Genomic DNA, 57,671 nt, shown 5'->3' with positions numbered 1-57,671 from the left:
GGTCGGCTCCGGCATGCTCGGCAGCACCTACGTGGGGTACGGCTTCGGCAACTTCCTCTGGTACGGCACCTCCAACTACGCCTTCTCCAACGAGACCGGCGTCACCACCCTCACCGTCGGCGCCGACGGCAAGGTCACCGGCGAGGCCTTCGCCCCGGCCCTCATCGACGACAAGGGCATCCCCCAGCCCGTCACCGGCGCCGCCGCCGACACGGCCCTCAAGCGCCGCGACGGCCTGCGCGGCTGCGCCGGACTCACCCCGCCCCCGGCGGCCCACTGACCTCTCCGTCGCCTTCAACCGGTCTGCGGACAGCAGTAACTGACGACGCGTCGACCTGATCCATTGCCCCGCCCCCGCGACGCCCGGGGCCGGGGTTTTGGCACCGAGGCCGCCCGCCCCCTTCGTCGGGGCGGGCGGCCTTCGTGCGTTCGGGGCGAGTTGACGGTGGTGCACGGAGTCGGGGGTGCGTCCGCGTACGGGGGCTGACGGTGTGGTGCGGGGTCTCGGCGTAGGCGAACAGTTGTGTTAGGTTAGGCTTGCCTAACAACGCTGGTCGGAGGGGATGTCCTGTGGAGCGGTCCGAATTCGCCGGTGTCGTCGCGATGGTCACCGGGGCCCGGCAGGGCATCGGTGCGGCCGTGGCCCGGGCGTTGGCCGCCGAGGGGGCGGTCGTCGCGGCGGTGGACCGGAACGCCGGTCCGGCGGTGGGTCCTGAGGCGGTTCGGCCGTACGTTCTGGACGTCGCCGATGCGCAAGCCGTCGATGGGACCGTCGAGTTGATCGAGGACCAACTCGGGCCGATCGACGTGCTGGTGAACGTCGCGGGCATCCTGCGGGCCGCACCGGTCGTCGAACTCACCGACACCGACTGGGCGGAGACCTTCGCGGTCAACGCCACCGGGGTGTTCCACACCAGCCGGACGGTCGGCCGTCGGATGGCCGCCCGCGGCCGTGGCGCGATCGTCACCGTCGGGTCCAATGCCGCCGGGGTGCCGCGGGCCGGGATGGCCGCCTACGCGGCGTCCAAGGCGGCGGCCACCATGTTCACCCGCTGCCTCGGGCTGGAACTCGCCCGGTCCGGGGTGCGCTGCAACGTCGTCTCGCCCGGCTCGACCGACACCCAGATGCAGCGCGCACTGTGGGGCGAGGACGCCGAGGCGGCCGAACAGCGGGTGATCGACGGCGATTTGGCGTCCTGGCGGGTCGGCATCCCGCTCGGGCGGATCGCCGCGCCCGACGACGTCGCGGAGGCGGTGCTCTTCCTGGCCTCCGACCGCGCCCGGCACATCACCATGCACGACCTGTACGTCGACGGCGGCGCGACCCTGCGCGCCTGAGGCGCCCGCTCCCGGACCGGCCGGCCGTCCCCACCTGGCCGGCGCCCGCTTTCCGCATGCCCGCAGTCCCGCATGCCTGCAGTTCCGCAGTTCCGCATGCCCGCCAGTTCCGCATGCCCGTAGACCTTCGGACCCTTCGGACCCGTCCCAGACTGGAGAGAACGCCGTGACCACGGTGTACCACGCCCCGCCGACCCCCACCGACGGCGGTCCCGACCAGACGGCCATCGGCGCGGCCAGCGGCCTGCTCGGCCAGTACCGGGCCGACGCCGACGAGGCCTTCTTCGCCTCGCCGACCCGCACCCTGCTCACCGCCGGAGTGCACGCCCGGGTGCCGCAGGACGCCCGTCCGCTGCCCGTCCGGGTCGCCGAGACGCTGGCCGAGGCGCGGCGGGCCGGGGTGCAACGGCCGCTGGTGGCCGGGGCGGTGGCCTTCGACCACGGCAGCCGGGCCGAACTCGCCGTCCCCGCCGTGGTCCGGACCGCCGGGGCGCTGCGCGACGACCCGCTGATCGCGCTGCCCGCGCCGGCGGTCGCGGCGGCCGGGTGGCAGGTCCGCCCGGTCCCGGCCCCCGAGGCGTACGGGGCGGGCGTCGCCGCGGCCGTCGAGCGGCTGCGCGGCGGCGAGTTGAGCAAGGTGGTGCTGGCCCGCACGCTGGAGCTGACCAGTGACCGGCCGCTCGACCTGCCGGCCGTGCTCCAGCGGCTGGCCCGGCGCGACCCGGGCGGCTACACCTTCGCCGTGCCCGCCGGCGGCGGCCGCACCCTGATCGGTGCCAGCCCCGAACTCCTGCTCTCCCGGCGGGGAACGGCCGTGCTGGCCAACCCGCTGGCCGGTTCGGTGCCGCGCAGCGCGGACCTCGGCGAGGACGTACGGCGCGCGGCCGCGCTGCTGGAGTCCCCGAAGGACCTGCACGAGCACGCCGTTGTGGTGGACGCCATCCGGGCGGCACTGGCGCCGTACTGCCGCGCCCTGGAGGTGCCGGAGCGGCCCACCCTGGTGCGGACCGCCGCGATGTGGCACCTGGCCACCACCATCACCGGCGAGCTGGCCGATCCGACCGTCTCCGCACTGGAGTTGGCCTGCGCGCTGCACCCGACCCCGGCGGTCTGCGGGACGCCGACGGAGGTCGCGCGCCGGGTGATCGGCGAGGTCGAGCCCTTCGACCGGGGCCTGTACACCGGCATGGTCGGCTGGGGTGACGGGACGGGCGACGGCGATTGGGTGGTGACCATCCGCTGCGCGGAAGCGGACGCGGAGGAGCGGAGGCTGCGGGTGTACGCGGGCGCCGGGGTGGTCGAGCAGTCCCGACCGGAGGCCGAACTGGCCGAGACCAGCGCCAAGTTCCGCACCTTCCTGGACGCAGCGGGGGTGGCGCGGTGACCTCCCCGGATGCTGTGACCTTCCTGGACGGGGTGGCCTCCCCGGACGCGGTGACCTCCCTGGACGAGGTGCTGGGGGGATTCACCCCGTACCCGGCCGAGTTCGCCGAGCGCTACCGGGCCGCCGGGCACTGGCGCGGCGAGACCTTCGGCCGGATGCTGCGCGAGCGCGCCGCCGCGCACGGCGGGCGGACCGCCGTCGTCGACCCGGGCGGCCACGGGGTGGCGGCGGGGGAGCGGCGCTGGACGTACGCCGAACTCGACCGCCGGGCCGACCGGATGGCCGCCGGGCTGCTCGCCCGGGGCATCGGGGCCGGGGACCGGGTGGTGGTCCAACTGCCCAACGTCGCCGAGTTCTTCGAGGTGGTCTTCGCGCTGTTCCGGATCGGTGCGCTGCCGGTCTTCGCGCTGCCCGCGCACCGGTACGCGGAGATCTCGCACTTCTGCTCGTTCACGGGCGCGGTCGCGTACGTCGTGCCGGGGGTCGAGGGCGGCTTCGACCACCGTGAACTCGCCTCCCGGGTACGGGCGGAGAACCCCGCGCTGCGGCTGGTGCTGGTGGCCGGCGACGACCCGGGCGAGCACCTGCGGCTGGCCGACGTGCCCTGCGACGGTCCGGGGCCGGAGCGTGAACCCGCGCCCGGGGACGTCGCCTTCCTGCAGCTCTCGGGCGGCAGCACGGGCGTGCCCAAGCTGATCCCGCGCACCCACGACGACTACATCTACTCGCTGCGCGGCTCGGTCGAGCTGTGCGCGCTGGACGAGCGCAGCGTCTACCTGTGCGTCCTGCCCGCCGCCCACAACTTCCCGCTCAGCTCGCCCGGTTCACTCGGTGCGCTGTACGCGGGCGGCCGGGTGGTGCTCTGCCCGCAGCCCAGCCCGGAGACCGCCTTCCCGCTGATCGGGCGCGAGGGCGTCACCGTCACCGGGCTGGTCCCGCCGCTCGCCCTGCTGTGGCTGGACGCCGCCGAGCGCGGCGCCCGCGGCTACGAGAGCCTGGAGGTGCTGCTGGTCGGCGGGGCCAAGTTCAGCGCGGAGGCGGCCCGTCGGGTGCGCCCGGTGCTGGGCTGCACGCTGCAGCAGGTGTTCGGGATGGCCGAGGGGCTGGTCAACTACACCCGGCTGGACGACCCGGAGGAGCTGATCACCACCACCCAGGGCCGGCCGATCTCGCCCGACGACGAGGTCCGGGTGGTGGACGACCAGGACCGCGACCTGCCCGACGGCACCACCGGGCACCTGCTCACCCGCGGCCCGTACACCATCCGCGGCTACTGGAACGCCCCCGGGCACAACGCCGACTCCTTCACCCCGGACGGCTTCTACCGCACCGGCGACCTGGTCCGTCGGCTCCCCAGCGGCCACCTGGTGGTCGAGGGGCGAGCCAAGGACCAGATCAACCGGGGCGGGGAGAAGGTCGCCGCCGAGGAGATCGAGAACCACCTGCTCGCCCACCCGGCCGTGCACGACGCGGCGGTGGTGTCGATGCCCGACCCGTACCTCGGCGAGCGCAGCTGCGCGTACGTCGTGCTCCGCGCCGAGAGCCTCGAACAGCCGCCGAAGGCCGTCGAGTTGAAGCGCTTCGTCCGACAGCGCGGCCTGGCCGACTACAAGGTGCCGGACCGGGTGGAGTTCGTCGACGCCTTCCCCGCCACCGGCATCGGCAAGGTCAGCAAGAAGGACCTGCGGGCCGCCATCGCCGCCTCGCTCGCCGATCCCGCCTCCCCCGACCGTTCCTGACATCCGTCATCCACCCGAGGAGTTCGACCGCCGTGGGCCTGCCCCGCATTCCCTCCTATCCGCTGCCCGCCGCCGAGGAGCTGCCCGCCAACCGGGTCTCCTGGACGGTCGACCCGGCACGCGCCGTCCTGCTGGTGCACGACCTGCAGAACCACTTCCTGGACGCGTTCCCCGAGGGCGCCGCTCCGCTGCCCGAACTCCTGCACAACGTCGCCGCGTTGACCGGGGCTGCGGCCGCGAACGGCGTACCCGTCGTCTACTCGGCGCAGCGCGGCGGGCAGAGCCCGGCCGAACGCGGGCTGCAGCAGGACTTCTGGGGGCCCGGGCTTCCCGACGACCCGCGTGCGGTGGCGATCGCCGAGGCCGTCGCCCCGGCGCCGGGCGACACGGTGCTCACCAAGTGGAAGTACAGCGCCTTCGTGCGCACCGAGTTGGAGCAGCTGCTGCGCGAGCAGGGCCGGGACCAGCTGGTGATCACCGGGGTGTACGCGCACATCGGCGTGCAGGCCACCGCCTGCGACGCCTGGATGCGCGACGTCCAGGCCTTCGTGGTGGCCGACGCGGTGGCCGACTTCGGGCCGGAGGAGCACCGCGCGGCACTGGCGTGGATCGCCGGCCGCTGCGGCGTGGTCACCACCACCGGAGCGGTGCGGGGCGCGCTGGACGGTACGGAAGGGGACGCGAAGTGACGGGCACGGCCTTCACCGTGGAGCGGATCCGGGCCGAGGTCGCCGACCTGCTCGGCGAGGACCCGGCGGACATCCCGCTGGACGAGAACCTGGCGGACTGGGGGCTGGACTCGATCCGGCTGATGGCGCTCGCCGAGCGCTGGCGGGCCGAGGGCGCCGAGGTGGCCGTCCTGCGGCTGGCGGAGCGGCCGTCCGTCGAGGCCTGGGCCGAGCTGCTGGGCGCGGTCTGATGGCGGCGGTGGTACGGGAGGCGGGCCGACCGGCGTCGGAGGCGCCGGGCCTGGCCGCGGGTACGGCCGGGGTCTCCACGGAGGGGCTGGTGCTGCCGGAGCCGGCGCCGTCCGGTCCGGCGGTCGAGCATCCGGCCACCACCGTGGTGGGCCCGGTCGAGGCCCAGGCGGCCCGGACCCCGGAGGCTCCGGCGCTGGTGCGCGCGGACGGCGGGGTGGTGACGTACCGGGAGCTGAACGCCTCGGCCAACCGGCTGGCGCGGGCGCTCGCCCGGCGCGGCGCCCGGCCGGGGACGGTGGTCGGGGTGACCGCGGCCGGGCACCCGGAGCAGGTGCTGACGGCGGTGCTCGCGGTGGCCAAGTCGGGTGCGGCGTACCTGCCGCTGGACCCGGCGGACCCGCCGGGCAGACGGGAGTGGCTGCTCGCCGGGAACGAGCCGGTGTGCGTGCTGGGGGAGGGGGTGCCGGGGGCGCTGTCCGGGCTGTCCGGGCTGGACCTCGGCGGGGAGCTGGACACCGATCCGCCGCGGGCGCTCACCCCGCAGCACCTGCTGTGCGTCGGGTACGGCCCGGGCGGGCGCCCGGCCGCCGTCCGGCTGACCCACGGCGAGGCGGACCGGCGGGTGCGCGAGCTCCAGGCCGCCCACCCGCTCGGACCGGGGGACGAGGTGCTGCAACTCCGGCTGCCGCACTGGGGGTTCCTCTGGCCGCTGCGGACCGGCGCGGCCGTGGTGCTCGCCGAGGGGTGAGCGGTGGGTGGCGGCGAACAACTTTCAGCGAACAGATGACGGAAGACGGATGATGACATCTGTTCGCTGAAAGTTGTCGGCTGTTATCTGTTATCTGTTATCTGTTATCTGTTCGCTGAAATCTGAAATCTGTCAGCTGTCACTCGTCCGCCGTTACCCGGTCCGCCCCCGCGAGGTCCGCCCCCGCCAGGTCCGCCGCCGTCCAGGCCATCGCCACCGCCCCGTCCAGCAGGGCCCGTTCGGCCTCCGCCCCCACCGCCGCCTCGGCGAACGCCGCCTCGTGCGGCGCGCAGGCACCCCCGGTGATGTCCAGCACCGGATGGATCGAGGGCACCGCGTGCGAGACGTTCCCCATGTCCGTACAGGCGAAGGGTCCGCGCTCCACCGGCTCCGGCCGTCCCAGCGCCGCCGCGTTGGCCCGCCAGTGGGCGAGCAGCGCCGGGTCGGAGCGCATGTCCAGGTAGTCCGGCTCGGGTCGGCTCAGTTCCACCTCGCAGCCGGTGGCCAGTGCCCCGGCCCGGAAGCAGTCCTCGACCCGCGCCCGCAGGTGGGCGAGGTCCTCGGCCGCCGAAGCGCGGATCTCGTACTCGGCGCTCGCGTGGTCGGGGATCAGGTTCGGCGCCGTCCCGGCGGCGGTGGTGATGCCGTGCACCCGCCACTGGGGCGGCAGTTGCTGGCGCAGCAGCCCGAGCGCGACCTGGGCGACGGTGAGCGCGTCGGCGGCGTTGCGGCCCTCGTGCGGGTTGAGGCTCGGGTGGGCGGCGCGCCCGGTGTAGCGGACGGACAGGGTGCCGAGCGCGAAGGAGCGGAAGTCGGCGACCTCGACCGGGCAGGGGTGGACCATCATCGCCGCGTCCACCCCGTCGAACGCTCCGGCCTCCAGCAGCAGCGCCTTGCCCGCCCCGCGTTCCTCGGCCGGGGCGCCGATCACCCGTACGGTGAGCCCGAGTCGGTCCGCGTGCGCGGCGAGCCCGAGCGCCGCGCCGACGCCCGCGGCGGCGATCAGGTTGTGCCCGCAGGCGTGTCCGAGGTCGGGCAGGGCGTCGTACTCGCAGACGAGGGCGACGGTGACCGGCCCGCTGCCGAGGCTCGCGCTGAAGGCGGTGGCCAGTCCGTGGGCCGGCGCGGTGACCGAGTAGCCGTGGGCGCGCAGCAGTTCGACGCACCAGGCCGCCGCCCGGTGCTCCTCGAAGGCGGTCTCGGGGTGGGCGTGGATGCGCCGGCTGAGGGTCAGCAGTTCCGTGCGGTGGGCGTGGATGCGGTCGTGGACGGCCTGTTTGGTGGCGTCCAGGGTCGTGGCCGTGTCGGCCGTCGTCGACGTGTGGGGCATGCGGGCGCCTCCGGGGGGTCAGGGGTCTGGCCGTCACGGGCCGTTGACCAGATCATATGAAGTTAGATTAGGCTAACCTAAGTAAGGCGTTCCGGATCCCCCGAGGAGCTCTCCGCACCATGCCCGCCGTCGCCACCCAGTCCGCCGCCACGCAGCCCGTCGACATCCCCCTGCTCGCCGCCCAGGCCGCCGTCTGGTACGCCCAGTCGCTCGACCCCGCCAGCCCGGTCTACAACACCGGCGACGCCGTGGAGATCACCGGACCGCTCGACGAGGACGCGTTCGAGGCGGCCCTGCGCGGGACGGTCGACGAGGCGGAGGCGCTCGGCGCGGTCGTCGTCACCGGCCCGGACGGCACCCCGCACCAGCGGCCGCGCCCCACCGGCCGCTGGCCGCTGCACCGCCTCGACCTGCGGAGCGCCGCCGACCCGGAGGCCGAAGCCGAGGCCTGGATGCGCGCCGACCTCGCCCGCCCGGCCGACCTCGCCACCGGTCCGCTGTTCACCCATGCCCTCGTCCGGCTCGCCGACGACCGCCGCCTCTGGTACCGGCGGATCCACCATCTCGCCGTCGACGCCTACGCGTTGACCCTGATCGGCGAGCGCGTCGCGGCCCGCTACACGGCGCACGTCGCCGGGACCGACCCCGGTCCCAGCCCCTTCGCCGGCCTGGCGGAGGCCGCCGCCGAGGAAGCCGCCTACCGTGCGGGCGACGACCACCGGGCGGACCGCGCCCACTGGACGGCCCACCTCGCGGGCGCCGAAGCCCCCGCCACCCTGCCCGGCCTCCCCGCCGCGACCGACCGCACTCCCGAAGGCGATCCCGGTCCCGCCGCCGCCGCCGTTCCGCTGCGCCTCACCACCACCCTCCCGGCCGGCACCCGCGAGCGCCTGGAGCGCGCCGCCACCGCCGCCCGCGCCACCTGGGCCGAACTCCTCCTCGCCGCCACCGCCGGCTACCTGCACCGCCTGACCGGCACCGAGGACGTCCTGCTCGGCCTCCCGCTCGCCAACCGCCGCGGCCCCGCCGCCCTGCGCACCCCCGTCGCCGCCGCCAACGTCCTCCCGCTGCGGCTGGCCGTCCGCCCCGCCGACACCGCCGAGGAGCTGCTGCGCCAGGTGGTCCGCGCCCTGCGCGCCGCCCGCCGGCACCAGCGCTACCCCCTGGAGGAGCTGCGCCGCGACCTCGGCCTCACCGGCGAACGCCGCGCCCTGTTCGGCCCGATGGTCAACATCAAGGCCTTCGAGGGCGACCTCGACCTGGCCGGCCTGCCCGGCGTGGTCCGCAACCTCGCCGCCGGACCCGTCGACGACCTCGCCGTGAACGTCTCGCCCGGCCCCGACGGCGCCCTGCGGGTCGTTCTCGACGCCGACCCGGCCCGCCACGGCGCCGCCTCGCTCGCCGCCCACCGGGACGGCCTGCTGCGCTACCTCGACGCCCTCGCCGAGCAGTTGCTCACCGAACCGCAGGCGCCGATCGGCCGGATCGACCTGCTGGACGCGGACGCCCTGCGCCGGGCGACCGCGGGCCGCACCGAGCCCCCGGTCGAGCGCACCGTGCCCGAGCTGTTCGCCGCCCAGGCCGCCCGCACCCCGGATGCCGTCGCCGTCCGCTGCGGCCCGACGGCCCTCACCTTCAAGGAGCTCGACGCCGACGCCAACCGGCTCGCGCACCGCCTGGCCGCCCTCGGCGTCGGGGGCGGCTCGCCGGTCGCGCTCGCCCTGCCGCGCAGCGCGGACACCCTGGTCGCGATGCTCGCCGTGCTCAAGGCCGGCGGCGCCTGCGTCAGCCTCGACCTCGCCCATCCCCGGCAGCGGCTCGCCGCCGTGCTGGCCGACGCCCGCCCGGTCTGCGCGGTCGGCACCCCCGACGCGCTCGCCGCCCTCGACCTGCCGCCCGGCCTGCCGGTGGTACGGCCGCACGAGGCCGTGAACGAGTCGGACGCCCCGCTCGCCGCGCCCCGACTCCAGCACAGCGCCTACGTGTTGCACACCTCCGGTTCCACCGGCCGCCCCAAGGGCGTGGTGGTCACCCACGCCTCGCTCGCCAACCTCCACGCCGGCCTCGGCGAGGACCACATCGCCCCCGCCCTCCGCCGCACCGGCCGCGACCGCCTGCGCATCGCCCACAGCGCCTCCTTCGCCTTCGACGCCTCCTGGGACCCGGTGCTGTGGATGGTCCACGGCCACGAGCTCCACCTGCTGGACGACGCCACCTACCGCGACCCGGCCGCCCTCGCCGCTCACCTCCACCGTGAGCGCATCGACTACCTCGACCTCACCCCCTCCTACCTCGAAGTCCTGCTCGCCGAAGGCCTGTTGGACGAGGGCCGGCACCGCCCGTCGGTCCTCGCCGTCGGCGGCGAGGCCACCCCGCCCGCCCTCTGGCAGCGCCTGGCCGCCGTCCCCGGCCTGCACCCGATCGACCTCTACGGCCCCACCGAGACCACCGTCGACGCCTACGCCTGGACCCCGGGCCCGGACGGCGCCCCGACCGGCCGGGTGGTGCGCGGCTCCCGCGCCTACGTCCTGGACGGCTCGCTGCGCCCCGCGCCCGACGGCGTCACCGGCGAACTGTACGTGGCCGGCGCCTGCCTGGCCCGGGGCTACCTCGGCCGCCCCGACCTCACCGCCGAACGCTTCCTCGCCGACCCCTTCGGCCCGCCCGGCAGCCGGATGTACCGCACCGGCGACCTCGCCCGGCGCCGCCCCGGTAGCACCCTGGAGTTCCTCGGCCGGGCCGACGACCAGGTGAAGATCCGCGGCTTCCGGGTCGAGCCCGGCGAGGTCGCCGCCGTCCTCGCCCAACTGCCCGGCGTGGCCCAGGCGGTGGTGATCGCCCGACCCGGACCGCAGGGCAAGCGGCTGCTCGGCTACGTCGTCCCGGAGACCGGCCGCCGCCCGGACACCGCCGCTGAGTCGGACACCGCCACCGACCCGGAGGCGCTGCGCGCCGCGCTGGCCGAGCGCCTGCCCGCCCATCTGGTCCCGGACGCCGTCCTGCTGCTGGACGAACTCCCGCGCACCGCCCACGACAAGCTCGACCACCGCGCCCTGCCCGAGCCCGCCGCCGTCGCCCCCGGCGCGGCCGCCGCCACCCCGCAGGAGGAGCTGGTCTGCGGGCTGTTCGCCGAGGTCCTCGGCCTGCCCGCGGCACCCGGCCGGGAGGACTCCTTCTTCGACCTCGGCGGCCACTCCCTGCTCGCCGGCCGACTGGCCGCCCGACTGCGCGAGACCTTCGCCGCGCCCGTCGCCTTCGCCGACGTCTTCCGCGAGCCGACCCCGGCCGCCCTCGCCGCCCTGCTCCAGGGCACCGCCGCCGGGCACGGCCCGCAGGCCGCCGGCGCGGGCCTCCGGGACGCCGCCACGGCCGAGCCCCGCCCTGCCCTGCGGCCCGTGCCGCGCGCCGAGCGGATGCCGCTCTCGCCCGCCCAGCGCGGCCTCTGGTTCCTGCACCGCCTCGAAGGCCCCAGCCCCACCTACAACATCCCGCTCGCGCTCACCCTCACCGGGCCGCTCGACCGGGCCGCGCTCACCCTCGCCCTCGGCGACCTCACCGCCCGGCACGAGGTCCTGCGCACGGTCTACGGCGAGGAGCCGGACGGCACGCCGTACCAGCGCATCCTGCCCGCCGCGCCGATCGAACTCCACCAGGGCGACGGCGAGTTGACCGACGCCGTCCGACACGCCTTCGACCTGGCCGCCGAACCCCCGTTGCGCGCCACCCTGTTCGGTCATGGCCAGGAGCGGCACACCCTGCTCCTGCTGCTCCACCACATCGCCGGGGACGGCGCCTCCACCACCCCGCTGCTGCGCGACCTGGCCGCCGCCTACGCCGCCCGGCAGGCCGGTCGATCGCCCGAACTCGAACCGCTGACCGTCCAGTTCGCCGACCACGCGGCCTGGCAGCGGCAGCTGCTCGGCACCGTCGAGAAGCCCACCCCGCTCGCCGCACGGCAGACCGAGCACTGGCGGGCCGCCCTCGCCGGGCTGCCCGACCAGCTGGAGCTGCCCACCGACCGCCCCCGCCCGGCCGTCGCGGGCCACCAGGGCGCCACCGTGCCCTTCGCGCTGGACGCCGAGGCCCACGCCGCCCTGGCGGCCCTTGCCCGGGGCGCGGGCGGCACCGTCTTCATGGCCGTCCAGGCCGGCCTGGCCGCCCTGCTCACCCGGCACGGCTGCGGCACCGACATCCCCGTCGGCACCCCGCTGGCCGGCCGGGACGAGCCCGAAACCGCCGCGCTGGTCGGCTACTTCGTCAACTCGGTGGTCCTGCGCACCGACACGTCCGGCGACCCGTCCTTCCGGGAGCTGCTCGGGCGCGTCCGCGGCACCGTCCTGGCCGCGCACGAGCACGCCGACCTGCCCTTCGACCGCCTGGTCGAGGAGCTCAACCCGGCCCGCTCGCTGGCCCGCCACCCGCTGTTCCAGGTGATGCTCGCCTGGCAGAGCCGTGCCGACGAACCCCTCGCGCTGGGCGGCGGACTGACCGCCGAGATCGCCGCGATCCCCAGCGGCACCGCCAAGTTCGACCTCACCCTCAACGCGGGGGAGCGCCCCGGCGGCGGCATCCACGGCTTCCTGGAGTACCGCACCGACCTCTTCGACGCCGCCACCGCGGCCGCCCTCACCGAGCGCCTCGCCCGCCTGCTCACCGCGGCCGCCGCCGACCCGGACGCGCCGATCGGCCTGCTGCCGCTGATCAGCGAGCAGGAGCGGCAGCGCGCCCTGGTCGAGTGGAACGGCGCCGCCCCGCTCCCCGCCGCGCCGGACGCCACCCTGCCCGAGCTGTTCGAGGCCGCGGCCGCCGCCAACCCCCGCTCCGTCGCGGTCAGTTGCGGGGAAGACCGGCTCACCTACGCCGAACTCTCGGATCGCGCCGACCGGTTGGCCCGCCGGCTGACCGCCCGGGGCATCGGGCCGGGCACCCTGGTCGCGCTCGCCCTGCCCCGCTCCGTCGACCTGGTCGTCGCCCTGCTCGCGGTGACCAAGTCCGGCGCCGGCTACCTCCCGCTCGACCCCGACTACCCGGCCGACCGGCTCGCCTACATGCTGGCCGACGCCGCCCCCGCCGCCCTGCTCACCGACCGGGCCACCGAACCCCGGCTGCCCGCCCACACGGTCCCCCGCCTCCTGCTGGAGGGCGAGGAACCGGCCGACCTCCCGGCCGCCCCGCCGGCCGACCCCTCGACCCGGCACCGGCACACCCGGCCGCTGTGCGCCGACGACATCGCCTACGTCATCTACACCTCCGGCTCCACCGGCCGGCCCAAGGGCGTCCCCGTCACCCACCGCAACGTGACCCGGCTGTTCAGCTCCACCGACCACTGGTTCGGCTTCGACGACCAGGACGTCTGGACCCTCTTCCACTCCTACGCCTTCGACTTCTCGGTCTGGGAGCTGTGGGGAGCCCTGCTGCACGGCGGCCGCCTGGTCGTCGTCCCGCACCTGGTCAGCCGCGACCCGGTCGCCTTCCTCGACCTGCTCGCCCGCGAGCGGGTCACCGTGCTCAACCAGACCCCGTCCGCCTTCTACCAGCTCAGCGCCGCAGACCGGGACCGACCCGGCACCGAACTCGCCCTGCGCTACGTGGTGTTCGGCGGCGAGGCGCTCGAACTCGGCCGGCTCGACGACTGGTACGCCCGCCACCCCCAGGACGCGCCCACCCTGGTCAACATGTACGGCATCACCGAGACCACCGTGCACGTCTCGTACATCGCCCTCGACCGGGCGAGCGCCGCCGCGACCAGCAGCAGCACCATCGGCGTCAACATCCCCGACCTGCGGGTCTACGTGCTCGACCGGCACCTCCAGCCCGTGCCGCCCGGCGTCACCGGCGAGATGTACGTCGCCGGGGCCGGGCTGGCCCGCGGCTACCTCGGCCGCCCCGAGCTCACCGCGACCCGCTTCGTCGCCGACCCGTACGCCGGGCTGTTCGGCGAGCAGGGCACCCGGATGTACCGCTCCGGCGACCTCGCCCGACGCCGCGCGGACGGCGTGCTGGAGTACTTCGGCCGCGCCGACCAGCAGGTCAAGCTGCGCGGCTTCCGGATCGAACTCGGTGAGATCGAGGCGGTGTTGGCCGCCCACCCGGCGGTCGCCGACGCCGCCGTCGTGGTCCGCGAGGACGTCCCCGGGGACAAGCGCCTGGTCGGCTACGCCGTCGCCGGCGATGTGGCGTCCGACGAGCTGCGCGCCCACGCCGCCGCCGGACTCCCCGCCCACATGGTGCCCTCCGCCGTCGTCCTGCTCGACCGGCTGCCGCTCACCGCCAACGGCAAGCTCGACCGCCGCGCCCTGCCCGCCCCCGAGGCCCCCGCCACCGGCGCCGGCCGCCCGCCGCGCAGCCCGCGCGAGCAGCAGCTCTGCCAACTCTTCGCCGAAGTCCTCGGGTTGGAGACGGTCGGCGTCGAGGACGACTTCTTCGCCCTCGGCGGCCACTCCCTCCTGGTGGTCCGGCTGGCCGGCCGGATCCGCGAGCTGCTCGGCCTGGAGGTCGGCATCGGCACGCTGTTCCAGGCGCCCAGCGTGGCCGCCCTCGACGCCGCCCTGTCCGAGGACGCTCCCGGCGCCGACGCCCTGGACGTCCTGCTCCCGCTGCGGCCCACCGCCCCAGGACGGCGCGCCCCGCTGTTCGCCGTCCACCCGGCCGGCGGCCTGAGCTGGTGCTACACCGGCCTGATCCGCCACCTCCCGGCCGACGTGCCGATCTACGGCCTCCAGGCCCAGGGCGTCGGTGCCGCCACCGCCGCCGAGCCGCTGCCCGCGACGATGGAGGAGCTGGCCGCGCACTACGCCGGCCGGCTGCGCGAGGTCCAGCCCGAGGGCCCGTACCGGCTGCTCGGCTGGTCCACCGGCGGGATCATCGCCCACGCCGTCGCCGTCCGGCTCCAGGAGCTGGGCCAGCGGGTCGAGTTGCTCGCGATCCTGGACGCCTACCCGGCCGAGGGCTTCCGCGAACTGCCCGTCCCCGACCGGGCCGAGGCCCTGGAGGCGCTGCTCACCATGGGCGGCTTCGGCCCCGCCGACCTCGCCGACCAGCCGCTCGAACTCGACGCCGTCATCGAGCTGTTGGGCCGCGAGGGCAGTCCGCTGGCCGGCCTGGACCGGACCACCGTGACGGCGCTGAACGAGATCTACCTCAACACCAACCACCTGGTGCGCGGCTACGACCACCGCCGCTTCGACGGCGACGTGCTGTTCTTCCGCGCCACCGTCGACACCATCGACGACACCCTGGTGCCCGAGCTCTGGGCCCCGTACGTGTCCGGCCGGATCGACAACACCGACGTGGCCTGCTCGCACAAGGACATGACCCTGCCCGCCCCGATCGCGCACATCGCCGACGTGATCGCCGACCATCTGGAGACCGCTACCGATGAGTGACGCCCCCGCCAACCCCTTCGACGCCGAGGGCGAGTTCCTGGCCCTCGTCAACGACCAGGGCCAGCACTCCCTGTGGCCCGCCTTCGCCGCCGTCCCGGCCGGCTGGGCCGTCGCCCACGGCCCCAGCGGGCGCGCCGACGCCCTGGCCTGGATCACCGCGCACTGGACCGACCTGTGACCGCTCCCGCCGTCGGGTCCCCGGCGCGCCCCCTGCTCGCGGGGCGCGCCGGGCTGGTGGTCGTGTACACCGCCGCGATGTGCATGAGCGGCCTGGACTCGACCATCGTCAACCCCGCGCTGTACCGGATCGCCGAGGACTTCGGACGGCCCGTCTCGGCCGCCAACACCGTCGAGACGGCCTTCCTGGTCGGGCTCGCCCTCGGCCTGCCGGTGGCCGGCTGGCTCGGCGACCGGTACGGGGTGAAGCGGGTCTTCCTCGGCGCACTGGCCGCCTTCACCCTCGCCTCCGCGCTGTGCGCGGCCGCCCCCGGCCTCGGCGCGCTGGCCGCCGCCCGCGCCGTCCAGGGCGTCGCCGGCGGACTGCTCACCCCGGTCGGCATGACCCTGCTGTTCCGCGCCTTCGACCCGGACGAACGCCCGCGCCTGGGCCGGATCCTGATCGTGCCGACCGCCCTGATGCCCGCCCTCGGGCCGCCGCTCGGCGGCTTCCTCACCGAGCACCTCTCCTGGCACTGGCTGTTCCTGGTCAACCTGCCGATCGGGGCCGCCGCCGTGGCGACCGGCCTGATCGCCCTGCGCAGCGAACCGGAACCCCCGGCCGGCCGGTTCGACACCCGCGGCTTCCTGCTCGCCACCCCGGGCCTCGGCGTGCTCACCTACGCCCTCGGCTTCGGCCCCGCTCACGGCTGGTCCGCGCCGACGGTCTGGCTGAGCGGGCTCGCCGGGACGGCCCTGCTGGCACTCGCCGTACGGAGCCAACTCCGCACGGCCGAACCGCTGGTGGACCTGCGGCTGCTCGCCGACCGGAGCTTCGGCGCGGCGAGCTGGCTGGCCCTGCTCACCTCCGCCGGGCTGATGGGCGCGCTGTTCGTCCTCCCGCTGCTCTACCAGGCCGCCCGCGGCGCCTCGGCGCTCGACGCCGGACTGAGCGTCTTCCCGGAGGCGATCGGCCTGATGGCCGCCTCCCAGGTGGTCGACCGGCTGCTGCCCCGGTTCGGTCCGCGCCGCCTCGCCCGGCCCGCCCTGCTGCTGGCCGCGGCGGTGCTCGCCGCCCTCGGCTTCGCCGAGAACCCGTGGGCCGTCAGGGCGTTGATGTTCGCCGTCGGCCTGGTGCTGGGCACCGCCGTGCTCACCGTCCAGATCGCCGGCTTCGCCGACGTCCCGCCACCCGCGATGGGCCGGGCGATGGGCCTGTTCACCATCCTCCGCACCCTCGGCGGCGCCCTCGGCATCGCCGCCACCGCCGCCCTGCTCGGAGCCCTCGCCGACGGCCCCGACCCCACCCCCTACCGCCTCGCCCTCGCCCTCACCGCCCTGCTGGTGGCGGCCGGAGCCCTGCTGGCCCGCCGCCTCCCGGCCGAGGGCCCGCCGCCGCCCCCGGCCTGACGATCAACCGGCCCGGCCGGGCGCGCCCACCGCCGCCCGGCCGGACCACCACACCGACCCGAGCAGCAGCAGGCCGGGGGCGATGCCCGCGACGAGCGCGACCACGGTCGCCGGGGCCCCGCCGAACGCCAGCGCCAGCCCGAGTGCCCCACAGGCCGCCATCCCCGCACCGAGCCTGTGCAGCGAAGGGCGACGCCACGCGACCGCGAGGCCGAAGAAGTGCACCCCGACCACGAAGGCGATCCATCCCACCGTCGCCTCCGGGGTGTGCAGCACCCGGTTGATCACCGCGAGCCCGGCGACGATGCCGATCACCTCGGCCACCACCACCAGCCAGTACCGCCCGCCGAAGGCCGGGCCCGCCGATTCCTCCGCGACCGCTTCCGCGCCACGCCGCCCGAACAGCACCAGCCCGAGGAACGCGGCCACGCCGAGCACCCGCAGCGGTATCCCCACTCCCGTCGGCAACGCCCCCGCGTTCGCCTCGATGAACACGAGCCCGAACCCGGCCCCGATGAGCCGTCCCATGTGATTCCTGGTCATGCCGATCAGCATCCCATTCGAACGCGCATGCGTATCGACGGCTCGCGCACCCGCACTGCATCTACGCTGGTCCGGCGATTGGAGCACCGGAGGAGGATCCATGGTTCCCGAGCGCTTCCGACTCCTCGACGAGGCCCGCCGGAGCCTCCCGGACGGCTACAAGGTCGAGCTGTCCGGCGACCTCCTCGTCATGCAGGCGCCGCCGTCCCCGATCCACCAGCTGAACCTGTCCATCGTGCAGCGCCAGTTCGAGGCGCACTGCCCGCAGGGGTACTTCGCGACGGGGAACAGCGATCTCTCCTCGCCGAAGGCGGGCGCCGTTCGCAATCCCGATCTCACCTACCTGCCCGAGGATGTCATCGAGCTCGACGGCCATGACATCCCTGCAGACCTGGCCCTGATCGCGGTCGAGGTGGCCTCCCCCTCCAATCCGGAGAACGACTGGACCGGGAAGGTTCGCGACTATCCGCGCATGGGCTTTCCGCTCTATCTGATCATCGACCCACGCCAGGCGACCGTCACCCTGTTCTCCGAACCGAACCGCGACCGCTACCACACCAGAACCGAATGGGAGTTCGGCGAGACGATCCACATTCCCGAGCCGTTCGACTTCGAGCTGGACCTCGCGCGACTCGTCCCGTACCGGGAATGACGGGCTTTCGTCCGTTGGCGGGAACTTGGCCGGGTGGCACTGCGCGGCGGTGTGGGGGGTACTGCATTGGGCTGACACGTTGCAGACTGACCGTCAGAACCCAGGCCGACGTGGAGGCAACCTCATGACCGCTTCGCTCTCCGAGCTCACCGGTGATTACGTCATCGACCCCACCCACTCCCGGATCGGCTTCGTGGCACGCCACGCCATGGTGACGAAGGTCCGGGGCGCGTTCCACCAGTTCGAGGGCACCGCTCACCTGGACGGCGCCGACCCGTCCAAGTCGACCGGCCAGGTGGTGCTCAAGACCGAGAGCATCGACACCGGGGTCGAGCAGCGGGACCAGCACCTGCGGACCAACGACTTCCTGGATGCCCCCAACTTCCCCGACATCACCTTTCGCACCACCGCGATCGAGGCGAAGTCCGACACCGAGTACCGGGTGACCGGCGACCTCACCATCAAGGACACCACCCGCCCGATCGACATCGACTTCGAGTACACCGGCAACGCCGTCGACCCGTACGGCAACCTGCGGGTGGGCCTGGAGGGCTCGGTGACGATCAGCCGCAAGGAGTTCGGGGTGACCTGGAACGCGGCGCTGGAGGGCGGCGGCGTGCTGGTCGGCGACAAGATCGTGCTGGAGTTCGACATCTCGGCGATCAAGCAGAAGTAGTCCGACCTCGCGGGCCCCGGTCGCCGTTGGCGGCCGGGGCCTCAGTCGTTCGGGCAGAGGATCAGGTCGTCCAGCGCGTACCGGCGCGGCCGGTCGCCGAGTTCGGTGACGGCGGCCCGGATGCGGTGCAGGTGCTCGACGGTGAGTTGGAGCGGGGGCTCGTCGGGCTGGTGGGTGGTGCGGATCGGGTAGTCGACGCCCGGCTCGCGGGTCATCTCGATGTGGCAGCCGAGGACGTATGTGACGGGGTACTGCTCGGCGAACGCGATCAGCCGCTCGATGCTGCGGCCGAAGGCGGGCCAGTCGTCGATGTAGAGCCGGCCGGGGTAGACGGTGTCGCCGGTGAGCAGGAAGCCGGTCCACGGGTCGTAGTAGGTGACCGCTGCCTCGTGGTGCCCGGGGGTGGCGAGGCATTCCAGCACCCGGCCGCCGCCGAGGTCGACCCGGGTGAGGGCGCCCGGATACCGGGCGAAGCCGAAGTAGGACCAGGCGGTGGTCCGGTCGGCGCCGACCAGGACGGTGTCCGGCCGGTCGGCGAACTGCCCGTCGCCCGCGACGTGGTCTCCGTGCGGGTGGGTGTGCAGGACCAGCAACGGGTAGTGCTCGCGCGGGTTGCGGGCGAGCCACTTCGCGATCAGGTCGTCGACGGTGGCCCGGAGCGGGAAGTGCGCGGGGTCGGCCGTCGCCCCGGTGTCGATCAGTACCGCCCGCTCCGCGCCGAACAGCAGGAACAGGAACGGCGCTTCGTAGTGCACCGCCTTGTTCTGCCGCAGGATGACGGTGTGCTCGTCGTACTCGTGGACCTGGATCTCCGGGTCCGTGTCGTGCTTCGCGGACGGCGAACCGTGGATCCACCTGACGTCCAGAGGACGGGCGATCGGTGCGGCGGCGGTCATGACGACTCCCTGGGTGCGTCGTCTTGGCGGGCCGGGTACGGCGCACATCTCGTCCGGGGCGGGCGCCGTCGCGCTGCCGGTGGCGACGCTAGCATCTGTCCGTCGACGTCCGCGCGGCGGTTTCAGCCCGCGTGGGACATCGGCGGTGGCGTGGCGGACGAGGACGCCTTCATCGCTGACCCCAGCAGGTGGGCCAGTCCGTCGGCCAGGCCGCCGCGCCAGCAGGCGTAGTCGTGGCCGCCGTTGAACTCGCGGTATTCGAGCTCGTACCCCCGAGCGGTGAGGACGTCGCGCAGGTGGCGGTTCTGGGTGAGCAGCATCCATTCCTGGAGGCCGACTTCGAGGTAGAACCGGGCCGCCCGGCCGGGTTCGGCGGCGAAGCGGCGGGTCAGCCATTCGCTGCCCTCGTCGAACTCCGTCTCGTCCGGCCACCAGAAGGAGCCGGACTGGGAGAGCGCGTTGCCGAAGCGCTCCGGGCGCCGGTACGCGGCGAAGGCGGCGGTCAGGCCGCCCGCGCTCTGGCCGGCGATCACGGTGCGGCGCGGATCGTCTGTCGCGCCGAACTCCGTTGCGGCCCACGGCAGGAGGCGGTCGGCGAGCAGGTCGACGAAGCCCGGGTTGCAGCTGAGGTCCTCGGGCCGTCCCGGCCCCATGGTGTGCACCAGCAGCGCCACGGTCGGCGGGATCGCGCCGTCGGCCGTCAGGTTGTCCAGGGTGTCACCGACGGACAGCACCTGGCCCCACATCTCGCCGTCCAGCAGCACCGCCACCGGGTACGGTCCCGGGCCGTGCCCGGCCGGGAGGTGGACGTCCACCCGCCGCCCGGCCACCGTGTGGGACACGGTCCGCCCGCGCCGCACGCCGTCCCGCCGCCGGACGTACGGCTGCGCGGGCGCCTCCGGCAGGCTGAGCACCGAGGAGGGGTGGCGTCCGTCGCGGGCCGGGAGCCGGGGTTCGGTGTCGTGCGGGTCGGGTCGGGCGTGGTCGAGGACGTGCAGCCAGTCGGCCCGGGTGGTGCCGGGGGTCGGGCCGTGGAAGGGGTGCAGCTGGTAGGAGGCGCGGTGGTCGGCGCGCAGCCGGTGGGTGAGTTCCCAGCGGCCGTTGCGGCGCCGCATCAGGTGCGGGGTGAGGTCTCCGGCGTGTCGGTCCTTGTCGGTGACGGTGTGCAGCAGGGCGAGGACGCCGTCGCAGTCCTGTTCCTCGGAGACGAAGGTGACCAGCCGGTACGCGGGGTCGTCCGGGTCGGTCGCGACCAGCGGGAAGGCGTTCAAGGCGTTCAAGGTGTTCAACGTTCGTTACTCCTGGTTCAGTTGGTTCGGCGGGAGAGCAGCACCCAGAGCAGGAAGGGCCCGCCGAGCACGGTGGTGACGATGCCGACCGGGATCTCCACCCCGCCGATCAGCACCCGTCCGAGGGTGTCCGCGAGGACGACGAGCAGCGCGCCGGTGAGCGCGGAGCCGAGTACCGGCACCCGGGCCGGTCCGGCCAGCCGTGCGGCGAGCACGGGCGCGGCGAGCGCCACGAAGCCGACCGGTCCGCAGACCCCGACGGCGAGCCCGGCGAGGGCGACGGCCAGCAGCAGGCAGATCAGCCGGACCCGGCCGGGGTCGACGCCCAGTGAGGCGGCCACGCTGTCGTCGAAGCGGAGCACGGCCAGCCGTCGGGCCACCGCCAGGGCGATCGGCACCAGCACGGCGAGCCCGATCAGCACCGGTGTGGCGATGGCGTAGTCCCGCCCGTTGAGGCTGCCGGAGGTCCAGACGTACAGCGAGCCGGCCGAGTTGAGCGAGCGCCGGGCCAGGGCGACCTGGATGACGGCGGAGGCCAGTGCCGACATCGCGAGCCCGACCACGAGCACCCGGTAGCCGCGGGCACCGAGTCCGCCGGAGACGAGGGTGACCACCAGGACGGCGGCGAGCGCGCCGAGCGGTCCGGCCCACCAGGCGCCGAAGGTGCCGGAGGCGGTGGCGGAGATCAGTACGGCGGCGGTCGCGCCGTCGTTGACGCCGAGGAGCTCGGGGGTGGCCAGCCGGTTGCGGGCGAGGGTCTGGGTGAGGCAGCCGGCCAGTCCGAGGGCGGCGCCGGCGGCGAGTCCGGCGACGATCCGGCCGAGCCGGAACTTCTGCACCAGCAGCACGTCGAGGCGCTCGCCCTGGCCGAACACGGCCCGGAAGGTGGCGCCGAGGCCGAGTTCGCTCTGCCCGGCGTGCGCGGAGACGACCACGGCGGCGAGCAGTGCGGCGGCCAGGCCGAGTCCGGCGAGCAATGCCCGGCGGGGGAGCAGCAGTGACCAGGCGCCGTACCGGAGCACCGGGTCGGGCGCCGCCGGGCTCGGTTCGGGGCGCCGTACCGGTGGGGCCTCGGCGGCCGGGTCGCCGAGGGCGAGGGCGGCGGAGCGGCGGGAGCGGACGATGGCGATCAGCGCGGGGGCGCCGATCAGGGCGACGATGACCGACACCGGTGCCTCGAACGGCCGGGCCACCACCCGGGCGAGCACGTCGGCACCGGTCAGCACGGCGGCGCCGAACAGCCCGGCGAACAGGGTGAGTTGTCCGGTCCGGGGCCCGGCGAGGGCGCGGGCCAGGAACCCGGCGAGCAGTCCGAGGAAGGAGATCGGCCCGGCCAGTGCGACCGCCGAGGCGGTGAGCAGGGTGACGGCGACGGCGACCGCGGCGCGGGTGGCGCCGGGTCGGTGGCCGAGGCCGCGGGCGAGGTCGTCGCCGAGGGCGAGCGCGGTGAGCGGCCGGGTGGTGAGCAGGGCGAGCAGGAAGCCGGCGCCGAGGACGGGGGCGAGCTGGCGCAGGGTGGTCCAGCCCTCCACCCCGGCCAGTGAGCCGAGCACCCAGACCCGGTAGCGGTCGTACGCCTCGGGTGAGTTGACGATCAGCACGCCGGTGATCCCGCCGAAGGTGGCGCCGACGGCGGAGCCGCCGAGGACCAGTCGCATGGGGGAGCCGCCGCCCCGGCTGCCCGCGATCAGCAGCACCAGGCTGCTGGCGAGGACGGCGCCGCCGAAGGCGAAGGCGAGGTAGCCGTAGGAGGTCTGCACACCGAGGACGGAGACGCCGAGGACGACGCCGAGCGAGGCGCCCGCGTTGACGCCGAGCAGGCCGGTCTCGGCGAGCGGATTGCGGGTGACGGACTGCAGCTGGGCGCCGGCGACGCCGAGCGCGGCGCCGACCAGCAGGGCGGTGAGGGTGCGGGGGAGTCGCAACTCGCCGACGACCAGGGCGAGTCGGCCGTCGGTGCGGGCGCCGTCGTGGTCGAGCAGGTAGTCCAGCACCCGCCCGGGGCCGACCTCGCCGGCGCCGACGGACAGCGAGAGCGCGGCGAGCGCGAGCAGCACGAGGACCGCGCCGGTGGCGACCGGCCAGGTGCGGTGCCGCGGGGACCGTGGGGGTGCCGGCGGCGTGGCCGGGGCCTCGGCCTCGGGGGCGGTGGGCGGTTCGTGGACGCCCACTTGCGACGATGTCATAAGGTAAGGCTAACCTAATGAACGGGGCGTCCCTTCGGGCACCGCCGTCGCGCCCAGCTGCCCGGACGCCGCCCAACTCCCGTACCACCCCTGCCCCGGAGGCACCCATGCCGTACGCCCAGAGCCCGCTCCGCCCCGTCCGCCGCCGCGCGGCCCAGGCGCTGGCCGTCACCGGGGCGGCCGCCCTCCTGCTCACCGGCTGCGGCTCCTCCGGCTCCTCCTCGTCGTCCGCCTCGTCCTCGAACGCCGCCGCGGACCCGGCGAAGGCGGCCGACGGCGGCAAGCGCACCGTCAAGGACGCCACCGGCAAGGCCGTCGAGGTCCCCGCCGAGCCCAAGCGGATCGTCACCCTCACCCAGGAGGACCTGGACGCGGTGCTCGCCCTCGGCGTCAAGCCGGTCGGCATCACCAACGGCCAGGGCCTGGCCGAGCCGCCCGCCTACCTCAAGGACAAGGTCCAGGGCGTGCCGGTGGTCGGCAACCTGCTGCAGCCGGTGATGGACAAGGTGATCGCGGCCAAGCCCGACCTGATCCTGGCCGGTGACATGCAGGACGAGCAGGTGCTCAAGCAGCTGCGCGAGATCACCCCCGCCACGCTCGTCACCATGGCGCCCACCGACGACTGGAAGCTCGCCTTCCGGGGCATCGGCAACGCCGTCAACAAGCTCGACCAGGCCAACAAGGTGATCGACGACTACCAGGCCAAGGCCACCAAGGCCGGGGCGGACCTCGGCAAGAACAAGGGCGCCGCCGTCTCCATCGTCCGCTGGAACCCGACCGGCCCGAGCTGGATGGAGAAGAAGCAGTTCGCCAGTGGGGTCGCCCTCGACATGGGCCTCACCCGCCCGGCCGCCCAGGACAAGGACGGCAACGCCCACAGCCCGGCGCTCAGCCTGGAGAAGCTCTCCGAGATCGACGGCGACTGGCTGTTCCTGTCCACCCTCACCGACGACGGCAAGGCCGCGCTCAAGGACGTCCAGTCCAAGCCCGCCTACCAGCAGTTGAACGCGGTGAAGAACAACCACACCGTCACCGTGGACGGTTCGGTCTGGTCCACCCGGGGCGGCCCGCTGGCGGCCGACGTCGTCATCGGGGACCTCGGCAAGGCGCTGGCCGGGTCCTGAGTGCTCGCGACCGACGGGGGGATCCCGCCATGGAGTTGACGGTCCAGGGCGTCACCGCCGGGTACCGGCCCGGCCGTCCGGTGCTCGACGGCATCGACCTCACCGTGCCCGCCGGGCAGGTGGTGGCCGTGGTCGGCCCGAACGGCTGCGGCAAGTCCACCCTGCTGCGGGCGGTGGCCCGACTGCACCGGCCCGACCGCGGCCGGATCCTGGTCGGCGGCGAGGACGTCTGGCGGCTCGGCCCGCGCCGGGCCGCGCACCGGGTCGCGCTGCTGCCGCAGAGCCCGCAGGCCCCCGAGGCGGTCACCGTCGCCGGACTGGTCCGCTACGGGCGCCACCCGCACCAGGGCCTGTTCCGCCAGTGGTCGGCCGAGGACGAGCGGCGCACCGCCGACGCCCTGCGCGCCACCGGCGTCGACGCCCTCGCCGACCGCCGGCTCGACCAGCTCTCCGGCGGCCAGCGCCAGCGCTGCTGGCTGGCCATGGTGCTCGCCCAGGACACCCCGGTGGTGCTGCTGGACGAGCCGACCAGCGCGCTCGACCTGGGCCACGCGGTGGAGGTGCTGGAGCTGGTCCGGGCGGTCGCGGCGGGCGGGCGCACGGTGCTGATGGTGCTGCACGACCTGGCGGCGGCCGCCCGCTACGCCGACCTGCTGGTCGCGCTGCGGGACGGCGCGGTGGTGGCCTGCGGGCCGCCGCGGGAGGTGGTGGACGCGCCGCTGGTCCGGGCGCTGTACGACATCGACAGCCATGTGCTGGCCGCGCCGGACGACGGGGCGCCGGTCATCGTGCCGCGGGCGCCGCTGGGCTGAGGGCGCCGTCGTCGCGGACGGGCGGCGTCACCCCACCCGGGGTGGCGCCGCCTTCGCGCGTTCGGTGTCCGGCGCGTTCGGTGTTCGGCGCGTTCGGTGTCCGGCGCGTTCGGCGTGTTCGGTGTCCGGCGTGGGCCGGGGCCGTCGCTCGTGTCCGATCGACCACCCGTTCGAGTGGTTTCAACTCCCCTGCCCCTCGGCGGCCAACCCCCGGCCGTCGGCTTGTCAGTGCCCCTCGCTACGTTCCTCGCATCGCTGGTCAACAGGCTGATCGGAACGATGTTCCCCGGTGGGAGGAGTACGGCCGTGGCATGGGTGGAGACGGGCGCGGGAGGGTACCGCGTCGCGCTCGACGGAGAAGGCAGGGTGGTGTGCCGCAACGCGGCGGGCCGCGAACTCAAGTCCCTTCCGTCGAAGCTCGGTGACGACCCGGTGGTCACCCAGCTCAAGCAGCTCGCCGAATGGCTCGCCGCGCACGAGCGGCGCTGCCAGGAGGACGTCGAGCGCTGGATGGTGCGCTCGCTGCCGGTGCCCGCCGCCGTGCTCGCCGCCGTCTGGCCGGACGAGGCCTGGCGGTCCGTCCTGCGGGACGTCGTGGTCACCGGCCCGGACGGCGCCGTCGCCGGCTTCCTGCGCGACGCGGACGCCGAGCGCGGCCTCGGCCTGGTCGACCTGGACGGCGACACGGTGCGCCTCACCGACGGCGAGGTGCTGATACCCCACCCGGTGCTGCTCCCGGACCTCGACGAGCTGCGCGAGTTCGCCGTCGAGCTCGGCGTCTCCCAGCGCGTCCAGCAGCTCTACCGCGAGGTCTGGCACCGGCCCGAGGAGCCGTCGGCCGGCACCGAGGTCACCGCGTACGCGGGCGGCCGCTACCGCGAACTGCGCGAGCTGATCGGCCGCTGCACCCGGCTCGGCTGCCGGGTCCGCGGCGGCTCGGCCGTGCAGCCGATCACCGAGGGCGGCCGCACGGTCGAGGCCCGGGTCTGGGTCGGCGACTACTACGAGTACGACGCCTGCGAGACGGGCGCGCTGAGCTGGGCCGGCCCGGACGGCCGGGCCCTGCCGCTCGCCGAGGTCGGACCGGTCGCCTGGTCCGAGGGCATGAGGATGGCCGCCGCCCTGTACGCGGGCCGCACGATCGAAGGGGAGGACGACGCCGCATGACCACCAGCCCGACCACCACGACCATCGCGGGCCACGGCCCCGCCGCACCCGAGGCGTTGCTCGACGCCGGCGCCGTGCTGCCGGCCGGCACCCTGTCCGGCGCCGGCCGCCCCGACAGCCCCGCCGACGTGCTGACCGCCCGCGGCTACACCCACCCCGCGCTCGACGGCCGCCGGATCGTCCGGCTGGTCCCCGGCGCGCTCGGCCGGGCCGAGGACCTCGCCGTCGAGTTCCTCGGTCTCACCCCCGACGCCGAGCCCGCCGAGGTCGGCCAGGTCCGCCAGGAGGCGCTCGGCTTCCCCGCCTGGGCGCTGGTCCACGACCCCGCCAACGGGCACCACGCGCTCGCCCTGGTCAAGGAGTTGGAGCGGCTGGCCCGCCAGGCCAAGTCCAAGCCCGGCGCCGCCAAGGACGGCTTCGACGAACTCGCCACCCGGCTCGGCCGCGCCGTCCCGCACTTCCTGCCCACCTTCTGCGAGGAGGTCGGCCGGATCTTCCTCGCCCACGGCAACCAGACCTACGCCGCCGCCTGGTTCGGCAAGGCCCGCGAGGCCGAACGCACCCACACCCTGCCGGTGGACGAGGAGCGGCTGCGCGCCGTCTTCCTGGAGTTCGCACTGGCCGGCGCGCTCACCGTCAAGTCCCTGCGCCAGTACGTCAAGGAGCTCGCCGGGCGGCTCGACCCGCAGACCGCGTGGCAGCGCTTCCGCCAGCTGTGCACCGAGCGCTCCGCGGCCGGCATGGCCCCGTACGCCGGGGTCGCCGAGGACGCCCGCGCCCTCGTCAAGGCCGCCGGGCTCGACCGCGCCGAGCACGAACGCGCCCTGCTCGCCGAGCTGTTGGCCTCCCCGGCGGTCAACCGGGCGCCCGCCGCGTTCTGGAAGTCCTGGCACGGCACGCTGATCGAGCTGGGCCGCGGCGACGCAGAGGTCCGCGCCCGGCTGCTGGAGCTGCTGCCCGACCCGGCCTCCTCCGCCGCCGACTCCGCCCGGCACGACGCCGTCTGGCTGGAGGTGCTCGCCGCCACCGGCGCCGAGGACCTGCTCACCGGCCCGCCCGCCGAGGGCGCCGAGCCGGCCGCCGCCTGGCTCCAGCGCTGGTGCCACCACCTCGGCCGCGGCTGGGGCAACCGGCCCGGCTGCCCCGCCTCCGTCGCCCTGGTCGGCCGGATGGTCGAGCGGCTGCGCGCCGACGCCGTCCCGGTCGACCTGTTCACCGGCATCCGGGCCGGTCACGCCCGGCTCGACCTGCTGGACGTCCTGCTCGCCGCGGGCGTCCCGGTCGCCGACCCGCCGGCCGGCCTGGGCCTCGACCTGCGCGGCTGGATCGGGCAGAGCGGCCCCGACAGCGCCACCCTCGCGGCCGTCGCCGCCGACGACCGCTTCCGGCCGCTGCTGCGCCGGTCCGCCCCGGCCGCCTGGGAGACGGCCGTCCAGCAGCAGGCCGCCGTCCTGCCGCTGCTGAACGAGCTGTTCCGGGAGTGGGCCGAGGAGCGCGCCGCGGACCTCGACGCGATCCGCGGCCTGGCCGGCGCCGCCGACCTGGTCCGCTCGCTCACCCTGCACCGCACCGCCATCCGCACGGTCGCCCCGGCCGTCGCCGAGCGGATCGCCGCGCTCGACGTCACCGGACTGCTCGCCCGCGCCCTCGGCGCCGGCATCCTGGACGAACTCGGCTGGCCCGCCCTGGAGGAGGCGCTCACCGAGCTCGCCGACCCGCCCGCCCCCGACGCCCTCCCGGTCACCGCCCCCGGCCACCGCCGCCAGGGCCTGAACGGCCTGGTCGTCGAGGACGCCTGGCCGTACCTCGTCCTCCTCCGGCACAACCGCGCCCTGGTGGTCGGCCCGGAGGGCGTCCTGCTGGAGCACACCCTGCGGGTGCCCCCGCTGTCGGGCGTGCGCAACCGGGTCCGGCTGCGCCTGGTCGACGGCGAGCTCCTGGTCGTCTGGTACGAGGGCAACCAGCAGAAGGCCTACTGGTCCGGCCGACCGGACCAGGTCTTCGAACTGGCCGGCCGCACCATCGCCGGCTACCACTACGGAGACCACCACCCGGACGACACCTCGCTCCCGCTGCCCGGCGGCGGCCGCACCACCGGCGCCCGCCCGCTGCACCCCGGCGACACCCGGCTGCCCGAGGAGCACCCCGTCCTCGGCGACGGCACCGGGTACTGGACGGTGCGCCACGCCCAGGACGGCACCCCCGTCCTGCGCGAACTCGACCCGGCCACCGGCACCCTGGGCCGGGCCGCCGAGCCGCCCCTGATCGCCGCCACCGCCTCGGCCGGCCGGCTGGTCGCGGACAGCGCCCGGCTGCTGCCGATGCAGCCCGGCCTGGAGGGCACCCCCCTCGGCACCGACGGCACCGTACTCGGCAGCTGGATCCGCCGCGAGCCCGGGCGCGCCGTCACCACCTTCACCGCCGACGGACAGCGCCTCGTCCTGCCGATGCACGGGAGCGACGACACCCACGTCCTCCCGGTCGGCCGGCTCGCCCTGCCCGGCGCACCGGGCCCGGTGGTCAGCCGCAGCGGCGAGTTCCTCGACCTCGGCCTGCCCGACCTCGCGGACCGCTCCGACCGCACCGCCGACCTGCGCTCCTGCCGCGCCGGCGAACTCTCCGCCGCCGGCACCGCGTTGATCCCGCCGTTCGACCACTGGCACGCCCTGCGGCCCCGTGACGAGGCCGGCTCCCGGGTGCTGCGCGCCCTGACCACCGAACAGGCCGCCCGGCTGATCGACCTCGCCTGGCCCGAGGACGCCGAGCCCGTCCCGGCGGACGAGCAGCGCTGGCTCACCGTCCAGGGCGTCCGGCGCCCGCTCGCCCAACGTGGCGAGGCCCGCAACAGCCTGCCGGTCGAGGCGGTCGGCGCCGCCCTGCCCGGGATCGGGCACCCGCTGCTGCTCGCCGGTGTCGCCGGGTTCGCCCGCGCCGCCGCCGACCTGCTCGACCGGGTCGCCCGGTTCGTCCCGCAGCCGGAGGCCGACCGGCCGAGCAAGGCCGAGGCCGCCGAATGGCGGCCCCAGCACGGCCGCGACCACGAACTGCGCGACGCCGTCTGCGCCGTCCTGCCCGAGACGACCGGCTTCGGCAACTCCTGGGGCACCGCCGAGCGCCACTGGACGCTCAACAACCTGCGCGCGGTCAGCGCCGTGCTCGCCGCCCCGCCCGCCGCCGACGGCGAGGGCTGGACCACCCCGGCCACCGTCGCCCTCCGGGGCGGCGACGCCAACCAGGGCTGGCTGCACCTGCTCGGCCGGGTGGACGTCCTCGCGCACGCCATCGCCAACCCGCTCACCCCGGCGGCACACCGCTCCTCGCTGGTGCTGCTGCTCGGCGAACTCACCAAGGGCCCGCTCGCCGACCGCGGCGCCACCCTGCGCGCGGTCCTCCTCGCCGAGACCGACGAGCGCGCCAAGGGCGGCGTGCGGCCGACGGACTTCCGCCAGGGCGAGGTGCTGCGGCACGGCGACCGCACCGTGGTGATCCTCGGCCACCGCTACCAGCGCCAGGACGGGACGGTGCACTGGCTCGCCGTCGACCACGACCCGAGCGGTGAGTTCGGTCCGGTCGCCCACTTCACCACCGTCACCGAGCGCAGCACCGAGGAGCGGGTCAGCGCCGCCTGGGCCGCCAAGTTCTGGCGGGTCGCCGCCCTGCGCGGCAGCGTCCCCTGGCAGCCCGCGCTCGCCGCCGCGTTCGCCGAACTCACCGGCATCGGCACCGCCCGGGCCACCCTGCTGCTCTGCCCGCCGCCCGGCCTCCTGCACTGGGGCAACGTCGAGGTGCCGGCCGAACACGGCCTCAAGGCCGCCGAGGTCAAGGCCGCCCACGCCTGGCTGCGCGGGCACGACCAGAACGCGCTCGCCGACGTCTGGGGCGCCCTGGTGCCCACCGACGACCCGAAGCGCCTGTGGACGGAGGGGCCCGACCTCGCGGCCGGCGCCGCCGCCTGGCTCCGGCACTTCGGACGGCTCGTCACCCTCCCCGAGGAACTGCTGCCCGGCGTCCAGGGCGTGCCCGTCGGCCGGATCGAGGCGGTGCTCAACCCCAGCCGCACGCCGTGGCTCACCCGCACCACCACCTACCGGCTGATCACCGAAGGCCGGAGCACGCCCCAACTGGAGCCCCAGGACGCGACGGCCGCGCCCGGCAACGGAGACGTCGCCGGCACGATCGACGCCCTGCGCTGGCTCGCCTACCACCTGCCCGCCGACAGTCCGCTGCGCCCGCCGCTGTCCGAGAGCGCCGCCGCGCTGCGCGCCCGGCTCGCCGACCCGGAGCTGCTGATCAGCCTCGGCCCGGTCCGCACCACCAAGGGCGGCGCCGTCTCCGCCGTGCTGCGCGGTCACTTCGGGCTGCCCGCCGAGGGCGGCGCCGACCCGGACGGCCTGGTCCGCTGCGGTCCGGCCATCGTCCTCAGCCCCTACCACGCCGAACTCGAACAGCTCTGGCTGCGCCCGGCCGGCCTCACCGGCCCCGACGACCCGCTGGTCGAGCTGCTCCTCGGCCTCGGCGACGGCTACTGGACGGGCGTCGAACTGACCGCCGTACGCGCCGTTCTGAACGGCGAAGCGGAGCGCTTGGCCTCCTCGGTCGACCTGCCGTCAGCCGGAACCGCCGACGGCCCGCTCTGGTTGCAGAACCCACAGCTCAGCGTCCCCGCACTGGTCGCCGAAGCGGCCCGCGCCCACGGCCTGGGCGAGGACGCCGCCACGCTCTACCTCCAACTGCTCGCCCTGCCCGACCCGACCGACCGCAACGCCGCCCGCTGGACGGGCTGGAAGCCCGCCCGGCTCAAGCGGGCCCGTGCCGAACTCGCCGCCGCCGGCCTGGTGCTGGAGGCCAAGCGGGCCCGGGCCGGCCGCAGCCTCTTCCTGCCCGGCGGCTGGCAGGAGGCCAAGGCCCCCGCCCTCCCGGTGGAGACCTGGAAGGCCGCCCTGTACCACCTGCCCACCCACCGGCCGGTGCTGTCGCACCTGCCCGTCCCCGAACTGTTCGCCCGCGCCTGGCAGCGCACGCTCGACGGCGACGCCCCCGGCTACGAAGAGCTCCAGACCAGCAAGCGCAGGAAGGCCCGCCGATGAGCACCACCGTCACCGTCCCCGAGACCCCCGTCCGGCAGATCGTCCCGCCCGAGGAGAAGTACGCCGCCGAGCTGGAGTTCCTCGCCGCCCACGACAGCGGCCCGCGCCCGCCCGGCTGGCACCTCACCCCGCGCGCCGTCGTCACCTTCGTGATGGGCAGCGACGGCGAGAAGCTCAAGGCCGGGCGCCGCGGCCTCGTCATCGAGCCCAAGTTCGTCGGTGAACGCGCCCTGGTGGAGCGCTGCGTCGTCACCCTCGCCGGGGAGCGCGGCCTGCTGCTGGTCGGCGAGCCCGGCACGGCCAAGTCGATGCTCTCCGAACTGCTCGCCGCCGCCGTCTGCGGCACCAGCGCGCTCACCGTCCAGGGCACCGCCGGCACCACCGAGGACCAGCTCAAGTACGGCTGGAACTACGCCCTGCTGCTCGCCAAGGGCCCCAGCCGGGAAGCCCTCGTCCCCTCCCCGGTGCTCACCGCGATGACCACCGGGGCGGTCGCCCGGGTCGAGGAGGTGACCCGCTGCCTGCCCGAGGTGCAGGACGCCCTGGTCTCGCTGCTCTCCGAACGGCGCATCGCCGTACCGGAGTTGGCCGGTACTCCGGACGCCCAGCTGCACGCCGCGGCCGGCTTCACCCTGATCGCCACCGCCAACCTGCGGGACAAGGGCGTCAGCGAGATGTCCGCCGCCCTCAAGCGGCGGTTCAACTTCGAGACGGTCGGCCCGATCGGCAGCCTCGCCGCCGAGGTCGAGCTGGTCCGTCGGCAGTCCACCACCGCCGTCGCCCGGGCCGGGGCCGGCTACGCCGTCGACGACGCCGTCCTGGAGGCCCTGGTCACCGCCTTCCGCGACCTGCGCACCGGCCGCTCCACCGAGGGCTGGGAGGTCGAACGCCCGTCGACCGTGATGAGCACCGCCGAGGCCGTCTCGGTCGCCACCGCACTCGGTGTCACCGCGGCCTACCTGCCCGACGGCGGCGACCTCCTCGGCCGCCTGCCCGGCCAGCTCCTCGGCGTCGTCCGCAAGGACGACCCGGCGGACGCCGCCCGGCTGCTCGGCTACTGGGACGGCCCGGTCCGCCGTCGCGCCGAGCAGGGCGCCGCCACCTGGCGCACCCTGTGGGACCTCCGCTCGGCGCTGGAGGCCTGACGATGACGAGCAGCGCGGTGCAGCCCGGGGTCGGCCCCGTCCCCGGCCCCGGTACCAGCCCCGGTACCGACCCCGACGTCCGTGCCGAGACGGACCGGCTGGCCGGCTCCGGCACCGACCGGCCCGGGCCCTACCTGATCGGCGTGCGCCACCACGCGCCCTCCCTCAGCGCGGTCCTGCCCGCGCTGCTCGACACCGCCCGGCCCGAGGTCGTCCTGGTCGAACTGCCGGCCGAGTTCCAGCCCTGGCTCGACCTGCTCGCCGACGAGGCGACCGAGGCCCCGGTGGCCCTCGCCGCCGCCCCGTCCGGACCCTCCGACGGCTCCGGCGGGCTCGCCTTCTACCCGTTCGCGGACTTCTCCCCGGAACTCGTCGCCCTGCGCTGGGCCCGGCGCAACGGCGTCGAGGCCATCGCCTGCGACCTCCCGCTCGCCCACCGCAGCACCGGCCACAGCTCCGCCGCCCACCGCGACGGCCCGGCAACCCCCGGCGTCGCCGACGCGCTGCGCCACCGCCTCACCGGCCGCGCCTCCGACGAGGACCTGTGGGACCGCCTGGTCGAGACCGCCGCCCCCGGTTCCACACCGGAGGCCGTCCGGCGCGCCGCCCTGCTGGTCGGCTGGGGGCTGCGCCACGACGCGGAGACCGGCCCCGGCGTCGACCCGTACGACCTGCGCCGCGAAGCCTGGATGCGGGCCCGCATCCAGGCGGCCTCCGCCGACGGGCGCCGGACCGCCGTCGTGGTCGGCGCCTTCCACGCCCCCGCCCTGCTCGACGGGCCGACGGCCCCCGAGCAGCCGCCCGGCCCGGACGACCCCGGCCACGTGCTCTCCCTGATCCCGTACACCTACCCGCTGCTCGACGCCCGCTCCGGCTACCCCGCGGGCATCCGCGACCCGGAGTGGCAGCACACCGTCCTCGACGCCGGGGGCGACCCGCAGCACCTCGCCGAGGCCCTCACCACCACCGCCGTCCGGATCTGCGCCGCGCTGCGCACCCAGGACCACCCCTCCGGCCCGGCCGACGCCCGCGAGATCGTCCGGCTGGCCGGCGACCTCGCCCGCCTGCGCGGCCACGCCGCCCCCGGCCGCGGCGAACTCGTCGAGGCCGTCCAGACCGTCCTCGCCCAGGGCGAACCCCTCGGCCGCGGCCGGGCCGTCGCCCGCGCCCTCGAACAGGTCCTGGTCGGCACCCGCACCGGGCGCCCGACCCCCGCCGCCCCGCGCAGCGGTCTCGCCCCCGCCGTGGAGAGCCTCCTCGCGGAACTCGGCCTCCCCGGCCCCGCCGACCCCGGCCCGCGCGAACTGCGGCTCGACCCGCTGCGCAGCCCCCTGGACCGCCGCCGCGAGATCCTCTTCCACCGCCTCACCGCCTGCGGCGTCCCCTACGCCGATCCCGTCCCCACCACCGGGCCGGGCGGGACCGAAACCCTCGGCACCCGCTGGCGCCCCCACTGGACCCCGACGGTCGCCGCCCTCCTCACCGTCGCCGGCACCCGCGGGGTCACCCCGGCCCAGGCCGCCGAGGGCTTCCTCCGCGCCCACCTCACCGACGACCCCACTCCGCGCGAGGTCATCGACGGCCTCGCCGACGCCGCCGCCTGCGCCCTCCCCGCCCTCACCACCACCCGCCTCGGCCAACTCACCGCCACCCTTCCCGCCGGCGCCACCCTCCCCGACCTGCTGGACGGCCTCGCCCTCCTCGACCGGCTCACCGCCGGCCACTTCCCGACCACGGATCCGGCCCTGCCACCGGTCGACGCCGAGTCCGTCCCCGCGGACCGGCCCACCCCGTTCGAGGGGGCCGTGGAGGTGCTGACGGCGGCCGCCGTGCGGCAGGTGGAGGGACTGGGCGGGTCGGACGATCCCGGGGACGCGCGGGCGCTGGTGGAGCTGGCGCGACGGGCGGACCGGTCGGGCGGGGTGCGCCTGGGCCATGTGCTGGGTGAACTCGCCGAGCGGGGAAGCCCGTTGGTGCGGGGTGCGGCCGGTGCGGTCCGGGTGCTGCTCGGGCAGGAGCCGGCCGAGTCCTTCGGCGGGCGGGCCGCGTCCTGGGTGGACGGGGCGACGGACGTACGGGCACGGCAGGTGCTCGGCCGGTTGCTGGTCGGGGTGCTGACGGCCGCGGAGGGCCTGTTCGACAGTGCGCCCGAGGCGCTCGAACCGCTGCTGGAACGGGTCGGTTCGCTGTCGGACGCCGCGTTCCTGGACCGACTGCCCGCGCTGCGCGGCGGCTTCGACACGCTCAGCCCGGCCGCCCGCGACCGCCTGCTGTCCCTGGTCGAGGAGCGCCTCGGCTCGCGGCTGGCCGCGCTGCCGGAGCAGACCGACCCCGCGCTGGTGGCCCGGTGGGTGCGCGCGGACCTGGCGGCCCGTCGGGTGCTGGCCGGTCGGGGCCTGCTGCCTCCCGAGGCCGGACCGGCCGGACCGGGCGAGCCGGGGCCCGTCCCGGAGCCCGTCCCGGGGCCTGCCCCGGTGCCCGCCGGGCAGTCCTCGCCCGCCGGCCACGCCCTCGCTCCCGCCGAGCGCTGGCGGCTGCTGCTCGGCCGCCCGGGGACGGGCGGCCTGACCGGCCGCGGTGCCCGACTCGCCACCGCCCTCGACGAGTTGTACGGCCGCGGGCACGGCGAGGGCTCCGGCCCGGGCCTGGACGACAGGGCCGGCCGGGGCGGGCGGGGCGGCGGCCGGGAGACGCCGTTCCCGGGGGTGCGCGAGTGGGCCGAGGAGTTGGAGGCGCTGTTCGGCCCCGGGGTGCGGGAGGAGGTCCTGGCCGCCGCGGTCGCCCAGGGCCGGACGGACGTCCTGGAGGCGATCGACCCGTCCGCCGTCCGCCCGTCCGTCGAGCTGCTGCGCGCGGTGCTGGACCACGCGGGCGGTCTGCCGGAGGCCAGGGTGGCCGGGCTGCGTCCGCTGGTGCGGAGACTGGTGGACGAGTTGAGCCGGGAGCTGGCGACCAGGCTGCGCCCGGCGCTGACCGGGATCAGCGTCCCGCGCCCGTCCCGGCGCCCGGGCGGCGGGCTGGACCTGCACCGGACCATCCGGGCCAACCTGGCCACCGCCCGTCCCGGACCGGACGGCGAGGGCACCGTGATCGTGCCGGAGCGTCCGGTGTTCCGGACCAGGGCGCGGCAGGCCAACGACTGGCGGCTGATCCTGGTGGTGGACGTGTCCGGGTCGATGGAGGCGTCCACGGTCTGGGCGGCGCTCACCGCCTCGATCCTGGTCGGGGTGCCCTCGCTGACCACCCACTTCGTCGCCTTCTCCACCGAGGTGCTCGACCTGACGGAGCGGGTGGCGGATCCGCTGAGCCTGCTGCTGGAGGTGCGGGTCGGCGGCGGCACCAGCATCGCGACCGGGCTGCGCTACGCGCGCGGGTTGGTGACGGTGCCGTCGCGGACGCTGATCGCGGTGGTCAGCGACTTCGAGGAGGGCGGCCCGGTGAACGGACTGCTCGCCGAGACCCGGGCGCTGGTGGACTCCGGCGTGCACCTGCTCGGCTGCGCGGCGCTGGACGACACCGGGACGGCCCGGTACTCGAAGGCGGTCGCGGGCCGGCTCGTCGCGGCCGGCATGCCGGTGGCGGCACTGAGTCCATGGGAACTGGCCCGCTGGGTGGGGGAGAAGGTGCGATGAGCGCGACGACGCGTGAGAACGACTGGCCGGGCGTCCGGCCCGAGGTGGTCGCCGAGGTGGTGTCCGGGCTGAGCGCCCGCCTGCAGAAGCGGCTGGACGCCGCGGTGGCGAAGCTGGCGCAGCGGCCGGTGAGCCGGTCCGGCGACGAGTGGCGGGTGCCGGTCGACGAGGAGGCGTCGCTCGTCCTGCACGCCCCCGGCGGGGTGGTCGTCGGTCCGGACGACGTCCGGTGCGGCTGCCTGCTGGCCCCGGCCTGCGTGCACCGCGCCGCCGCCGTCACCCTCTGCCCGCTGGCCGAGGCCCCGGAGCCGACGGAGCCCGCAGCGGCGGCTTCGGTACCGACGGAGCCAGCACCGACGGAGACCGCAGCGGGGGCTTCCCTACCGACGGCCTCCGTCCCGACCGGGCCCGGGGGCGACGAACCGACGGCCACCGAGCCGCCCGAGCCCGCCACCCTGACCCCGGCCGAACTCGCCGCCGCCCGCCACCTCCACCGGGCCGCCTGCGCGCTGCTGGCCGCCGGGGTGAGCGGGGCGGGCGCCGTGTCCCAGGCCGAACTGCTGCGCGCCGCCCACCGGGCCCGGGTGGCGGGACTCTACCGACCGGCCGCGGCGGCGGTCGCCGTGGTGACCAGGATCCGGGCGGCCCGCTCCGGTGCGCCCGACCACCGGCTGGCGGACCTGGTCGCCGTTCTGCGCGACCTGCTCGGCCTCACCACCGCCCTGACCGGCCCCGCGCCCGCCCTCGCCGCCGCCTCCGACCCGGTGTCCACCCCCGCCCCGCTCGGCGTGCTGCGCGGCACCGCCCGCCAGAGCTACGCCGAGGAGGGCGGCCTACGGCTGTACGGGCTGTTCGCCGAGCCGGTGCTGACCGCCACCCACGCCGGCGCGGTCAGTTGGGCGGTGGACACCGGCGGGCGGCTGAGCACGGTCGCCGAGGTGCTGCCGCACGGTGATGCGGCGGCTGCCGCCCCGCTGGCCGTCGGGGCGGGCAACCGGACGGTGCGGCTGGGTGACGCGGCGCTCAGCCACCGCGAGTTCAGCCGTGCCGGGCTGGCCGTCCAGGGGGCGACCAGGTCGGTCACCGGTCGGCTGGGGGCGGGTGCCTCGGTCCGGGCGGTCCGCGCGGCCGGGGCGGACTGGACGGCGGAGCCGGTGGCCCGCCTCTGGTCCGAGCCGCCCGCCGCCCAGGTGGCGCGGGCGCTCGCGGCGCAGGAGCTGCCGTACGAGAGCCGCCCGGCGGGGAGCGACCTGCTGTTCCTGGACGTCACCCTGCTGGGGGCGGCCCCGAGCGGCCGCGGCGGGGCGCTCCAGCTGCTGGGCCGTGCCCGTACCCGTACCGGCGGGAGCGAGCCGGTGATCGTGCTGCGCCCGGGGCACGAGCATCCCGACCTGGCCTTCCGGGCCAATCTCGCGCTGCTCGCCACGGCCCCCGGCCTGCGGTTGCGGTTGATCGGCCGGCTGGAGCGGGCCGACCGCCCGGAGCTTCGGGTGCTCGCGATCGGCACACCCCCGGACGACTCCACGTCCGCCCCCGCCCCCGACGCGGATCGTGGGGAGTCCCACTGCCTGGTCCTCCCGGCCGACCGGGCCGGCCGGATCAACCTCGGTCTGGAGCGCCTCCAGACCGCCGACCTCCAGCCCGCTGAGCGGTCGGCCGGGCCTGCACCGCAGCCGCTCCCCGTCGCGCCGCCCGTCGGCCCGCCCGTGCACGTGCTGGGCCGACGGGTGGAGCAGACGGTCACCACCGGCCGGTCCGCCCTCGCCCCGAGCCCGGCCACGGCGGCGGCCGACCGGGGCCTGCTGCGCGCCGCAGGTCTGGTCACGGCAGCCGACCTGCTGGACGGTCTGCGGGCGGCCGGGGCGAACCGGGCGCGCGACGTGTTCGGCCGGATCGTCCAGGACGACCACGACGCCTTCGCCACCGCCTGGCTAGCCGCCGCCGACTACACCGAGGCACTGGCCGTCGCGCTCTGCTCCGCCGCCTGGGAGGACGAGGAGGTACCCCACCCGGCCACGTCGTGAAGCCGGGCCGTGAGCCGAGGCATCGGCCGCTCCCCGAGTCGAAATATTTGCAGAGACCGATAATCCGCGCCGACTGGCATACTTGTGGGAGGAAGCAGCAGTAGACAGCACAGGACGTGAAGGGAAGGCGAGCCATGGGCATCCGCGACGATGCGGCTGAGGTCCGGGCCAGTGGCTGGCGGACGCTTGCCGCGCTGCACGGGCTGATCGACACCGCGCTGGAGAAGGCGCTCCAGGCGGAGCACAAGCTCTCGGTGGTCGAGTACACGGTGCTGGAGGCGCTCTCCCGCCAGGACGGCTGGCACATGCGGATGCAGCAGCTGTCCCGGGCGGCGGCGCTGAGCAGCAGCGCGACCACCCGGCTGGTGAGCCGCCTGGAGGACCGGGGCCTGCTCAGCCGCTACCTCTGCGCGGACGACCGACGCGGCATCTACACCGAGCTGACGCCGGAGGGGCGCGCCCTGCTGGAGGCCGCCCGGCCGGTGCACGACGCGACCCTGGAGGCGACCCTGACGCAGGCCGCCGAGCTCCCCGAGCTGGCCCCGCTGGTCGACGCGCTCGCGGAACTCACCCCGGCCAAGGCGTAACAGCGAGCCGGGCAGGGCCGGGCGAGCGGCCGACCTGCCCGGCCCGGCCCGGCGGCCTCACCGCCGGGCGACGGCCAGTGCGTCCCGGTGCACCCGGTCGAGCAGGGCGAGCAGCAGCTCCTTGCTGGACGCCCGCTCCCGGACGTCGCACAGCACCACCGGCACCTCGGGCCCGAGGTCGAGGGCGCGTCGGACGTCCTCCGGGGTGGCGTCGCGGCGGCCGTGGAAGCAGTTGACGCCGATGGCGAACGGGATGCCGCGCTGCTCGAAGAAGTCCACGGCGGCGAAGCTGGATTCGAGCCGCCGGGTGTCGGCGAGGACGATCGCGCCGAGCGCGCCGAGGGCGAGGTCGTCCCACATGAACCAGAACCGGAACTGCCCGGGCGTACCGAAGAGGTAGAGCACCAGGTCCTCGTGGACGGTGATCCGACCGAAGTCCATCGCCACCGTGGTGGTGGACTTGCCCTGGACACCCTCAAGGCTGTCGACCCCGATGCTGGCGCGGGTCATCCGCTCCTCGGTCTGCAGCGGTTCGATCTCGCTGACCGAGCCGACCATGGTGGTCTTCCCGACGCCGAAGCCGCCGGCGACGAGGATCTTGACCGCGCCCGGCACCAGGCTCTTGGTCGTCAATTCGGGTCTCCTGGAAGGGAACTGTGAGTTTCGAGGCGGGGCGGCGGGCGGGGCGGTGGGCGCGTCGGCGGGCGGGGCGACCGGCCGGTCAGAGCCGTCGGACGCCCTCGATCACGGCCTGGATCAGTGAGATGTCCGGGGCCTCGGCGAGCTGGACCGGGGCCCGGGTGAGGATCAGCCGGGCCTCCGCCAGGTCGTCCAGCAGCACCTTGACCACGCTCACCGGCAGGTCCATGCTGGCCGCGATCTCGGCCACGGCCAGCGGGCGTTCGCGGCACATGTCGAGGATCGCGGCCGGCTCGGGGGTCAACCGGCTGGTGTCGGCGCGCGGGTCGGCGGTGACCACCAGGGTGATCAGCGCGAAGCCGTCACGGACCGGGCCGGTGCGCCCGTTGGTGATCGCGTAGGGGCGGACCAGATGGCCGGCCTCCTTGTCGTAGAACCAGCCCTCGTCGGCGTCGTCGGTGGTCACGCACCGCCACCCGCGCCGCCTTGGCCCGCGTCGCTGCGCGGCGCCGCGGTGAGGTACTGGCCGACCTGCTTGACCAGCATGTTGATCTCGTAGGCCATCAGCCCGGCGTCCACCTGCTCGCTGGTGAGGACGGCCAGCCGGGCGCCCTGCCCGGCGGTGGTGACGAACAGGAACAGCTGGTCCATCTCGACCACGGTCTGCCGGACCCGTCCGCCGTTGAAGCGGTGCCCGGCGCCGCGGGCCAGGCTCTGCAGGCCGGAGGCGACGGCGGACAGGTGCTCGGCGTCGGCCCGGTCGAGGCCCTGGGAGGTGCCGACCAGCAGGCCGTCCTCGGAGAGGACGATGGCGTGCCGGGTCTCGGGTACCCGCGCCACCAGCTGGTCCAGCAGCCAGTTGAGGTCGCGCTGGGTGTCGGTGTGCTGCGTCATCACTGCTGTTCCTTGGGTTCCTGAACGGCGGAGGCTTCCGCGGCTTCCCCGGCGGCGGAGCTCGCGGCCGGGTGGGGGGCGGTGGCGGGCGGGTTCGGCTCGGTACCGGCCTCGCGGGCAGTCCGGGTGCCGCGCTGGATGGCGGCCATGGTGGCGCGGGACCGGGCCGGCGAGGGGTCGTCGGCCTCGCCGTGGCGCGGACCGGTGGGCGCGGAGGTCGACGCGGCGGCCGGTGCGGAGAGGGACGCCACCGGCGGCACCGTGCCGCCGGGTGCGTTGGCCTCGCGGAGCTGTTCGGCGAGGCTGGCGTTGCGGACCCGCTGCGGCAGGATCCGCGGGGTGCGCAGTTCACCGTCCGGGCCGTGCTCCACGTGGTCCTCCCGCGGGCGTTCGTGGCTGGGGGTGACGTCCGACCGGAGGTCGGCGGCCAGGTCACCGGCCCCGCCGGCGAGCCGCTCGGCGGCGAGCCCGGCCGACGGACCGGCCTGGCCCGCCGGATCGATCAGATCGGTCGGACCGATCGGGTCCATCGGATCGGCCGGCAGGTCGTACGGGCGCGGCATCGCCGGCCGGGGGACCACCACGGCACCGGGCAGTCCGGGGATCGAGGCGCCGACCGGCAGTCCGCCGTGGTCCGGGACGGCCGGGCCACCCGCACCGTCCTGTCGCTCGATCAGCTCGCCGACGACGATCCCGCCGTGCACCGCACCAGCCGCACCAGCAGCACCAGCAGCACCGGCCCAACCGGTCGCACCGGCCGGATCAGGCGCACCGGCCGCACCGGCCGCAGGGCCCTCCGGGTCACCGGCACCGCCCGCAGCAGGATCCCCGGCAGCACCGGGCGCGGCGGGCGCACTCCCGAGCAGTCCGCTGAGCACCCCCGCGAGCGCCCCCGACAGCTCCTCGTCGGCCGCGCCGAGGTCACCGAAGTCGCCGTTCGCGGAGCGCGGTTCGGGCACCGGGGTCCGGGTGACGCGCGCGCCGGACGGCAGTCCGGGCACCGTGGCCGGCCGCTCCGCCTGCTCCAGCAGCGTCGCGGGCACCAGCACCACGGCCCGGGTGCCGCCGTACGGGGAGGGCCGCAGAGTGACCTGGATGTCGTGCCGGGCGGCCAGCCGCGCGACGACGAACAGGCCGAGCCGCAGGTCGTCGCCGAGCGCGGAGACGTCCAGCTCGGGCGGGTTGGCCAGGTACTCGTTGAGCCGCTCGTACTCCTCCTCGGTCATGCCGAGGCCGCGGTCCTCCACCTCGACCGCCAGACCCTTGGGGACCTCCTGCGCGGAGACCTGCACCTGGGTGTACGGCGGGGAGAAGGTGGTGCCGTTCTCGATCAGCTCGGCGACCAGGTGGATCACGTCGGCGACGGCCTGCCCGCTGAGCGAGGTGCGCGGCACGCCCTGGACGACGACCCGGGCGTAGTTCTCGGTCTCGGAGACGGCGCTGCGCAGCACGTTGACCATCGGCACCGCGTTGCGCCAGCGCCGGGCGGGCAGCGCACCGCCGAGGATGACCAGGTTCTCGGCGTTGCGCCGCATCCGGGTGGCCAGGTGGTCGACCGCGAACAGCTCGCGCAGCAGCTCGGGTTCCTCGTGCTCGCGCTCCAGCGCGTCGAGCATGCTGATCTGCCGGTGGATCAGGATCTGGGTGCGGCGGGCGATGTTGAGGAAGACCTTCTTCGTCCCCTCGCGGCCCTGGGCCTGGTGGACGATGGCGGCGACGGCGGCCTGCCGGACGGCGGCCAGCCCGTCGGAGGTCTGCTGGACCTCGTCGCCGACCCGCCGGGACGGCGCCCAGGTGGGCGGGGCGGGCACCGGTTCGCCGGTCCGCAGGCGCCCGACGACCTCGGGGATCTCCTGCTGGGCGAGTGCGAGGGTGTCAGTGCGCAGTTCGGCCAGCCGGGCGGAGAGGGACCGGGCTGCCCGGATGCCGCGGACCAGGCTGACCAGCAGCACCAGGGCGACGACGGCGGTTCCGGCCAGCAGCGCGGTGCGGTCGGCGGTGCCGCGCAGCAGGTAGGCGGCGTATCCCCAGGCGGCGGCGAGGCCCAGACAGGGGACCAGCACGAGGGCGAGCAGCGAGCTGCGGAGGGAGCCGGACCGGCCGGCGCGGTGCCCCGTGCGGGGGGCCGATATGCCTGGCATCTGATTCCTTGTTGCAGGGCCGAGTTGCAGGCCGGGTCTCGGGGCCGGACGGCGGGTTCGACCCGAGCGGCCCGGTCGGGCTTCAGGGCGCCGAGGCCGGGGTCGCCGGACGGGGTGACGTGGTGTCACCGTCCGGGCGGGGTGCAGTGCGGCCGCCGACGGCAGGAAACCTATCAGTCCCGGGTGCCCTCGTCGCAACATCAACTGACGATATGTGAACGGTTGCTGGCGGGGCCGACCGGTTTCGGTCGGAGTGTTCGCCGACGGAATGCCGCAGCTCAGTGCGGTCGTCGTGCGGGCGTCGTGCGGGCGGAGCGGCTCCCCGGGAGACCGGGCGGGTCTCCCGAAGAACCGTCAGGAACAGGTCAAACGGTGGTTGTGCCGAAGGTTCGCCACCGTCCTGAACAGCGACCACTCCCGGCGCAGCCCGCCGCCGATCGGTCTGCCCCGATCGGCCTGCCCTGATCCGCCCGCCCCGATGGACCCGCCCCGGCGTGGCCCGCCCCCGGATCAGCCCGCCGCGGCGAGCGGCACCACCCGGCCGCCGGCCCGGATGGCCCGGCCGCGCCGCCCGATCTGCTCCTGCATCGACGGCGCCTCGTCCTCCAGCTGGTTGAGCTCGGTCCACGCCCAGCTCGTCAGGTCGGACAGCTCGGCCGACCACTGCTTGCCGTACGTGCCCGCCGCCACCTGCCCGAGCCGCAGCTTCTGCACGTCCGAGGTGCCGGCCGGGGCGAAGATGTGGGTGGCGTCCCGCAGGTAGCGGAAGACCTGGTGCTCCTCCTGGGTGCCGCGCGCGGCGAAGATCTCCATCGCCTGGCGCGCCGAGTCCATCGCGTACTCGGTGTTGATGAGCTTGGCGTTCATCAGCTCGGCGTCGCAGGTCCTGCCGTGGTCCAGCAGGTGGGAGGCGTGGTACGCGGTCAACTTGGCCGTCATCAGCCGGGACTGCATCTCGCCGAGCTTCAGCGCGATGCTGTTGAGCTGGTTGATCGGCTGGCCGTAGAGCACCCGTTCCTCGGCGTAGCGCACGGTGTCCTCCACCACGGCGGTGTGGATCCCGAGCGCCACCGCGCCCAGGTTCAGCCGGCCGTACAGGGTGGAGGAGGAGTAGGCGACGTCGAGGCCCTGCCCCTCCTCGGCGAGCCGGTTGCCGGCGGGGATGCGGCAGTTCTCGAAGACGAGCTCGCCGAAGCTGAAGCCGTGCAGGCCGCCCTGGGTGCCGGCGGTACCGGTGCGGAAGCCGGGCCGGTCGCTCTCGACCAGGAAGGCGGAGAGCCCCCTGCTGCCGGTGCCGGTGCGGAACACCACGCCGTGGACGTCGCCGATGTGCGAGTTGCCGACGAACACCTTGCGGCCGTTGAGCACGTACTCGTTGCCCTCGCGGCGGGCGGTGCCGGCCATGCCGAGCACATGGCCGCCGGACTCCGGCTCGGTGACCGCGATCGTCGGCAGGGCCTCGCCGGACGCGAACTTGGGCAGCCACTTGCGCCGTTGGACGTCCGAGCCGAAGTGGATGACCTTGGCGACGCCGAGCTGCGAGGCCTGGGCCACGGCGCCCATCGCGCCGCTGACCCGGGCCAGTTCCTCCACGATGATGGTCTTGGCGAGGTGTCCCAGGCCCAGGCCGCCGAACTCGCGCGGGATCGTGACGCCGATCCAGCCGCGGCGGGCGATCTCCCGCGAGAGTCCGAACTCGATCTCCCGGTCGGCCTCCATCCGGGCCACCTGAGGACGTACCTCCTTCTCCGCGAACGCACGGACCTCCGCCCGGAGGCTCTCGTGCCGCTCGTCGGTGAAGTAGTCCATCGCCATGTCTGGTCCTCTCGTTCCGGTGGGCGTCGTGCCTCCGTTCGCGCCGTAGATGCCGCTCCGGCCGCTCCCCCAGGGAGCTCGGGTGGGGGTGTGGAGGGGTGGCGGTGCCGATCGCTTCGAGAGCCATCGGTGCATGCGGACATGAGGACCGGTTCTCCCATGGGGCACAGGAACTACCGTCCGTGTCTTCGGCAGGGCTCATTGTCATATGTGCACACCGGGTGCACAGCTAGTGGATCTTGGATTGGCGGGATTCGGCCCGTTCATCCAGTGGCGTACTGGTGACGGGTTTTGTCACCGCGTCGGGTGGGGAGTGTGCTTCCCCCGCTCTGCCGACCTGTAGTGGGTCGCTCACATGCTGCTTTGACTGTTCATCAGCAAGGGGGGCGGCCCAGTCCCGGTTCCACCGTGGCTCTCGAATGTCTGATTACATGTGCGCCATGACTGATGTGATGAGCACTCAAGGCCAGTTCCCGGGTCCTGCCGGGGAATCCGAGCGGACCCGCAGGCTGCGCGGCCTGGGTCTCAACGAAGCCACCGCGGACGAGGCCTTCGACCGCTTCGCTCACCTGGCAGCCAGTATCACGCGGGCTCCCATCGCGATGGTCAACTTCATCAACGACGAGCGCCAGATGTTCCGGGGGCTCTACATTCCGCCAAACTCGTCCGATCTCGCCACCGACGACGGCGCCTCCTGGGCCGACCGCGGCATCGCCTTCGACCTCCCCACCCGGGAGATGCCGCTCAGCCACGGTTTCTGCCCGCACGTGGTCGCCCAGCGTTCACCCCTCGCCCTGGACGACATCCTCGCCTACCCCCGGTTCGCCGGTAACCCGGTCGTGGACGAACTCGGCGTCCGGGCCTACCTCGGCGCCCCGCTCGTCGACGACACCAACACCGTCATCGGCACCGTCTGCGTCCTCGACCGGGAACCCCGGCAGTGGGGGCGCGAGCGACTGCGCGACATCCAGCACCTCGCCGAGGCGCTGCTCTCCGAGATCCGGCTGCGCGACAACCTGCTCGCCCAGCAGCAGGAGATGTTCGCGGCCTTCGACGGCTCCCCGTTCCCCATCCTGCTCACCGACTGCCCCGGCCAGGAGATCCGTTACGCCAACGCCCAGCACGCCGAGACCTTCGGCGTCCCGGTGGCGTACGGCGCGATCGGTGCGGCCTACCCCCAGCTCGGCGCGGCCGGCCTCCAGCAGGCCGTCACGGAGGCGTACCACACCGGTCGCGTCACCGTCCTCAACAACGCCCGGATCCAGTCCGGCGGCCCCGACGCACAGCGCGCCCAGGTCTTCAGCTTCACCTGCACCCCGCTGCGGGGCGCCCGCACCGGTCAGGTCAACGGCGTCCTCACCGTCGGCATGGACGTCACGGCCCAGACCCGCACCGAGGAGGAACTCGGCACCCTGGCCGCGCTGCTGGTCGACCGGCTCCAGCAGAGCGCCGCCACCCCCGGGGCCGGCCGGCCGGGCATCGCCGGCGGGGCCGGACCCGTCCTGCCGAACTGAGCGGCCGACCGCCGCTCGTGCGCGGCAGCACGGCCCGCGGGCACGCCCGCCCGCAGCATCACCCGTACCGCCCACCACCGTGGCGGGGCGCCTCTCACCCCCGAGGAGAGGCTCCCCGCCACGCTGTCGTTCCGGGGGCGAGCGGGTGAACCGTCCGCGGCCCGATGTCCGGCCGGGCCCGCCGACGGGCCACCGGTGGTAGGCATGGGCCGCATGGACTGGATGGACTGGTTCGCCGCCCCCGACTACTGGTTGAGCCGCCTGCTCGTCCAGCGCCTGCTCGCCGGCCTCTACCTGATCGGATTCCTGAACGCCGCCGCGCAGTTCCGCGCGCTCATCGGCACCGACGGCATGCTGCCGGTGCCACACTTCACCGCCCGCGTCCCGTTCCGCCGGGCACCGGGGCTCTTCCACCTCCACTACAGCGACCGCTTCTTCGCCGCCGTCGCCTGGAGCGGCGCCGCGCTGGCCGCCGCCGTCGCGGCCGGACTCGGCGACGCCGTCCCGCTCTGGGCGTCGATCCTGCTGTGGGCGGTGCTCTGGGGCCTCTACCTCTCCATCGTCAACGTCGGGCAGACCTGGTACTCCTTCGGGTGGGAGTCGCTGCTGCTCGAAGCCGGTTCGCTCGTCGCGTTCCTCGGCAACGCCGACACCGCGCCGCCCACCCCCGTCCTCTGGCTGATCCGCTGGCTGGTCTTCCGGGTCGAGTTCGGCGCCGGACTGATCAAACTGCGCGGCGACAGCTGCTGGCGCGATCTGACCTGTCTGCGCTACCACCACGAGACCCAGCCCATGCCCGGACCGCTCAGCTGGTTCTTCCACCACCTGCCCGACCCGCTGCACCGGGTCGAGGTCGCGGCCAACCACGTCGTCCAACTCCTCGTCCCGATCGGCCTGTTGCTCCCGCAGCCGATCGCGAGCTACGCGGCCTGCGCGGTGGTCGCCACCCAGCTGTGGCTGATCGCCTCCGGCAACTTCGCCTGGCTCAACTGGCTGACCGTCGTCCTCGCCCTCGCCGCCGTCGAACCGGCCCGCCTCGGCCTGCCCGGCCACGCCGGCGGCCACCCCGACGCCCCCGTCTGGTACCAGGCGGTGGTCGCCGCCGTGACCGCCGCCGTCCTGGTGCTCAGCTACTGGCCGGTGCGCAACCTGCTCTCCCCGGGCCAGGTGATGAACCGCTCCTTCAACCGGCTCCACCTCGTCAACACCTACGGTGCCTTCGGCAGCGTCAACCGCCTCCGCCAGGAGGTCGTGGTCGAGGGCACCGACGAGGCCGTCCTCACCCCGCACACCGTCTGGCGCGAGTACGGGTTCAAGGGCAAACCCGGCGACGTGCGCCGCCTCCCGCGTCAGTACGCCCCCTACCACCTGCGGCTGGACTGGCTGATGTGGTTCGCCGGCATCTCGCCCGGCTACGCCCGCCCGTGGTTCCTGCCGTTCGTCGCCCGCCTGCTGAGCGGCGACCGGGCGACCCTGCGGCTGCTGCGCCACAACCCCTTCCCCGACGCCCCGCCGACCCACGTCCGGGCGACCCTCTACCTCTACCGGTTCACCGGATGGCGCGAACTGCGGGAAACCGGCGCGTGGTGGCAGCGCACGGCGCTCCACGAGTACCTCGCGCCGGTCGACCTGCCCGCCCTCGGCCGGGCCGGCCACCGCCCGCCACCGGGCCGCCGCGCCACCACCGGGCCCGTTCCCGGCGGGCCGGGCCCCGCCCGGGGCACCCGCACCGTGCCGCTGGACGGGCTGCGCCGACCGCGCCCGCCCCGGACGGAGCACCCCGGCCACCCGTCCGGACCAGCGCGGGGACACCCGGGTGGCCCTCCCGAGTAGCGGCCAGGCGGGCGTCATGGCACACGACACCGGCCCGTCCGGCGGTGGGTGCGTGCAAGGCTCGAACGGGCACCCGTATTCTGGGCCTCCACAACCGGCGGCCCGACCGCGCGCCCCCCGGTCCCGCCCCAGGGGCCCCGCGCACCCGGTCCGCCGCCCCCTCGCCGTCAGCCCCGCCGTCGTCGCCCAGAACCGGACCTCACATGACAGTGCTTCACTCGCGCAACGCCGACGCAGCCGACTCGGCGGACGTCGCCGACGCCGCAGACGTCAAGGACCCCCAGGACGCCGCTGCGGAGCCCGACCTCCGCGAAGACCTCGGCCGTTACGCCGAACTCGGGGCCTTCACGCTCAGCGCCGACACCCACGCCTGGTACGCCGCCGTCGACACCGTGGCCACCCCCGAGGACGCCCGCGCCGCCTCCACCGCGCTCGCCGAACTGCGCGGCCGCGACCTCCAGCAGACCTGGGAGGCCGTCACCGCGCTGGCCGCCGAGGTCAAGCTCGACGAGCCCGACACCGTCGCCAAGACCGCGCTGCTGGTCGAGATGCTCCAGCGGGTGCGCCGCACCGCCGCCACCCTGAGCACCGCCGCCTACGACGCCGACCTGACCGCCCTCGCCGCCGCGACCGCCGACAGCACCTGGCGCCGCGAGAACGGCGTCAAGCTCTCCTGGCTGCGCGGCCGCTCGCTGCGCAAGCAGGCCACCGCCCTCGCCCACGACCGCAAGGTCCGCCGCGAGGACCTGCACGAGGCGCTCACCTCCGCCGAGATCGAGCGCCGCGCCTGGGCCGCCCTCGCCCCCGCGGGCACCCTCCCGAGCGTGCCCGCCGACGGCGCCCTGGTCGACCGCACCGCCCAGGCCTTCGAGCCGATCAACACCGGCATGCGCGACCTCGCCCGGATGCTGCCCGACCACGACCTGGACGGGCTGCCCTTCGCGGAACTGGTCGACCTGGTCGAGCGGCTCGCCGCCGACGAGGGCACCCTCTACCGCCTCCCCACCATCCGCGGCCTGCGCGCCACCCTGGAGGAGGCCGGCCTCGCCGACCTGCTCGCCGAACTCACCGCGGCCAAGGCCGACCGCCGCGCCGCCGAGGCCGCGTACGCGGCGCGCCAGGCGCTCGCGGGCGGGCAGCGGGACGGGCTGGCGGATTCGGCGGCTGATTCGGCGGCGGAGGTGACGGTCTCCGAGGAGCCCGAGCTCGTCGCCGAGGTCGACACCGAGGTCGAGGCCGCGGTCGAGGTCGAGGTCGAGACGTCCGGCAGCGACGCCGAGGCCGAGGCCGCCGCGCGGCAGGCCCTGGCGGGCGGGCAGCGGGACGGGCTGGCGGAGGAGACGCCGGCTGCGGTCACGGAGGCCGTCGAGGTTGAGGCCGAGGCCGATGCTGAGGTCAAGGCCGAGGTTGACGCCGAGGTCGAGGTCGAGGTCGTCGAGGTCGAGGTCGCAACTGGGGCCGATTCGGCCGCGGTTGAGGAGGTGACGGAGGAGACCCCGGTCGCCGTGGTCTCCCTCCCGGCGCCTTCCCCGGCCGCTGACGACCTGGTGGCCGCTGCGACCGCCGCCCTGGCCGAGGCCGCGACTGCGGACGAGGTGACGGAGCGGGCGGACGCGACCGACGAGGAGACGGTTGAGGCCGAGGAGCCCGCCGTCGAGGTCGAGGTCGAGGCCATCGAGGTCGAGGCCGCTGTCGTCGAGGTCGCGGAGCCGGTTACCGAGACGGACACCGTCGAGGAGCCCGAGGCCGTTGTCGAGGCTCCCGCCGTCGAGGCTGAGGCGCCGGTGGTCGAGGAGACCCCGGCGGTCGTGGTCGAGGAACCCGCCGCTGAGGTCGAGGCCCTTGCGGTTGAGGCTGAGGCTGACGCGCCGGTCGTCGAGGCCGAGGAGTCGGTGGTCGAGGCGGAGACCGTCGAAGAGACCCCGGCGGTTGTGGTCGACGAGCCCGAGGCCGTTGTCGAAGCCCCCGCCGCTGAGGTCGAGGCGGTTGTGGAGGCCCCGGTCGTCGTGGCCGAGGAGCCCGAGGCTGAGACTCCGGCCGCCGAGGCGGAGGTCGTCGAGGCTGAGGTCACCGAGGTGGAGGTCGTCGAGGCGGAGGCTGCTGAGGAGGCCCCGGCCGAGGCGCCCGCCGGCGAGCCGGAGGCCGTCGAGGAGGCCCCCACCGCCGAGGTGGAGGTCGAGGCCGCCGTCGAGCCGCAGCCGGAGGCCGTCCCCGTCGCCGAGGAGTCCGCCGACGAGTCCGCCGACCGTCCCGCGAAGCCGGACTTCACCCCCGGCCGCCCCGTGACCGCCTACTCGGCCGACGAACTGCTCGCCGTCGTCCGCTGGATCGACGGCGACGGCACCGGGCGGTCCGACGAGGAACTGCTCCGCGCGGCCATGAAGGAGTTGGGCTTCGCCCGGCTCGGCCCCCGGATCAAGGAGGCGCTGGGCGCCGCCGTCGCCGCCGCGCGCGGCTGACGTCCGGGCGGGTCGCCGCCGGAAACCTTCAGGGCCCGGGACGCACGAGCGTCCCGGGCCCTGCGCCGTACCGACGTCCGGCCGCGGCCGGACCACCGTGACGTGGGGGAGGCGTCAGCCGGCCGCGTTCCACGGCTGGCCGGCCATCAGCGCCTTCACGTTGGCGACGTACTTCGGGTTGGGGATGTCCAGGCTGCCGACGATCTGGCCGGAGGTGGGGTCGGTGACCGTGGTGTAGTGCACGTTGCCCGCGCCCGCGTTGTAGGCCGAGATGACCAGGTCGAGCAGCGGCGTCTTGCCGGTGGCCGGGTCGGGGGAGAGGTCGTACTTGCCGTCGAAGGAGGAGTCGCCGTAGTAGGCGACCAGCCAGTCGAGCAGCTGGGTGCCGAGCTGGACGTTCCCGGTGAGCGTCTTGGGGTCGGAGTTGGTGCCGTACTTGCCGTTCATCCAGCTGACGGTGTTGGTCATGATCTGCATGGTGCCGATACCGCCGTCGCAGGCGAGGATGCCGGACTGCCAGCCGCTCTCCTGCCAGGCGATCGCCTTCACCAGGTTGACCGGCAGCGGCGGGAGCTTGTCGGTGCCGCCGGAGCTCAGGGTGAGCACCCGGGACTGGCCGGCCGCCGCCGTGAGTGCCGCGCCGACCGCCGTCTTGGGCTCGTCCGGCTGGGGCTTGCTGGGCTGGCAGCCGCTCTGCAGCGGGGGCACGTGCGGGACCGGCGGGGCGGGCGGCGCGGGGAGGGCGACGGCGCCGGGCTTGGCGGTCGGGACGGGCGCGGGTATCGCGGGCTTCTCGACCGGCGGCTGGGTGGCGGGTGCACCGGCCGCGTTGCCGCCGCTCTTGGCGTTGCCGGCCTGGGCGGTGGGCGAGGCCTTCGCGGACTTGCTCGCGCTCGCGCTCGGGCTGTGCGAGGCGCTGGGGCTCGCGGACGCCGAGCCGGTCGGCGTCGGGGTGGTGCCGGCGGACGGGCTGGCGCTCGCCGGGTCGCTCGGTGTGGCGGTGGCCGCAGTGAGCGTGGTGCTGGACGCCGCGTTCGGGTGCTTGTCGGCGCTCTCGGTGCCGCAGCCCGCCAGGACGGCGGTCGACACGGCGACGGCGGACACCAGGGCGGCGGTCCGCCGGGTGGTGCTCGAACTCATCTACGGTCCCCCCACTTGTCACCGGTGATCCCGGTGAGTGGCGGTCATCCTATGGTGTGCTCTCGCGGCCCTGGACGAACGGGTGGTCGATCGCCAGCCGGAGGACCGCCGGGGCGGTCGTGAGCGAGGGTCCGTACCAGGTCAGGTGCCGTCCGCTGACCAGCGCGGCCGGGATGCCCGGGAACGCCTCCGGGCCGTCCTCGGCGGTGAAGCGGTACGGCTCGTCGGGCAGCACCACCAAGTCCGGCTGCTCCGCGAGCAGTTCGGGCAGCGGTACGGCCGGGTAGCGGTCGGGGTGCCGGGCGTGCACGAGCCGCAGGCCGAGGCGGTGCAGCAGGTCCCCGGCGAAGGTGTCCCGGCCGAGCACCATCCACGGGCGGCGCCAGATCGGCACGATCACCCGGGGGCCGTCCGCCGGCCCGTGCCCCGGCGGGAGGTCGCGCCAGGCCGCCTCCGCCTCGTCCAGCCAGGCCGGGCGCGGCAGTTGACAGGCGACGGTGAGCAGCCGGTGCAGGGAGCGGAGGCCGTCGTCCAGGGTGCGGATGTCGGTGACCCAGACCGGCACCCCCGCGGCGCGCAGGGAGTCCAGATCGGGGCGGCGGTTCTCCTCGTCGTTGGCGATCACGAGATCGGGGCCGAGCGCGAGGATGCCCGGCAGGTCCGGATTCTTGGTGCCGCCGATCCGGGTGACCGCCAGGTCGGCGGGGTGGCTGCACCAGTCGGTGGCGCCGACCAGCAGGCCGGGCGCGGTGACGGCGACGGCCTCGGTCAGCGAGGGCACCAACGAGACCACCCGGCGCGGTGGGTGGGGGCCGAGCGGGACGGACAGGCCGAGGTCGTCCCGCGGGTCGGCGCCGTCCTGCGGGTCGACCCCGTCGTGCGATCGGGCGTCGTCGTGCGCTCGGGCCTCGGCGTGCGCTCGGGCGGCGTCGCGCGGATCGGTCGGGGCAGCCATTCGGCCACCCTATGCGCGGCGCCCGTCGCATCGGAGCGGGACGGCCCGCAAGTCGCGGGAACCCGTCGCCGCCTCCGTCCGACTACCTGGTCCGGGTCCGCAGCGCGGGCCGCACAGCACCACCACCGACCAGGAGAGTCCCCATGCGCCCTCGCGTCGTCTGCGGTATCGCGGCCGCCGTCGCTCTGTTCGCCACCGCCTGCGGAAGCAGCGGAAACACCGCCGGCAGTGGCGGCGGTGCCGGGAACAGCGCCGCCGTCACCGCCCAGGCCGCTCCGGCCGGGAGCTTCCCCGTCACGGTCGCCGACTGCGCGGGCAAGGACACGACCATCGACAAGGCCCCGACGAAGATCGTCACCAGCAACGCGGCGAGCCTGGAGATGCTGCTGCGGCTCGGCGCGGGCGACCGGGTGATCGGCACCGGGTTCCCGCCCGGCAAGGGCACCCTGCCGGCGGACCTGGCCGAACAGGGCGCCAAGGTCCCGGTGCTCGGTGACAAGAGCATCCCCAAGGAGAAGCTGCTCGGCTCCGGCGCCGACCTGTACGTCGACACCTTCGGCGCGATGCCGATGATGGGCGGGGCCGCCGGCCCGACTCCGGAGGAGTTCGCGGCGGCCGGCATCCAGCACGTCTACCTGCTGTCCACCGCCTGCGCCGGGACCCCGAAGGCCGCCAAGGCGCCGCGCACCGACCTCGCCGGGGTGGAGGACGACATCCGCCGCCTCGGTGCCGTCACCGGTACCGCCGCCCGCGCCGAGGAACTCGTCAGCGGGATGGAGAAGCAGGTCGGCGAGGTCCGTACCGCGCTCGCCGGTGTCCCGGCGGACAAGCGGCCGGGCTACTTCGTCTTCGACTTCGACGCCGGGACCAAGCAGCCGGTCGCGGTCTGCGGCCGGCAGGTGGCCAACGCGGTGATCACCCTGGCCGGCGCCCGCAACGTGTTCGCCGACTGCGACGCCGACTTCAAGCCCGGCTCCTGGGAGGACGTGGTCGCCAAGAACCCGGACTGGATCCAGCTGGCGGTGCGCAACCGGGGCAGCGAGGAGGCCACCCGCAAGGCCTTCGACGACGCCGAGGCGTTCCTGCGGAGCTTCCCGGCGACCCAGGGCCTGAAGGCCGTCCAGGAGGGGCACTTCGTGCGGCTCGGCTCCGAGGTGACCACCATCGCGGGCGTGCGCAACGCCGACGCCGTCCGGCAGATCGCCGCCACCGTCCACCCCGACCTCGTCAAGAACGGTCGGTAACAGGTGACTTCGGTCGAATCCGGCACCGCAGCCGAGACCGCCACCGCCACCGGAGCCGTCACCGGGTCCGGTGGCGACGGCGGTAGTGAACCCGGCACCGCCGCCCGGCGCCCGGCCCGCACACTGCGGGCCGGGCCGCTGGCCGGTGCGCTCGCCGTCGCCCTGGTGCTCGCCCTGACCGCCGCCGTCTCGCTCGGCTCGGTGGACGTCCCGCCCGGCGAGGTCTGGTCGGTGGTCGCCCACCACCTCACCGGCCGGGCGCCCGAACCCGGCACCCGCGACCTCATCGTCTGGCAACTGCGCGTCCCGCGCGCCCTGTTGGCGGCCGTGGTGGGCGCCGGACTCGGTCTGGTCGGCACCGCCGTACAGGCCCTGGTCCGCAACCCGCTCGCCGACCCCTACCTGCTCGGCATCTCCTCCGGCGCCTCCCTCGGGGCGGTCGCCACCCTCGTGCTCGGCACCGCCTTCGGTCTCGAACTCTCCTTCGGCAGCGCGCTCGGCCTCACCGTCTCCCTGGCGGCCTTCGTCGGCGCGCTCGGCGCGTTCTCCCTGGTCTGGCTGATGGCCCGGCGCGGCGGCGGGTTCTCCCCGCTGCGCCTGGTACTGGCCGGCATCGGGATCGCCCAGTTCCTCGGCGGCATCACCAGCTACCTCGTCCTGCAGACCAGCGACGAGCAGCAGACCCGGGGTGTGCTGTTCTGGCTGATGGGCAGCCTCGGCGGGGCCGTCTGGGCCCAACTCGCCGTCCCCGCGGCCGCCGTGGCACTCGGCCTGGCCCTGCTCCAGGCCCGGGCCCGGGGGCTCAACGCGATGCTGATGGGCGACGAGACGGCCGCCGGACTCGGCGTGGACGTCGCCCGGCTGCGCCGCGAGGTCTTCGTCGTCACCAGCGTGCTCACCGGCGTACTGGTCGCCGTCTCCGGGGCGATCGGCTTCGTCGGACTGATGGTGCCGCACGTCTGCCGACTGCTCGTCGGCGGCGACCACCGGCGGCTGCTGCCGCTGTCCGCGCTCACCGGGGCCGTTCTCCTGGTGGTGGTCGACACCGTCGCCCGCACCGCCCTGGACGGCCAGGAACTGCCGATCGGCGTGGTCACCGCGGTGCTCGGCGCCCCCACCCTGCTCTACCTGCTGGACCGACGACTGGAGCGCAGTTGAGGATCGCCGTCGAGGACCTGAGCGTCGCCCTGGCCGGCCGCACGGTGGTGGCCGGGGTCCACCTGGTCGCCGAGGAGGGGGAGATCGCCGGGCTGGTCGGGCCCAACGGCAGCGGCAAGTCCAGCCTGCTGCGCACCGTCTACCGACATCTGCGCCCGAGTGCCGGACGGGTGCTGCTGGCCGGGCGGGACCTGGCGGAGCTGCGGCCCGCGCAGTCCGCCCGGCACATCGGCGCGCTGCCCCAGGAGCGCGGCGGGGACTTCGAGTTGAGCGTGCGCGAGGTGGTGGCGATGGGCCGCACCCCGTACAAGCGGGCCTTCGCGGCCGACGACCCCGAGGACCACCGGATCACCGCCGAGGCGCTGGCCCGGGTCGGCATGGCCGGGGCCGCCGACCGCCGGTTCGCCCAACTGTCCGGTGGGGAAAGGCAGCGGGTGCTGCTCGCCCGGGCCCTCGCCCAGCAGCCGGACGTCCTGGTGCTGGACGAACCCACCAACCACCTGGACGTCCGGCACCAGGTCGAACTGCTCGCCCTGCTGCGGGAACAGCGCCGCACCACGCTGGTCGCGCTGCACGACCTCAACGCCGCCGCCTCGGTCTGCGACCGGCTGCACGTGCTGCACCGCGGTGCCCTGGTGGCCTCCGGGGCGCCGCGCGAGGTGCTGACCGCCGAGCTGCTGGCCGAGGTCTTCGGCGTCCGCGCCGCGGTGGTCGAACACCCGCTCACCGGTGACCCGTTGATCGCCTTCGACCACCGCTCCCCGGCGGGCGTGCCCTGCTAGACCGGACGGGGGCCTAGCAGCTCTCGTAGTGGCTCGGCCGGCCCGCGTGCAGCACCGGCCGGCCGAGCCGCGCGGCATCCGCGTTGCGCAGCAACTCCCAGCTGCCGTCCGGCCGGTGGAGCACCGCCGAGTGCCAGGGCGTCATCCAGGCGTCGGCGGCCGCCAGCAGCCGGATGCCGAACTTCGCCGCACCGGCCGGCTGCGGGTGGATCGACAGGCGCACCGCCCGGGGGTACTGCTCGGCGATCAACTCACCCCAGGCGCGGCTGCGTTGGATCACCCCGTAGGCGCGGCGCCGGCACTCCCGCTGCAGCGCGGACCGGGTGCCCGGGAAGTCCACGGTGTCCTCGGTGAGGAAGCGGGTGATGCCGCGGTAGAGCCGCAGGGTCTCCTGCTCGGTCAGCACCTGCTCGCGCAACTCCTCGACGGTGGGCGCGTACCGCTCGTGCACCCGGGCGCGCTTCTCGTCGTACGGCAGGTCGCCGAGTACGGCGCGCAGGTCGAAGGTGTCGAGGCGGTGCAGGCCCTCGCGCTCGATCATCGCGGTCAACTCGTCGGAGTACTCGTCGATGTGCTCGTCGGGGACGTTGATCAGGTCGCCGAAGATGTGCCCGTCCGAGCAGATCAGGATCCGGGCGCCGGGCGGGTGGATCCGGCCGATCCGGGCGCAGAGCTCGTCGAGGAAGGTCAGCGACAGCCGCTCGCCCTCGTCGGGCAGGTGGCCGAGCACCTTCGCCGGGTTCGGCGACTTGCACGGGAAGCCCGGCAGGGTGAACACGATCGGCTCACCGGCGGCGATGAAGTCCGCCAACTGGGCGAGTTGGAAGGGGAAGTGCTCGGGTGCGGCGTCGAACTCCGGGTCGGAGGCGCGGCGGTGCGGCAGCAGCAGGCCCAGGATCCGGGCGGCGAGCCGGGCCGGCGACGGCTGCTCGGGCTGCGGCTGCTCGCAGTGCGGCCGTTCGTGTTGCGGCTGCTCGGGGGTGTCGACGGCGATCGGGGCACTGACGGGGGCGGTGCCGACGGGCGGCATGATGGATCTCCTCCGCGGATGGGCGGGTGACGGGTGTGCGGGTCTACGGATGCGCGGCCGGTGTGCGGTGCCGGGCGCGGGAGTTCAGTCGCGCCGGTCGTAGTCGACCGGCAGCCGGTTCACGCCGCGCGCCAGCACGGCCGGGATCCAGGCGAGTTCGTCCAGTCCGTCCCCGGGTGTTGCGGCGGGGCGCAGCCCGGACAGTCGGCCGAGCAGGGTGCCGATGGCGATCTGCAGTTCGGCCCGGGCCAGGGCGGCACCCGGGCAGTAGTGGATGCCGTGACCGAAGGCGAGGTGGGCGTTCGGCGTGCGGTCCAGGTCGAGGCGGTCGGCCTCCGGGAACTGCGCGTCGTCGCGGTTGGCGGCGCAGAGCGAGACGATCACCGAGTCGCCGGCCGGGACGACGGTGCCGAACAGATCGCTGTCCTCGGCGAAGAAGCGCCAGGTGGTGAGCTCGAACGCGGCGTCGTGGCGCAGCAGTTCCTCCACCGCCCGGGCCAGCCGGCCGGGCTCGTCGAGGCCGGCGCGCAGCGCGGCGAGCTGCCCGGGGTGGCGCAGCAGGGTGATCAGCATGGTGGTGATCTGGTTGGTCACCGGTTCCTGCCCGGCGACCAGCAGCTGGAACACGATCGAGTCCAGCTCTTCGCGGCTCAACTCGCCCGCGTCGTGGGCGGCGACCAGTCGGCCGAGCAGGTCCTCCTGCTCGTCCCAGTCGGGGGACTGCCGGTCGGCCCGCTTGCGGGCGACCACCTCGGCGATGTACGTCTGCAGGCCGCGCAGCCGCGCCTCGTACGCCGGACGGCCCGGGTCCTGCGGTCCGACCGGCTGGACCACCTTGCCCCAGTCCCGGTCGAAGTGCGCGGCCAACTCGGCGGGCAGGCAGATGACTTCGGCCAGCACCCGGAAGGGGTAGTGGGCCGCGAAGCCGGCCACCAGATCGGTACCCCCGGTCGCCGGGAGCTCGTCCACCAGGGCGTCGGCGAGCTCCTGCAGCCGCGGGCGCAGCGCCTCCACCCGGCGCGGGGCGAAGGCGTCCAGCACCAGGCGGCGCATCACGGTGTGCTTGGGCGGGTCCTGGTGCAGCAGGTGGACCTGGAGCTGGGAGTGCTGCGGCTCCGGCATGATCGAGGCGAGTCGGCGCCAATTGTCGTTGCCCAGGGCGTGGTTCTTCCCGAGCCGGGGGTCGTTGAGGGTCGCGTGGGCGGCCTGGTGGCCGGTGACCAGCCAGGCGTGGATGCCGCTCGGGAACTCGACCCGGTGCACCGGACCGGCCTCGCGCATCCGGCGGTAGAGCGGGTACGGGTCGGTCTTGTAGGCGGGTCCGTGGAGCGGGACGGGGGAGGGGAGCCGGTCGTGGCCGTAGGGGCAGCGCGCGGCTGCGGGCGTGGCCGGGTCGGGGGTGGTGTCGGTCATGGGTGTGCTTTCTCCGGTGGGACGAGGCGAGGGGCCGGTGATCCGATGAGGGGGGTGGGGCTGTCGCGCGCTACGCCTGCGGGCGGCGCCGGTACCGGGCCAGCAGGACCACGGCGGTGGCCGCGACCAGGGCGGCCAGGGCGATGCCGACGTGCGTCCCGGTGGTGGCGCGGTCGCCCGCCAGAGCGGCGGCGGTGGCCAGGGCGGGGCCGAGGGCGAAGCCCAGACTGCGGGAGAGCTGGACGGCGGAGCCGGCGGTGGCGAGTTTCCCGGGCGGGGAGGCGGTCATCACCAGGGCCTGGGTCGGGCCGCCGTTGAGGCCCATCCCGGCGCCGGCCAGTGCGAGCCGGGCGGCGATGTCGAGGGCGGACCAGTCGGCGCCGACCGGGACGAGCAGCGCCAGGCCGCAGGTGGTGAGGACGGC

Annotated in this window: 41 protein-coding genes and 1 riboswitch (2 of these 42 only partly in view); of the genes, 26 read left to right on the top strand and 15 right to left on the bottom strand. The window is 75.0% G+C overall.

The genetic code is table 11. The annotated features are described in order from the left end of the window. The 7 genes from ACIP4P_RS17920 to ACIP4P_RS17890 form a co-directional block, all read left to right on the top strand. A protein-coding gene (locus ACIP4P_RS17920; protein WP_400919468.1) for a CapA family protein crosses the window boundary here: on the top strand, positions 1-280 show its 3' end. The gene continues 863 nt to the left of window position 1, outside the view; only the last 280 of its 1,143 coding nucleotides appear in the window; its start codon lies off the left edge, out of view; its stop codon occupies positions 278-280. 290 nt (positions 281-570) lie between these two features. After that, entirely contained in the window at positions 571-1,338 is a 768-nt protein-coding gene (locus ACIP4P_RS17915) for a 2,3-dihydro-2,3-dihydroxybenzoate dehydrogenase (protein ID WP_400919465.1), read from the top strand. 166 nt (positions 1,339-1,504) lie between these two features. Next, entirely contained in the window at positions 1,505-2,722 is a 1,218-nt protein-coding gene (gene dhbC, locus ACIP4P_RS17910; protein ID WP_400919462.1) for an isochorismate synthase DhbC, read from the top strand. Between the two features lie 68 nt (positions 2,723-2,790). Beyond that, positions 2,791-4,461, top strand: a complete 1,671-nt coding sequence (locus ACIP4P_RS17905; RefSeq protein ID WP_400919799.1) for a (2,3-dihydroxybenzoyl)adenylate synthase — start codon at positions 2,791-2,793, stop codon at positions 4,459-4,461. Between the two features lie 32 nt (positions 4,462-4,493). Beyond that, complete coding sequence (locus ACIP4P_RS17900; RefSeq protein WP_400919459.1) at positions 4,494-5,150, top strand: isochorismatase family protein; 657 nt, start codon at positions 4,494-4,496, stop codon at positions 5,148-5,150. Then, on the top strand, positions 5,147-5,380 hold the full coding sequence (locus ACIP4P_RS17895) for a phosphopantetheine-binding protein (protein WP_400919456.1): 234 nt from the start codon (positions 5,147-5,149) through the stop codon (positions 5,378-5,380). The genes ACIP4P_RS17900 and ACIP4P_RS17895 overlap by 4 nt, the downstream gene beginning before the upstream one ends. Further along, positions 5,380-6,129 (top strand): AMP-binding protein, encoded by a 750-nt coding sequence (locus ACIP4P_RS17890; RefSeq protein ID WP_400919453.1) that lies wholly within the window; start codon positions 5,380-5,382, stop codon positions 6,127-6,129. Before ACIP4P_RS17895 ends, ACIP4P_RS17890 begins: the two co-directional genes overlap by 1 nt. 139 nt (positions 6,130-6,268) lie before the next feature. Here ACIP4P_RS17890 and ACIP4P_RS17885 read toward each other — a convergent pair whose 3' ends face one another. Next, positions 6,269-7,459 (bottom strand): amidohydrolase, encoded by a 1,191-nt coding sequence (locus ACIP4P_RS17885; protein ID WP_400919451.1) that lies wholly within the window; start codon positions 7,457-7,459, stop codon positions 6,269-6,271. A 119-nt stretch (positions 7,460-7,578) separates the two neighbouring features. Between ACIP4P_RS17885 and ACIP4P_RS17880 the strand changes: the two genes are divergently transcribed. The 3 genes from ACIP4P_RS17880 to ACIP4P_RS17870 are packed head-to-tail and all read left to right on the top strand — an operon-like array spanning position 7,579 to position 16,410. Next, positions 7,579-14,844: an amino acid adenylation domain-containing protein gene (locus ACIP4P_RS17880; protein ID WP_400919448.1), complete on the top strand. Its 7,266-nt coding sequence runs from the start codon at positions 7,579-7,581 to the stop codon at positions 14,842-14,844. Beyond that, on the top strand, positions 14,837-15,022 hold the full coding sequence (locus tag ACIP4P_RS17875) for an MbtH family protein (protein WP_350514438.1): 186 nt from the start codon (positions 14,837-14,839) through the stop codon (positions 15,020-15,022). Before ACIP4P_RS17880 ends, ACIP4P_RS17875 begins: the two co-directional genes overlap by 8 nt. Beyond that, a complete protein-coding gene (locus tag ACIP4P_RS17870; protein WP_400919445.1) occupies positions 15,019-16,410 on the top strand; it encodes a DHA2 family efflux MFS transporter permease subunit in 1,392 nt (463 codons plus the stop codon). Before ACIP4P_RS17875 ends, ACIP4P_RS17870 begins: the two co-directional genes overlap by 4 nt. Before the next feature lie 3 nt (positions 16,411-16,413). Here ACIP4P_RS17870 and ACIP4P_RS17865 read toward each other — a convergent pair whose 3' ends face one another. After that, positions 16,414-16,953: a hypothetical protein gene (locus ACIP4P_RS17865; protein WP_400919442.1), complete on the bottom strand. Its 540-nt coding sequence runs from the start codon at positions 16,951-16,953 to the stop codon at positions 16,414-16,416. A gap of 100 nt (positions 16,954-17,053) precedes the next feature. Between ACIP4P_RS17865 and ACIP4P_RS17860 the strand changes: the two genes are divergently transcribed. Both ACIP4P_RS17860 and ACIP4P_RS17855 read left to right on the top strand, forming a co-directional pair. Beyond that, positions 17,054-17,605 (top strand): Uma2 family endonuclease, encoded by a 552-nt coding sequence (locus tag ACIP4P_RS17860; RefSeq protein WP_400919439.1) that lies wholly within the window; start codon positions 17,054-17,056, stop codon positions 17,603-17,605. 124 nt (positions 17,606-17,729) lie between these two features. Continuing rightward, positions 17,730-18,281, top strand: a complete 552-nt coding sequence (locus ACIP4P_RS17855; protein ID WP_400919436.1) for a YceI family protein — start codon at positions 17,730-17,732, stop codon at positions 18,279-18,281. A 41-nt stretch (positions 18,282-18,322) separates the two neighbouring features. Here ACIP4P_RS17855 and ACIP4P_RS17850 read toward each other — a convergent pair whose 3' ends face one another. The 3 genes from ACIP4P_RS17850 to fhuB all read right to left on the bottom strand — a co-directional run bounded on the left by ACIP4P_RS17850 (position 18,323) and on the right by fhuB (position 22,652). Then, the gene (locus ACIP4P_RS17850; RefSeq protein ID WP_400919433.1) at positions 18,323-19,177 is read right to left on the bottom strand and encodes an MBL fold metallo-hydrolase; all 855 of its coding nucleotides are present in this window, start codon (positions 19,175-19,177) and stop codon (positions 18,323-18,325) included. A gap of 12 nt (positions 19,178-19,189) precedes the next feature. Then, positions 19,190-19,249: riboswitch (guanidine-III (ykkC-III) riboswitch) on the bottom strand. Positions 19,250-19,299: 50 nt separating this feature from the next. After that, positions 19,300-20,466 carry an enterochelin esterase gene (gene fes / locus ACIP4P_RS17845; protein ID WP_400919430.1) on the bottom strand — a complete coding sequence of 389 codons (1,167 nt, stop codon included), beginning with the start codon at positions 20,464-20,466 and terminating at the stop codon, positions 19,300-19,302. Positions 20,467-20,483: 17 nt separating this feature from the next. Beyond that, on the bottom strand, positions 20,484-22,652 hold the full coding sequence (gene fhuB / locus ACIP4P_RS17840) for a Fe(3+)-hydroxamate ABC transporter permease FhuB (RefSeq protein ID WP_400919427.1): 2,169 nt from the start codon (positions 22,650-22,652) through the stop codon (positions 20,484-20,486). A 107-nt stretch (positions 22,653-22,759) separates the two neighbouring features. Here fhuB and ACIP4P_RS17835 point away from each other — a divergent pair, with 107 nt between their 5' ends. From ACIP4P_RS17835 to ACIP4P_RS17800, 8 genes are all read left to right on the top strand, one after another. Further along, positions 22,760-23,776 carry an ABC transporter substrate-binding protein gene (locus ACIP4P_RS17835; RefSeq protein WP_400919424.1) on the top strand — a complete coding sequence of 339 codons (1,017 nt, stop codon included), beginning with the start codon at positions 22,760-22,762 and terminating at the stop codon, positions 23,774-23,776. Positions 23,777-23,805: 29 nt separating this feature from the next. After that, entirely contained in the window at positions 23,806-24,588 is a 783-nt protein-coding gene (locus tag ACIP4P_RS17830) for an ABC transporter ATP-binding protein (RefSeq protein WP_350514430.1), read from the top strand. A gap of 306 nt (positions 24,589-24,894) precedes the next feature. Then, positions 24,895-25,755 (top strand): DUF4132 domain-containing protein, encoded by an 861-nt coding sequence (locus ACIP4P_RS17825; protein ID WP_400919421.1) that lies wholly within the window; start codon positions 24,895-24,897, stop codon positions 25,753-25,755. Continuing rightward, complete coding sequence (locus ACIP4P_RS17820; protein ID WP_400919418.1) at positions 25,752-30,842, top strand: hypothetical protein; 5,091 nt, start codon at positions 25,752-25,754, stop codon at positions 30,840-30,842. Before ACIP4P_RS17825 ends, ACIP4P_RS17820 begins: the two co-directional genes overlap by 4 nt. After that, entirely contained in the window at positions 30,839-31,987 is a 1,149-nt protein-coding gene (locus tag ACIP4P_RS17815; RefSeq protein WP_400919415.1) for an AAA family ATPase, read from the top strand. The genes ACIP4P_RS17820 and ACIP4P_RS17815 overlap by 4 nt, the downstream gene beginning before the upstream one ends. A gap of 2 nt (positions 31,988-31,989) precedes the next feature. Further along, positions 31,990-35,619: a DUF5682 family protein gene (locus ACIP4P_RS17810; protein ID WP_400919412.1), complete on the top strand. Its 3,630-nt coding sequence runs from the start codon at positions 31,990-31,992 to the stop codon at positions 35,617-35,619. After that, a complete protein-coding gene (locus ACIP4P_RS17805; protein ID WP_400919409.1) occupies positions 35,616-37,643 on the top strand; it encodes a hypothetical protein in 2,028 nt (675 codons plus the stop codon). Before ACIP4P_RS17810 ends, ACIP4P_RS17805 begins: the two co-directional genes overlap by 4 nt. Before the next feature lie 134 nt (positions 37,644-37,777). Further along, positions 37,778-38,230 carry a MarR family winged helix-turn-helix transcriptional regulator gene (locus tag ACIP4P_RS17800; protein WP_400919406.1) on the top strand — a complete coding sequence of 151 codons (453 nt, stop codon included), beginning with the start codon at positions 37,778-37,780 and terminating at the stop codon, positions 38,228-38,230. Positions 38,231-38,287: 57 nt separating this feature from the next. Here the strand turns inward: ACIP4P_RS17800 and ACIP4P_RS17795 are convergent, their stop codons facing one another. The 5 genes from ACIP4P_RS17795 to ACIP4P_RS17775 all read right to left on the bottom strand — a co-directional run bounded on the left by ACIP4P_RS17795 (position 38,288) and on the right by ACIP4P_RS17775 (position 43,719). Next, the gene (locus ACIP4P_RS17795; protein ID WP_400919403.1) at positions 38,288-38,863 is read right to left on the bottom strand and encodes a GTP-binding protein; all 576 of its coding nucleotides are present in this window, start codon (positions 38,861-38,863) and stop codon (positions 38,288-38,290) included. An 88-nt stretch (positions 38,864-38,951) separates the two neighbouring features. Further along, positions 38,952-39,335, bottom strand: a complete 384-nt coding sequence (locus ACIP4P_RS17790) for a DUF742 domain-containing protein (RefSeq protein ID WP_400919400.1) — start codon at positions 39,333-39,335, stop codon at positions 38,952-38,954. After that, a complete protein-coding gene (locus tag ACIP4P_RS17785; protein ID WP_350514422.1) occupies positions 39,332-39,763 on the bottom strand; it encodes a roadblock/LC7 domain-containing protein in 432 nt (143 codons plus the stop codon). The genes ACIP4P_RS17790 and ACIP4P_RS17785 overlap by 4 nt, the downstream gene beginning before the upstream one ends. Further along, on the bottom strand, positions 39,763-41,904 hold the full coding sequence (locus ACIP4P_RS17780) for a sensor histidine kinase (RefSeq protein WP_400919396.1): 2,142 nt from the start codon (positions 41,902-41,904) through the stop codon (positions 39,763-39,765). The genes ACIP4P_RS17785 and ACIP4P_RS17780 overlap by 1 nt, the downstream gene beginning before the upstream one ends. Before the next feature lie 510 nt (positions 41,905-42,414). After that, entirely contained in the window at positions 42,415-43,719 is a 1,305-nt protein-coding gene (locus ACIP4P_RS17775; RefSeq protein ID WP_400919393.1) for an acyl-CoA dehydrogenase family protein, read from the bottom strand. A 440-nt stretch (positions 43,720-44,159) separates the two neighbouring features. On the opposite strand from ACIP4P_RS17775, the gene ACIP4P_RS17770 reads away from it, so the two are divergent. The 3 genes from ACIP4P_RS17770 (at position 44,160) to ACIP4P_RS17760 (ending at position 49,525) form a co-directional block, all read left to right on the top strand. Beyond that, complete coding sequence (locus tag ACIP4P_RS17770; protein ID WP_400919390.1) at positions 44,160-45,233, top strand: GAF domain-containing protein; 1,074 nt, start codon at positions 44,160-44,162, stop codon at positions 45,231-45,233. Positions 45,234-45,455: 222 nt separating this feature from the next. Beyond that, positions 45,456-47,066: a lipase maturation factor family protein gene (locus tag ACIP4P_RS17765; RefSeq protein ID WP_400919797.1), complete on the top strand. Its 1,611-nt coding sequence runs from the start codon at positions 45,456-45,458 to the stop codon at positions 47,064-47,066. A 203-nt stretch (positions 47,067-47,269) separates the two neighbouring features. Beyond that, the gene (locus ACIP4P_RS17760; RefSeq protein WP_400919388.1) at positions 47,270-49,525 is read left to right on the top strand and encodes a hypothetical protein; all 2,256 of its coding nucleotides are present in this window, start codon (positions 47,270-47,272) and stop codon (positions 49,523-49,525) included. A gap of 114 nt (positions 49,526-49,639) precedes the next feature. Here ACIP4P_RS17760 and ACIP4P_RS17755 read toward each other — a convergent pair whose 3' ends face one another. Together ACIP4P_RS17755 and ACIP4P_RS17750 are read right to left on the bottom strand one after the other, a co-directional pair. Next, positions 49,640-50,665 (bottom strand): transglycosylase SLT domain-containing protein, encoded by a 1,026-nt coding sequence (locus ACIP4P_RS17755; protein WP_400919385.1) that lies wholly within the window; start codon positions 50,663-50,665, stop codon positions 49,640-49,642. 49 nt (positions 50,666-50,714) lie between these two features. Continuing rightward, positions 50,715-51,620 (bottom strand): helical backbone metal receptor, encoded by a 906-nt coding sequence (locus ACIP4P_RS17750; RefSeq protein ID WP_400919383.1) that lies wholly within the window; start codon positions 51,618-51,620, stop codon positions 50,715-50,717. A 143-nt stretch (positions 51,621-51,763) separates the two neighbouring features. Between ACIP4P_RS17750 and ACIP4P_RS17745 the strand changes: the two genes are divergently transcribed. The 3 genes from ACIP4P_RS17745 to ACIP4P_RS17735 all read left to right on the top strand — a co-directional run bounded on the left by ACIP4P_RS17745 (position 51,764) and on the right by ACIP4P_RS17735 (position 54,804). Further along, a complete protein-coding gene (locus ACIP4P_RS17745) occupies positions 51,764-52,864 on the top strand; it encodes an ABC transporter substrate-binding protein (protein WP_400919380.1) in 1,101 nt (366 codons plus the stop codon). Between the two features lie 123 nt (positions 52,865-52,987). Then, on the top strand, positions 52,988-54,022 hold the full coding sequence (locus tag ACIP4P_RS17740; RefSeq protein WP_400919795.1) for a FecCD family ABC transporter permease: 1,035 nt from the start codon (positions 52,988-52,990) through the stop codon (positions 54,020-54,022). Next, a complete protein-coding gene (locus tag ACIP4P_RS17735; protein WP_400919377.1) occupies positions 54,019-54,804 on the top strand; it encodes an ABC transporter ATP-binding protein in 786 nt (261 codons plus the stop codon). Before ACIP4P_RS17740 ends, ACIP4P_RS17735 begins: the two co-directional genes overlap by 4 nt. A gap of 13 nt (positions 54,805-54,817) precedes the next feature. On the opposite strand, the gene ACIP4P_RS17730 is transcribed toward ACIP4P_RS17735, so the two are convergent. The 3 genes from ACIP4P_RS17730 to ACIP4P_RS17720 form a co-directional block, all read right to left on the bottom strand. Continuing rightward, positions 54,818-55,834, bottom strand: a complete 1,017-nt coding sequence (locus ACIP4P_RS17730; protein WP_400919374.1) for an L-tyrosine/L-tryptophan isonitrile synthase family protein — start codon at positions 55,832-55,834, stop codon at positions 54,818-54,820. Positions 55,835-55,918: 84 nt separating this feature from the next. Beyond that, the gene (locus tag ACIP4P_RS17725; protein WP_400919371.1) at positions 55,919-57,247 is read right to left on the bottom strand and encodes a cytochrome P450; all 1,329 of its coding nucleotides are present in this window, start codon (positions 57,245-57,247) and stop codon (positions 55,919-55,921) included. Between the two features lie 70 nt (positions 57,248-57,317). After that, on the bottom strand, positions 57,318-57,671 hold the 3' end of the coding sequence (locus ACIP4P_RS17720; protein WP_400919369.1) for an MFS transporter. 1,023 nt of this gene lie beyond the right edge of the window; the window shows 354 of its 1,377 coding nt (coding positions 1,024-1,377); the start codon falls outside the window, past its right edge; the stop codon is at positions 57,318-57,320.

The organism is Kitasatospora sp. NPDC089509 (genome assembly GCF_044749365.1).
GTDB lineage: Bacteria > Actinomycetota > Actinomycetes > Streptomycetales > Streptomycetaceae > Kitasatospora.
Note: the sequence above shows the minus strand (reverse complement) of the source record. Positions and strands in the feature narration are given on the sequence as shown.

Bases quoted from the DNA above. Each gene is read 5' to 3' on its own strand.
- ACIP4P_RS17890 (WP_400919453.1), top strand. From the start codon at position 5,380: ATGGCGGCGGTGGTACGGGAGGCGGGCCGACCGGCGTCGGAGGCGCCG.
- ACIP4P_RS17885 (WP_400919451.1), bottom strand. From the start codon at position 7,459: ATGCCCCACACGTCGACGACGGCCGACACGGCCACGACCCTGGACGCC.
- ACIP4P_RS17880 (WP_400919448.1), top strand. From the start codon at position 7,579: ATGCCCGCCGTCGCCACCCAGTCCGCCGCCACGCAGCCCGTCGACATC.
- ACIP4P_RS17875 (WP_350514438.1), top strand. From the start codon at position 14,837: ATGAGTGACGCCCCCGCCAACCCCTTCGACGCCGAGGGCGAGTTCCTG.
- ACIP4P_RS17865 (WP_400919442.1), bottom strand. From the start codon at position 16,953: ATGACCAGGAATCACATGGGACGGCTCATCGGGGCCGGGTTCGGGCTC.
- ACIP4P_RS17860 (WP_400919439.1), top strand. From the start codon at position 17,054: ATGGTTCCCGAGCGCTTCCGACTCCTCGACGAGGCCCGCCGGAGCCTC.
- ACIP4P_RS17855 (WP_400919436.1), top strand. From the start codon at position 17,730: ATGACCGCTTCGCTCTCCGAGCTCACCGGTGATTACGTCATCGACCCC.
- ACIP4P_RS17850 (WP_400919433.1), bottom strand. From the start codon at position 19,177: ATGACCGCCGCCGCACCGATCGCCCGTCCTCTGGACGTCAGGTGGATC.
- fhuB (WP_400919427.1), bottom strand. From the start codon at position 22,652: ATGACATCGTCGCAAGTGGGCGTCCACGAACCGCCCACCGCCCCCGAG.
- ACIP4P_RS17835 (WP_400919424.1), top strand. From the start codon at position 22,760: ATGCCGTACGCCCAGAGCCCGCTCCGCCCCGTCCGCCGCCGCGCGGCC.
- ACIP4P_RS17830 (WP_350514430.1), top strand. From the start codon at position 23,806: ATGGAGTTGACGGTCCAGGGCGTCACCGCCGGGTACCGGCCCGGCCGT.
- ACIP4P_RS17820 (WP_400919418.1), top strand. From the start codon at position 25,752: ATGACCACCAGCCCGACCACCACGACCATCGCGGGCCACGGCCCCGCC.
- ACIP4P_RS17815 (WP_400919415.1), top strand. From the start codon at position 30,839: ATGAGCACCACCGTCACCGTCCCCGAGACCCCCGTCCGGCAGATCGTC.
- ACIP4P_RS17810 (WP_400919412.1), top strand. From the start codon at position 31,990: ATGACGAGCAGCGCGGTGCAGCCCGGGGTCGGCCCCGTCCCCGGCCCC.
- ACIP4P_RS17805 (WP_400919409.1), top strand. From the start codon at position 35,616: ATGAGCGCGACGACGCGTGAGAACGACTGGCCGGGCGTCCGGCCCGAG.
- ACIP4P_RS17800 (WP_400919406.1), top strand. From the start codon at position 37,778: ATGGGCATCCGCGACGATGCGGCTGAGGTCCGGGCCAGTGGCTGGCGG.
- ACIP4P_RS17785 (WP_350514422.1), bottom strand. From the start codon at position 39,763: ATGACGCAGCACACCGACACCCAGCGCGACCTCAACTGGCTGCTGGAC.
- ACIP4P_RS17780 (WP_400919396.1), bottom strand. From the start codon at position 41,904: ATGCCAGGCATATCGGCCCCCCGCACGGGGCACCGCGCCGGCCGGTCC.
- ACIP4P_RS17775 (WP_400919393.1), bottom strand. From the start codon at position 43,719: ATGGCGATGGACTACTTCACCGACGAGCGGCACGAGAGCCTCCGGGCG.
- ACIP4P_RS17770 (WP_400919390.1), top strand. From the start codon at position 44,160: ATGACTGATGTGATGAGCACTCAAGGCCAGTTCCCGGGTCCTGCCGGG.
- ACIP4P_RS17765 (WP_400919797.1), top strand. From the start codon at position 45,456: ATGGACTGGTTCGCCGCCCCCGACTACTGGTTGAGCCGCCTGCTCGTC.
- ACIP4P_RS17760 (WP_400919388.1), top strand. From the start codon at position 47,270: ATGACAGTGCTTCACTCGCGCAACGCCGACGCAGCCGACTCGGCGGAC.
- ACIP4P_RS17755 (WP_400919385.1), bottom strand. From the start codon at position 50,665: ATGAGTTCGAGCACCACCCGGCGGACCGCCGCCCTGGTGTCCGCCGTC.
- ACIP4P_RS17750 (WP_400919383.1), bottom strand. From the start codon at position 51,620: ATGGCTGCCCCGACCGATCCGCGCGACGCCGCCCGAGCGCACGCCGAG.
- ACIP4P_RS17745 (WP_400919380.1), top strand. From the start codon at position 51,764: ATGCGCCCTCGCGTCGTCTGCGGTATCGCGGCCGCCGTCGCTCTGTTC.
- ACIP4P_RS17730 (WP_400919374.1), bottom strand. From the start codon at position 55,834: ATGCCGCCCGTCGGCACCGCCCCCGTCAGTGCCCCGATCGCCGTCGAC.
- ACIP4P_RS17725 (WP_400919371.1), bottom strand. From the start codon at position 57,247: ATGACCGACACCACCCCCGACCCGGCCACGCCCGCAGCCGCGCGCTGC.